Source organism: Demequina gelatinilytica, from assembly GCF_000971115.1.
GTDB lineage: Bacteria > Actinomycetota > Actinomycetes > Actinomycetales > Demequinaceae > Demequina > Demequina gelatinilytica.
In genome coordinates this window covers 1-54,834 of sequence record NZ_BBLV01000019.1, presented here as the reverse complement: position 1 = coordinate 54,834, position 54,834 = coordinate 1, and the positions used below count along the sequence as shown (strand labels likewise).

At 72.4% G+C, this 54,834-nt stretch carries 58 protein-coding genes and 1 tRNA gene (1 of these 59 only partly in view); 26 read left to right on the top strand and 33 right to left on the bottom strand.

Annotation, left to right across the window (positions count from 1 at the left end; translation table 11 throughout):
* Both AOM00_RS13765 and AOM00_RS13760 read right to left on the bottom strand, forming a co-directional pair.
* Positions 1-342: the 5' portion of a DUF6518 family protein gene (locus AOM00_RS13765; RefSeq protein ID WP_156159186.1), read on the bottom strand. 258 nt of this gene lie to the left of the window's left edge; 342 of the gene's 600 nt are visible here — the first part of the coding sequence; its start codon is at positions 340-342; its stop codon lies off the left edge, out of view.
* Positions 343-364: 22 nt separating this feature from the next.
* Positions 365-757, bottom strand: coding sequence for a hypothetical protein (locus tag AOM00_RS13760; protein ID WP_062518341.1), 393 nt, complete (start codon positions 755-757; stop codon positions 365-367).
* A 141-nt stretch (positions 758-898) separates the two neighbouring features.
* On the opposite strand from AOM00_RS13760, the gene AOM00_RS13755 reads away from it, so the two are divergent.
* Together AOM00_RS13755 and AOM00_RS13750 are read left to right on the top strand one after the other, a co-directional pair.
* Positions 899-1,255, top strand: coding sequence for an ArsR/SmtB family transcription factor (locus AOM00_RS13755; RefSeq protein ID WP_062518340.1), 357 nt, complete (start codon positions 899-901; stop codon positions 1,253-1,255).
* Positions 1,256-1,289: 34 nt separating this feature from the next.
* The gene (locus AOM00_RS13750) at positions 1,290-2,279 is read left to right on the top strand and encodes an SRPBCC family protein (protein ID WP_062518339.1); all 990 of its coding nucleotides are present in this window, start codon (positions 1,290-1,292) and stop codon (positions 2,277-2,279) included.
* Here AOM00_RS13750 and AOM00_RS13745 read toward each other — a convergent pair.
* On the bottom strand, positions 2,276-3,040 hold the full coding sequence (locus AOM00_RS13745; protein WP_062518338.1) for a putative protein N(5)-glutamine methyltransferase: 765 nt from the start codon (positions 3,038-3,040) through the stop codon (positions 2,276-2,278). The two genes, AOM00_RS13750 and AOM00_RS13745, sit on opposite strands and share 4 nt — an antisense overlap.
* A gap of 58 nt (positions 3,041-3,098) precedes the next feature.
* Between AOM00_RS13745 and AOM00_RS13740 the strand changes: the two genes are divergently transcribed.
* Positions 3,099-3,590 carry an SRPBCC family protein gene (locus tag AOM00_RS13740; RefSeq protein ID WP_062518337.1) on the top strand — a complete coding sequence of 164 codons (492 nt, stop codon included), beginning with the start codon at positions 3,099-3,101 and terminating at the stop codon, positions 3,588-3,590.
* Between the two features lie 25 nt (positions 3,591-3,615).
* Here the strand turns inward: AOM00_RS13740 and AOM00_RS13735 are convergent, their stop codons facing one another.
* From AOM00_RS13735 to AOM00_RS13725, 3 genes are read right to left on the bottom strand one after another with little or no spacing between them, the layout of a single operon-like run.
* A complete protein-coding gene (locus AOM00_RS13735) occupies positions 3,616-4,386 on the bottom strand; it encodes an ABC transporter permease (protein ID WP_062518336.1) in 771 nt (256 codons plus the stop codon).
* Positions 4,383-5,135 carry an ABC transporter ATP-binding protein gene (locus tag AOM00_RS13730; RefSeq protein WP_062518335.1) on the bottom strand — a complete coding sequence of 251 codons (753 nt, stop codon included), beginning with the start codon at positions 5,133-5,135 and terminating at the stop codon, positions 4,383-4,385. The genes AOM00_RS13735 and AOM00_RS13730 overlap by 4 nt, the downstream gene beginning before the upstream one ends.
* Positions 5,132-5,722: a TetR/AcrR family transcriptional regulator gene (locus tag AOM00_RS13725; RefSeq protein WP_082097086.1), complete on the bottom strand. Its 591-nt coding sequence runs from the start codon at positions 5,720-5,722 to the stop codon at positions 5,132-5,134. The genes AOM00_RS13730 and AOM00_RS13725 overlap by 4 nt, the downstream gene beginning before the upstream one ends.
* Before the next feature lie 60 nt (positions 5,723-5,782).
* Between AOM00_RS13725 and AOM00_RS13720 the strand changes: the two genes are divergently transcribed.
* On the top strand, positions 5,783-6,211 hold the full coding sequence (locus AOM00_RS13720; RefSeq protein ID WP_062518334.1) for a cupin domain-containing protein: 429 nt from the start codon (positions 5,783-5,785) through the stop codon (positions 6,209-6,211).
* Between the two features lie 51 nt (positions 6,212-6,262).
* On the opposite strand, the gene AOM00_RS13715 is transcribed toward AOM00_RS13720, so the two are convergent.
* Positions 6,263-7,699: an MFS transporter gene (locus tag AOM00_RS13715; protein ID WP_062518333.1), complete on the bottom strand. Its 1,437-nt coding sequence runs from the start codon at positions 7,697-7,699 to the stop codon at positions 6,263-6,265.
* A gap of 91 nt (positions 7,700-7,790) precedes the next feature.
* Between AOM00_RS13715 and AOM00_RS13710 the strand changes: the two genes are divergently transcribed.
* Positions 7,791-8,405, top strand: a complete 615-nt coding sequence (locus tag AOM00_RS13710) for a TetR/AcrR family transcriptional regulator (RefSeq protein ID WP_062518332.1) — start codon at positions 7,791-7,793, stop codon at positions 8,403-8,405.
* Here the strand turns inward: AOM00_RS13710 and AOM00_RS13705 are convergent.
* Positions 8,391-9,830 (bottom strand): sensor histidine kinase, encoded by a 1,440-nt coding sequence (locus AOM00_RS13705; protein ID WP_062518331.1) that lies wholly within the window; start codon positions 9,828-9,830, stop codon positions 8,391-8,393. The genes AOM00_RS13710 and AOM00_RS13705 overlap by 15 nt on opposite strands.
* Positions 9,827-10,510, bottom strand: a complete 684-nt coding sequence (locus AOM00_RS13700; RefSeq protein ID WP_062518330.1) for a response regulator transcription factor — start codon at positions 10,508-10,510, stop codon at positions 9,827-9,829. Before AOM00_RS13700 ends, AOM00_RS13705 begins: the two co-directional genes overlap by 4 nt.
* Positions 10,511-10,699: 189 nt before the next feature.
* On the opposite strand from AOM00_RS13700, the gene AOM00_RS13695 reads away from it, so the two are divergent.
* From AOM00_RS13695 to AOM00_RS13685, 3 genes are read left to right on the top strand one after another with little or no spacing between them, the layout of a single operon-like run.
* Positions 10,700-11,308, top strand: a complete 609-nt coding sequence (locus tag AOM00_RS13695) for a DUF4956 domain-containing protein (protein ID WP_062518329.1) — start codon at positions 10,700-10,702, stop codon at positions 11,306-11,308.
* Entirely contained in the window at positions 11,305-12,066 is a 762-nt protein-coding gene (locus tag AOM00_RS13690) for a polyphosphate polymerase domain-containing protein (protein ID WP_062518328.1), read from the top strand. Before AOM00_RS13695 ends, AOM00_RS13690 begins: the two co-directional genes overlap by 4 nt.
* A 21-nt stretch (positions 12,067-12,087) precedes the next feature.
* Positions 12,088-13,929: a carbohydrate-binding domain-containing protein gene (locus AOM00_RS13685; protein ID WP_062518327.1), complete on the top strand. Its 1,842-nt coding sequence runs from the start codon at positions 12,088-12,090 to the stop codon at positions 13,927-13,929.
* A gap of 456 nt (positions 13,930-14,385) precedes the next feature.
* On the opposite strand, the gene AOM00_RS13680 is transcribed toward AOM00_RS13685, so the two are convergent.
* On the bottom strand, positions 14,386-15,264 hold the full coding sequence (locus AOM00_RS13680) for a LysR family transcriptional regulator (protein ID WP_169746862.1): 879 nt from the start codon (positions 15,262-15,264) through the stop codon (positions 14,386-14,388).
* Positions 15,265-15,342: 78 nt separating this feature from the next.
* On the opposite strand from AOM00_RS13680, the gene AOM00_RS13675 reads away from it, so the two are divergent.
* The gene (locus AOM00_RS13675; RefSeq protein WP_082097084.1) at positions 15,343-16,374 is read left to right on the top strand and encodes an aminotransferase class V-fold PLP-dependent enzyme; all 1,032 of its coding nucleotides are present in this window, start codon (positions 15,343-15,345) and stop codon (positions 16,372-16,374) included.
* Between the two features lie 84 nt (positions 16,375-16,458).
* Positions 16,459-18,228 (top strand): glycoside hydrolase family 6 protein, encoded by a 1,770-nt coding sequence (locus AOM00_RS13670; protein ID WP_228373512.1) that lies wholly within the window; start codon positions 16,459-16,461, stop codon positions 18,226-18,228.
* Between the two features lie 26 nt (positions 18,229-18,254).
* Here AOM00_RS13670 and proC read toward each other — a convergent pair whose 3' ends face one another.
* Genes proC through AOM00_RS13655 form a run of 3 tightly spaced genes read right to left on the bottom strand, consistent with a single transcriptional unit; the run spans position 18,255 to position 20,944 of the window.
* A complete protein-coding gene (gene proC, locus AOM00_RS13665; protein ID WP_062518325.1) occupies positions 18,255-19,097 on the bottom strand; it encodes a pyrroline-5-carboxylate reductase in 843 nt (280 codons plus the stop codon).
* Between the two features lie 9 nt (positions 19,098-19,106).
* Positions 19,107-19,721: a TetR/AcrR family transcriptional regulator gene (locus AOM00_RS13660; protein WP_062518324.1), complete on the bottom strand. Its 615-nt coding sequence runs from the start codon at positions 19,719-19,721 to the stop codon at positions 19,107-19,109.
* Complete coding sequence (locus AOM00_RS13655) at positions 19,718-20,944, bottom strand: hypothetical protein (protein WP_062518323.1); 1,227 nt, start codon at positions 20,942-20,944, stop codon at positions 19,718-19,720. The genes AOM00_RS13660 and AOM00_RS13655 overlap by 4 nt, the downstream gene beginning before the upstream one ends.
* A gap of 74 nt (positions 20,945-21,018) precedes the next feature.
* On the opposite strand from AOM00_RS13655, the gene radA reads away from it, so the two are divergent.
* Positions 21,019-22,392: a DNA repair protein RadA gene (gene radA / locus AOM00_RS13650; protein WP_062518322.1), complete on the top strand. Its 1,374-nt coding sequence runs from the start codon at positions 21,019-21,021 to the stop codon at positions 22,390-22,392.
* Between the two features lie 3 nt (positions 22,393-22,395).
* On the opposite strand, the gene AOM00_RS13645 is transcribed toward radA, so the two are convergent.
* Complete coding sequence (locus AOM00_RS13645) at positions 22,396-23,100, bottom strand: hypothetical protein (protein ID WP_062518321.1); 705 nt, start codon at positions 23,098-23,100, stop codon at positions 22,396-22,398.
* Positions 23,101-23,151: 51 nt separating this feature from the next.
* Between AOM00_RS13645 and AOM00_RS13640 the strand changes: the two genes are divergently transcribed.
* Positions 23,152-24,075 (top strand): HhH-GPD family protein, encoded by a 924-nt coding sequence (locus AOM00_RS13640; RefSeq protein ID WP_174442344.1) that lies wholly within the window; start codon positions 23,152-23,154, stop codon positions 24,073-24,075.
* 65 nt (positions 24,076-24,140) lie between these two features.
* Here the strand turns inward: AOM00_RS13640 and AOM00_RS13635 are convergent, their stop codons facing one another.
* The 6 genes from AOM00_RS13635 to AOM00_RS13610 all read right to left on the bottom strand — a co-directional run bounded on the left by AOM00_RS13635 (position 24,141) and on the right by AOM00_RS13610 (position 32,298).
* Positions 24,141-25,154, bottom strand: coding sequence for an aldo/keto reductase (locus AOM00_RS13635; RefSeq protein ID WP_062518319.1), 1,014 nt, complete (start codon positions 25,152-25,154; stop codon positions 24,141-24,143).
* A 106-nt stretch (positions 25,155-25,260) separates the two neighbouring features.
* Positions 25,261-26,193 carry a putative endonuclease domain-containing protein gene (locus AOM00_RS13630; RefSeq protein WP_156159185.1) on the bottom strand — a complete coding sequence of 311 codons (933 nt, stop codon included), beginning with the start codon at positions 26,191-26,193 and terminating at the stop codon, positions 25,261-25,263.
* Between the two features lie 258 nt (positions 26,194-26,451).
* Complete coding sequence (locus AOM00_RS13625; RefSeq protein WP_062518317.1) at positions 26,452-28,947, bottom strand: ATP-dependent Clp protease ATP-binding subunit; 2,496 nt, start codon at positions 28,945-28,947, stop codon at positions 26,452-26,454.
* A 186-nt stretch (positions 28,948-29,133) separates the two neighbouring features.
* Positions 29,134-30,240, bottom strand: coding sequence for a zinc metalloprotease (locus tag AOM00_RS13620; protein ID WP_062518316.1), 1,107 nt, complete (start codon positions 30,238-30,240; stop codon positions 29,134-29,136).
* Positions 30,241-30,343: 103 nt separating this feature from the next.
* Positions 30,344-31,039, bottom strand: coding sequence for a response regulator (locus tag AOM00_RS13615; protein ID WP_062518315.1), 696 nt, complete (start codon positions 31,037-31,039; stop codon positions 30,344-30,346).
* Positions 31,036-32,298: a sensor histidine kinase gene (locus tag AOM00_RS13610; RefSeq protein ID WP_062518314.1), complete on the bottom strand. Its 1,263-nt coding sequence runs from the start codon at positions 32,296-32,298 to the stop codon at positions 31,036-31,038. The genes AOM00_RS13615 and AOM00_RS13610 overlap by 4 nt, the downstream gene beginning before the upstream one ends.
* Before the next feature lie 181 nt (positions 32,299-32,479).
* On the opposite strand from AOM00_RS13610, the gene AOM00_RS13605 reads away from it, so the two are divergent.
* The 3 genes from AOM00_RS13605 (at position 32,480) to AOM00_RS13595 (ending at position 35,281) form a co-directional block, all read left to right on the top strand.
* Positions 32,480-33,289, top strand: coding sequence for a hypothetical protein (locus AOM00_RS13605; RefSeq protein ID WP_062518313.1), 810 nt, complete (start codon positions 32,480-32,482; stop codon positions 33,287-33,289).
* 226 nt (positions 33,290-33,515) lie between these two features.
* Positions 33,516-34,463 (top strand): ABC transporter ATP-binding protein, encoded by a 948-nt coding sequence (locus AOM00_RS13600; RefSeq protein WP_062518312.1) that lies wholly within the window; start codon positions 33,516-33,518, stop codon positions 34,461-34,463.
* Entirely contained in the window at positions 34,460-35,281 is an 822-nt protein-coding gene (locus AOM00_RS13595; RefSeq protein WP_062518311.1) for an ABC transporter permease, read from the top strand. Before AOM00_RS13600 ends, AOM00_RS13595 begins: the two co-directional genes overlap by 4 nt.
* 127 nt (positions 35,282-35,408) lie before the next feature.
* On the opposite strand, the gene dtd is transcribed toward AOM00_RS13595, so the two are convergent.
* From dtd to AOM00_RS13545, 10 genes are all read right to left on the bottom strand, one after another.
* Entirely contained in the window at positions 35,409-35,834 is a 426-nt protein-coding gene (dtd, locus tag AOM00_RS13590) for a D-aminoacyl-tRNA deacylase (RefSeq protein WP_062518310.1), read from the bottom strand.
* 7 nt (positions 35,835-35,841) lie between these two features.
* Positions 35,842-36,177 carry a DUF2516 family protein gene (locus AOM00_RS13585; RefSeq protein ID WP_062518309.1) on the bottom strand — a complete coding sequence of 112 codons (336 nt, stop codon included), beginning with the start codon at positions 36,175-36,177 and terminating at the stop codon, positions 35,842-35,844.
* Positions 36,178-36,211: 34 nt separating this feature from the next.
* Positions 36,212-36,643, bottom strand: a complete 432-nt coding sequence (locus AOM00_RS13580) for a type II toxin-antitoxin system VapC family toxin (protein WP_062518308.1) — start codon at positions 36,641-36,643, stop codon at positions 36,212-36,214.
* Positions 36,644-36,647: 4 nt separating this feature from the next.
* Complete coding sequence (locus AOM00_RS13575; protein ID WP_062518307.1) at positions 36,648-36,908, bottom strand: type II toxin-antitoxin system Phd/YefM family antitoxin; 261 nt, start codon at positions 36,906-36,908, stop codon at positions 36,648-36,650.
* A gap of 264 nt (positions 36,909-37,172) precedes the next feature.
* Complete coding sequence (gene ygfZ, locus AOM00_RS13570; RefSeq protein ID WP_062518306.1) at positions 37,173-38,309, bottom strand: CAF17-like 4Fe-4S cluster assembly/insertion protein YgfZ; 1,137 nt, start codon at positions 38,307-38,309, stop codon at positions 37,173-37,175.
* A gap of 25 nt (positions 38,310-38,334) precedes the next feature.
* Positions 38,335-38,925 carry a heme-binding beta-barrel domain-containing protein gene (locus AOM00_RS13565; RefSeq protein ID WP_062518305.1) on the bottom strand — a complete coding sequence of 197 codons (591 nt, stop codon included), beginning with the start codon at positions 38,923-38,925 and terminating at the stop codon, positions 38,335-38,337.
* A gap of 178 nt (positions 38,926-39,103) precedes the next feature.
* Positions 39,104-39,460: a DsrE family protein gene (locus AOM00_RS13560; RefSeq protein WP_062518304.1), complete on the bottom strand. Its 357-nt coding sequence runs from the start codon at positions 39,458-39,460 to the stop codon at positions 39,104-39,106.
* 1 nt (position 39,461) lies between these two features.
* On the bottom strand, positions 39,462-39,902 hold the full coding sequence (locus AOM00_RS13555) for a DUF4395 domain-containing protein (RefSeq protein ID WP_062518303.1): 441 nt from the start codon (positions 39,900-39,902) through the stop codon (positions 39,462-39,464).
* Positions 39,903-39,942: 40 nt separating this feature from the next.
* Positions 39,943-40,377, bottom strand: coding sequence for a thioredoxin family protein (locus AOM00_RS13550; protein WP_062518302.1), 435 nt, complete (start codon positions 40,375-40,377; stop codon positions 39,943-39,945).
* 19 nt (positions 40,378-40,396) lie between these two features.
* Entirely contained in the window at positions 40,397-41,131 is a 735-nt protein-coding gene (locus AOM00_RS13545; protein WP_062518301.1) for a hypothetical protein, read from the bottom strand.
* Between the two features lie 57 nt (positions 41,132-41,188).
* Here AOM00_RS13545 and AOM00_RS13540 point away from each other — a divergent pair, with 57 nt between their 5' ends.
* Positions 41,189-41,893, top strand: a complete 705-nt coding sequence (locus tag AOM00_RS13540; protein ID WP_062518300.1) for a response regulator transcription factor — start codon at positions 41,189-41,191, stop codon at positions 41,891-41,893.
* 46 nt (positions 41,894-41,939) lie between these two features.
* Positions 41,940-43,286 carry a Na+/H+ antiporter NhaA gene (nhaA, locus tag AOM00_RS13535; RefSeq protein ID WP_082097081.1) on the top strand — a complete coding sequence of 449 codons (1,347 nt, stop codon included), beginning with the start codon at positions 41,940-41,942 and terminating at the stop codon, positions 43,284-43,286.
* A gap of 11 nt (positions 43,287-43,297) precedes the next feature.
* On the opposite strand, the gene nth is transcribed toward nhaA, so the two are convergent.
* A complete protein-coding gene (gene nth / locus AOM00_RS13530) occupies positions 43,298-44,008 on the bottom strand; it encodes an endonuclease III (RefSeq protein ID WP_062518299.1) in 711 nt (236 codons plus the stop codon).
* A gap of 114 nt (positions 44,009-44,122) precedes the next feature.
* Here nth and AOM00_RS13525 point away from each other — a divergent pair, with 114 nt between their 5' ends.
* The gene (locus tag AOM00_RS13525; RefSeq protein ID WP_156159182.1) at positions 44,123-44,503 is read left to right on the top strand and encodes a hypothetical protein; all 381 of its coding nucleotides are present in this window, start codon (positions 44,123-44,125) and stop codon (positions 44,501-44,503) included.
* Between the two features lies 1 nt (position 44,504).
* Positions 44,505-45,197 carry a Crp/Fnr family transcriptional regulator gene (locus tag AOM00_RS13520; RefSeq protein ID WP_062518297.1) on the top strand — a complete coding sequence of 231 codons (693 nt, stop codon included), beginning with the start codon at positions 44,505-44,507 and terminating at the stop codon, positions 45,195-45,197.
* A 40-nt stretch (positions 45,198-45,237) separates the two neighbouring features.
* Here AOM00_RS13520 and AOM00_RS13515 read toward each other — a convergent pair whose 3' ends face one another.
* Together AOM00_RS13515 and sp36 are read right to left on the bottom strand one after the other, a co-directional pair.
* Positions 45,238-45,711: a RidA family protein gene (locus AOM00_RS13515; RefSeq protein ID WP_062518296.1), complete on the bottom strand. Its 474-nt coding sequence runs from the start codon at positions 45,709-45,711 to the stop codon at positions 45,238-45,240.
* Positions 45,712-45,713: 2 nt separating this feature from the next.
* The gene (gene sp36, locus AOM00_RS15485) at positions 45,714-45,872 is read right to left on the bottom strand and encodes a Sp36 family protein (RefSeq protein WP_074789164.1); all 159 of its coding nucleotides are present in this window, start codon (positions 45,870-45,872) and stop codon (positions 45,714-45,716) included.
* A gap of 77 nt (positions 45,873-45,949) precedes the next feature.
* Between sp36 and AOM00_RS13510 the strand changes: the two genes are divergently transcribed.
* The 7 genes from AOM00_RS13510 to AOM00_RS13480 all read left to right on the top strand — a co-directional run bounded on the left by AOM00_RS13510 (position 45,950) and on the right by AOM00_RS13480 (position 54,720).
* Positions 45,950-48,544 carry a penicillin-binding protein gene (locus AOM00_RS13510; RefSeq protein WP_082097080.1) on the top strand — a complete coding sequence of 865 codons (2,595 nt, stop codon included), beginning with the start codon at positions 45,950-45,952 and terminating at the stop codon, positions 48,542-48,544.
* 2 nt (positions 48,545-48,546) lie between these two features.
* The gene (locus AOM00_RS13505) at positions 48,547-49,449 is read left to right on the top strand and encodes a metallophosphoesterase (RefSeq protein ID WP_369345434.1); all 903 of its coding nucleotides are present in this window, start codon (positions 48,547-48,549) and stop codon (positions 49,447-49,449) included.
* 55 nt (positions 49,450-49,504) lie between these two features.
* Positions 49,505-49,578: transfer RNA gene (locus tag AOM00_RS13500), tRNA-Pro, on the top strand.
* Between the two features lie 272 nt (positions 49,579-49,850).
* Positions 49,851-50,954, top strand: coding sequence for a sugar ABC transporter substrate-binding protein (locus tag AOM00_RS13495; RefSeq protein ID WP_062518294.1), 1,104 nt, complete (start codon positions 49,851-49,853; stop codon positions 50,952-50,954).
* An 85-nt stretch (positions 50,955-51,039) separates the two neighbouring features.
* Entirely contained in the window at positions 51,040-51,789 is a 750-nt protein-coding gene (locus AOM00_RS13490; RefSeq protein ID WP_062518293.1) for an ATP-binding cassette domain-containing protein, read from the top strand.
* On the top strand, positions 51,786-53,063 hold the full coding sequence (locus AOM00_RS13485) for a sugar ABC transporter permease (RefSeq protein ID WP_062518292.1): 1,278 nt from the start codon (positions 51,786-51,788) through the stop codon (positions 53,061-53,063). The genes AOM00_RS13490 and AOM00_RS13485 overlap by 4 nt, the downstream gene beginning before the upstream one ends.
* Positions 53,064-53,151: 88 nt before the next feature.
* The gene (locus tag AOM00_RS13480; protein WP_062518291.1) at positions 53,152-54,720 is read left to right on the top strand and encodes an L-lactate permease; all 1,569 of its coding nucleotides are present in this window, start codon (positions 53,152-53,154) and stop codon (positions 54,718-54,720) included.
* Positions 54,721-54,834: the final 114 nt, after the last annotated feature.

The following is a 54,834-nucleotide window of genomic DNA, read 5'->3' as shown; positions in this document are numbered from 1 at the left end:
GCCGTTGCGCAGCAGCCAGGTCGCGGCGCCCGTCGCGCCGCCGATCAGGATCCCCGCAGTGCACCACAGCGCGACGTAGGACATGCTCACGCCATAGCCGCGCGCGTGGGACGTGGCGTAGTAGGCCGCCATGGCGGCGGGTCCGGCCGCCGCCCCTAGCGCGACGGCTCCCCGGAGCTGTCGCGCGGCGAGGGACGCCGCGCCTGCCAGGGCGACCACCGGCGTCGCCGAGTTCGGAAGCGGGCTGAGGGCCTCGGGGAGCACGGTCTGTCCGAAGGACATGAGGATGCCTGCGAGCACGCATCCCGCTATCGAGAAGGTGCTGCGCGCGTACCAACCCATGATGGGGCGCCCTGGCCGCGCGTCAGCCGAGCCTGAGCTGGACCGCTTCGCTGACGGCGTCGGCGAAGAACCCCGGAAGCGGGGACTGATCGTTGGCCGACGTGACCCAGTAGCGTCCCGTGAGCGTCCCGTAGTCGTTGAAGTCGGCCTCGGCCGTCCATGTCGAGACGCCGGAGTTGGACCGGATGCGCAGCGTCACGGCGAGTCCGCTGATGTCGAACGAGCTCAGCCGCGGCACCCTGGACGCAGCCGCAGCGACCAGCCTCTCGAAGTCGTGGCGCGGGAGGCGATCGTCGAACGCGACCGGTGTGCCCTTGCGGCGCCGTGTCTCCGCCGCGTCCTTCAGCAGGAGCGCCGCCACCGTGCCTGCGGCTGCGACCACCCCGCCTGCGATCAGCTTGTCCAGCAACCCCATGGCGACCCCCTCCGGCCTCTTTGCTCCGCAGCGTAGTCGGCGTCCCGCGTGGCCACGCCGCGCAACCGCACCCCTCAACGCGAGCGGCGGCGCGGACGCAGGACTTGCATCCTCGACGTGCCCGGCGTAACGTGCAACCAAATGGTTGTAGATGAGCTCTCACAAGCCGACGTGGACCGGATCTTCCACGCGCTGGCAGACGCGACCCGCCGCGACATCGTGCGGCGGACGCTCACCAAGGAGGCCTCGGTCACGGAGCTGGCCCAGGCCTACGACATGTCCTTCGCCGCGGTGCAGAAGCACGTGGCGGTCCTGGAAGGGGCCGGGCTCGTGAGCAAGAGGTCGCGAGGCCGCGAGCGCATCGTCCGCGGCGATGCCGCGCAGATCGCGCGCGCCCGCTCCCTCCTCGCCCAGCTCGAGGAGCTGTGGCGCTCGCGGTTCGGCCGGCTCGATGCCGTGCTTGCGAACCCGGACGCCCCCGCACCTCCCCCTGCCTGAAGTCCTCGCCACACGCCGTCCCCAAGGAGCAGCCATGCCTCTCACCTCTGTCGCCTCCGACCCCGAGGCCCTCACCATCACCGTCGTCGGCGAGTACGCCGTGCCCGTCGAGCGGCTGTTCGCCGCGTACCTCGACCCCCGCCAGCTCGAGCGGTTCTGGGGCCCCGTCGAGTGGCCCGCGACCTTCTCGCGGCACGATGCCGCCCCCGGCGGCCGCTCCGAGTACTTCATGACCGGGCCCGACGGCGAGCGCAGCGCCGGCTACTGGAAGTGGCTCGCCGTCGATGCTCCGCGCTCGTTCGAGGTCGAGGACGGCTTCGCGAACGAGGACGGCACCGACAACACCGAGCTGCCCGCCATGCGGATGGTCTTCACCTTCGAGCCGCTGCCCGAGGGTTCGCGCTTCACGTCCGTCACGCACTTCGGCTCGCTCGAGGCGCTCCAGACCGTGGTCGACATGGGTATGGAGGAGGGCCTGCGCTCCGCGATGTCGCAGATGGACGCGGTGCTCGCGGACCTCGAGTCCTTCGCGGCGGGCCGCGCCGTCGAGGCCCAGCTCCTGTCCGACACCAAGGTCCGCGTGAGCCGTGTCATCCGTGGCACGGTCGAGCAGGTCTGGCGTGCCCACCACGACGCCGACCTCATGAGGCGCTGGCTCCTGGGCCCGGACGGCTGGACGATGCCCGTGTGCGAGGTCGCCGAGAACGTGGGCGACACCTACCGCTACGAGTGGGCGCCGACCGTGGGCGGGCCCGCGGACGGGGCGCCGCCGTTCGGCTTCACGGGCGAGCTGCTCGAGTCCGCCTCCCCGTACCGCGAGGTCACCACGGAGAACATGATCGGGATGGAGGGGCCGGGCACCACCAACGAGCTCACCTTGACGCCGGTCGAGGGTGGCACGCTCCTGAGCCTGGTCATCACCTATCCCAGCCAGGAGCTGCGCGACATCGTGCTCGGCACGGGCATGACGGACGGCATGGAGACCAGCTACGCGAGGCTCGAGTCCGAGCTGGTCGGCGCCTAGCGGCGCGCGATCACCGCGACGGCGCCGAGCTCCTCGTCGTGCTCGACGTCGGCCGCGAAGCCCGCAGCGGCCGCCGCCGCGAGCGTGAGCGCGGCGAGGGCCTCGCTCGTCTCGATGATCGCGACGCCGCCCGCGCGCAGCAGCCGGGCCGATGCCGCCAGCACCGCCCTCTGCAGCGCGGCCCCGTCGGGCCCGCCGTCGAGCGCGAGCCGCGGCTCGTGGTCGCGCGCCTCGCGGGGCATGAGGGCGATCTGCGCGGTCGGCACGTACGGGGGGCATGCGGTCACCGTGTCCACGCGCCCCGCCAGATCGGGCAGCGCGCCGTCCATGTCGGACACGAGGCACGATGCGCCGAGCGGCGCGAGCGTGCGGCTCGCGAGGACGACGGCGGCCGGGTCCACGTCCGCGGCGGTCACCGCGAGGTCGGGGCGCGCGTGGGCGACCGCGGCCGCGATGGCGCCGGCGCCGCAGCAGAGGTCGACCACCCTCCCGCCGGGAGGCGTCAGCGAGGTCGCGAGGCGCGCCACGAGCTCCGTGCGCCGGCGCGGCACGAACACGCCGGGCGCGATCGGGATGCGAAGACCGGCGAACCACGCCCAGCCGACCACCACCTCGAGCGGCTCGCCGGAGATCCGCCGCCGCACCAGCGACTCGTGGGCGCGCGGATCGTCGCCTGCGGCCTCGGCGATCAGCCGCGCCTCCTCCTCGGCGAACACGCAGCCCGCCGCACGTAGCCGCGCCGCCGCCTCCTCCAGCGTCACGCTCGCACGCTACCCCTCTCCGGTTGCGCTCGGCGGGAGGCGAGGGACACTGGCAGGCATGGACCCGGACCAGCTCGACCCTGCCCACGAGGGGCACGTCCTCTCGCCCGACGACGGCGACTACCTGCGCTTCGAGCGCACCTTCTCCAGCCCGCCGGCCGAGGTGTGGGCGGCCCTCACCGACCCCGACCGCAACGCGGCATGGGGATTCCGCACGGCCTTCGAGCCGCGCGCAGGCGGGGCGGTGACCATGTCCGACGGCGGCGCGGGCGAGGTGCTCGCGTGGGACGAGCAGCATGCGCTCGAGTACGCCTGGGACGGCTACGGCGGGCGATGGCATGTGCGCATCGCGCTCGCGGAGCTGCATGACGGCGCGGCGCTGACCTTCGACCACGTCGCGCCCGACCCCAACAGCCCCGACATCGCGGCGGGCTGGCACTGGCACCTCGACAGGCTCGAGCTGCACCTGGGAGGTGGGACGCCGCCCGCGGTGGACTCCGACGCGCACTTCGAGGAGCTCCAGCGCCTGTACGCGCACGCCGAGGGCTGAAGCGCGCACCGGCGGCTGCGAAGGCTCAGTCGAGGCGCGCCCGGGCGAACGCCCGCACCGACGCCCACGCGGTGAACGCAGCGAAGGCGACGGCGAGCACCAGCGAGCCCGGCCCGATCGCGGAAGCCTCCTCCGGGCCGCCCGCGCCCGCCCACATCGCGGGGGCGATGAACGGGACCCACGCTCCGACGCCGATCATCGCGAGGATCTGGCTCGCGGCCGTCACCGCGATGATCGCCCCGGCCGCTCCGAGGTAGCCCCGCGAACGCACCGCGACCCACGCGAAGCCGAGCGCGAGCGTCGCCATCATCAGCCCTGCGGCCCAGACTCGGACCAGCTGCGCCGCGACCGCTCCGGTGAACGATCCTCGGTCCACGGCGGCGAGCGCCGCAGCCGTCAGCGCCATCGCGAGCGTGAGGCAGGTGGCGGCCCAGGCGGCGATCACCAGGAGCTTCGCCCGAGCGATCTGCGCGCGGCTCACCGGCAGCGCGAACAGCGAGCCGATGGTCCCGTCGGCCCACTCGCGGCCCACGAGCCAGGCCACCGCGAAACCGACGCCGATGAGCGCGACCACCGCCACGACCTGTCCGGCGAGCCCCGCGACGGTCTCTCCGAACGGGCCGTCGCGGTACGGCGCGAGCTTGGCCGCGGACGGTCCCGCGGCGTCCGCCGTGCGTGCGAGGGCGACCATGCCCACCGACATCAGCGGAGGGAAGGCCGTCAGCAGGACGGTCGCGAGCCGCGCCGTGAGCGAGCGGGAGAAGGTGGCGACCTGGAGGTCGAGCGCCGTCCTCATGCGCGTACCTCCGCGGGGGTGCGGGCTTCCGCGCTACGAGCGGCGTCCCACGCGCGGACCATCTCGAAGAACCGGTGCTCGAGGTCCGCCTGGCCGGGCTCCAGCGCGCCGACCACGCGCCCGGCGTGGATCACGGTGATGCGGTGGGCGATGCGCGAGACCTCGTCGAGATGGTGGCTCGACACGAGCACGCCCGCGCCCCGCGCGGCTGCCGCGACGATCATGTCGCGGAGCAGGAGCACGCCCGCGGGGTCGAGCGCGTTCGTCGGCTCGTCGAGGACCAGCAGATCGGGGTCGTGCGCCGCCGCGCAGGCGAGCCCGAGCCTCTGCCGATTGCCGAGCGACAGCCCGCGCGCCCGGCGGGCGGCCCAGGGTTGGAGCTCGAGGCGCGCGATCCAGGACGATGCGGCGCTCGCGGCCGCGTCGCGCCCCAGCCCGTGCAGCCGGGCGGCGTGCACGATGTTCTGGTGCACGGTGAGCTCGGGGTAGCCGAACGGCTGGTCGATGACCAGGCCGAGCCGCGCGAGCAGCTCGGGGCCGGCGGCGTCGACGGGCGCGCCGAGGACGCGTGCCTCGCCCGCGTCGAGCCTGGTCTGCCCCGCGATCGCCTTCATGGCGGTCGTCTTGCCCGCGCCGTTGAGCCCGATGATCGCGTGGATCTCTCCCGGGGCAACGGTGAGCGAGAGCCCGTCGAGCGCGCGCAGGTCCCCGTAGGTCCGCACCGCGCCGGCGATCTCCAGCGCGCTCACGGCGTCGCTCGCGCGAAGGCCGGGACCTGTGCCTCGGCGAGCGCAGGCACCACGGTGGTCATCGCCGTGCTCACGAGCTCGCCGAGGGTGCGCGTCGACCCGTCGGTGGCCCAGCCGAGCAGCACGGCGGTGACCGCCGCGAGGCAGGCCGCGGCGGCGATGCGCATGGCGGGCTCGTCCCCGGCGGTCGCGGCGGCCTCGACGATCGCCCGTTCGGTGGCGGCCGTGTTGGCCGCCATGCCCGCCTGCAGGTCGGGTTCGCGCGCCGCGATGGCGATCGCGCGGCGCGCCTGCGCGGTGGGCTCCTGGTCGAGCAGCGGGGCGAGCGAGACCAGCCCCCGCGCGATCCTCTCGATCGGGGGCATGCCGGTCGGCTGCGCGGCGACGGCGGCGGCGATGACGGGGTCGAACGGGTCGTCGAGCAGCACCCGCTCCTTGGTGGGGAAGTGGCGGAAGAAGGTCATGTGGCTGACGCCCGCGGCCGCCGCGATCTCCTCGACGGTCACCGCGCGGTAGCCGCGCTCCTCGAACAGGTCGAGCGCGGCGGACTGGAGGCGGGCCCTGGTGGCCTCGGCACGGGTGGTCATGCCTCAAATGTTAGTCACTAACATCTGTTGCGCAAGCGGGGCGCGCGCTACCGTCGCCGGATGAGCGATTACCAGGTATTGGAGATGGGCGCGCTCGACGGTTGGCGCGATCACCACGGCGGCTTCCAGCCGCACACGCAGCGCGATGGCCGCCGCGTGGTCGATCACGAGCTGACGATGCAGTACATCGGCATGACCGCCAACGCCTTCGTCCCTGGCGAGGAGGCCGGCTACTGGCACACCCATGCGGCGATCGAGGAGCTCTACGTCTTCCTCGCGGGCCGCGGCCAGATGGCGCTCGACGGCGACATCGTGGACGTGGGCCCGGGCACCGCGGTGCGCGTGGGCCAGGGCGTCTGGCGCACGTGGCGCTGCATGCCCGACAGCCCGGAGCCGATGCGGTGGTTCTGCATCCGCGCGGGCGGCGGCGAGCTTCCCCGCCTGCCGGACGATGCGACGCGCGACGAGGGCCGCCCCTCGCCCTGGTGACGCGATCCGCCCGCCGCCGTGCCGGCGACGGGCGGATGCGTGCGGCTCCTCTCAGGCGGGCACCAGGACCGCGGGGGTCCCGGCCGTGGCCGGCGTGGGCGTCCCGCCGAGCTCGACGCGGCGCGACGGCAGCAGCGTCGCGACGACGGTGGTGACCGCCAGGATCGCCGCGCCCCACAGCATCGCGGTCTGCGCGGCGTCGGTGTAGCCGGTCGGGCTGAGCTCGCCGCCTACCCCGGTGAAGATCGCCGTCAGGGTCGCGATGCCCAGCGCGACGCCGATCTCCCGGACGGTCGCGTTGGTGCCCGAGGCCTTCGCGTGGTCCTCGTCGCGCATGCGGGCCAGGACCGCCGTCGCGAGCGGCGCGAACACCAGGCCCATGCCCACGCCGCATGCGACGAACCCGGGCACCAGTCGCGCGTAGGCGACGTCGGGGTCGAGCGACAGCCCGATCCACGCGAGGCCGGCCGCCTGCAGCCCCACCCCGCCCGTGATGAGCGCACGGGTTCCCACGCGCGGCGCGATGAACCCGGTGAGCGGCGCGACGAACAGCGGCGCCATGGTCCACGGCATGGTCATCACGCCGGCCTCGAGGGGCGACCTGCCCTGCACCACCTGCATGAACTGGATGAGGATGAAGACCGCGCCGAAGATCCCGATCGAGAACATGAGCCCCACGGCGTTCGCCACGGAGAAGGACCGGTCGCGGAACAGGGACAGCGGCAGCAGCGCGTCGCGGCGCCCGCGCTCCCACGCGAGGAAGCCGAGCAGCAGGGCCCCGCCGCCGATCAGACCGGCGAGGACCTGCGCCGAGGTCCAGCCCGCATCGTTCCCGCGGACGATCCCGAAGACCAGGCCGAACACCGCACCCATCCCGAGCGCGAGACCCACGAGGTCGAGCTTCGCGGCGTCGCCCCGGGCCTCGGTCAGGTACGCGCGGACCAGCGCCAGGGCCACCACGCCCACGGGCACGTTGAGCCAGAAGATCGCGTGCCAGGTGAGGCCCTCGACCACCGCTCCGCCGATGAGCGGCCCCACGGCCACGCCCAGGCCGGCCACGCCGCCCCAGATGCCGATCGCCATGGGCCGCATCCTGGCTGAGACGTTGGTCGACAGGATCGCGAGCGACAGCGGCATGAGCGCCGCGCCGCCGATGCCTTGCAGCACGCGGGCCGCGATGAGCGCCTCGGCGCTCGGGGCGAGCGCGCACAGGATCGAGGCGACCGTGAAGAGCGCGATCCCGCTGGAGAACACGCGGCGACGCCCGAACCTGTCGCCGAGCGCCACGGCCATGAGGATCATGCTCGCGAACGCGAGCGAGTAGCCGTTGATGAACCACTGGAGCTGCTCGAGCGAGGCGTCGAGGTCGGTGGCGAGCACCGGCAACGCATTGGTGACGACGAGGTTGTCGAGGCTCGCCATGAAGGCCGGGATCGACGCCGCGAGGATCACCAGGCCCAGCGGCGACCGGCGTGTGGTGGATGGCATGTTCCCTCCCCGGAAGTCTGTGGAGCCATCGTGAGTAATCAATTGATTACTACGCCTCGCACCCTAAGTAATCGGCTGATAACATGTCAACATGAGCGCGGAAGAAGGCCGTCTGACCAGCGATGACAGGCGCGAGCAGGTGCTCGCGGCCGCCACGGTCGTGTTCGGCGACAAGGGCTATGCGGGCGGCACCACGGACGCGATCGCGCGTCAGGCCGGCATCTCGCAGGCCTACGTGGTGCGGATGTTCGGGTCCAAGGAGAACCTGTTCCTCGAGGTCTCCCGCCGCGCGACCGGCCGGCTCCGCGTCGCGTTCCGCGACATCATCGCCGGCTTCACGGGCGAGGAGTCCAACCTCGAGCGCCAGCATGCGCTCGGCACCGCGTACGGGGAGCTCGTCGCGGACCGCGGCATCCTGCTGAGCCTGCTGCACCTGTTCGGGCTCGGCCAGGACCCGGTGTTCGGGCCCGAGGCGCGCGAGTGCTTCCTCGACGTCTACCGCATCGTGCGCGAGGAGGCCGGGTTCACCGCTGAGGAGGCGACGGAGTTCTTCGCGCGCGGCATGCTCAACACCATCCTGCTCGCCCTGCGGATGCCCGACCTCCGCGACGACGCTCGCGCCTTCGAGCTGATGTCCAGCTCGATGGGTCCGCAGTGCGAGACCATCCTCGCCAACTTCGAGGCGCAGGCCTCAGCGCGCGCCTGACAGCTGCGCCGGCGCGGCCGGGAGCGCGATGGTCACCGTGGTGCCGTCCCCCTCGGTCGACTCGACCGTGAGGGTGCCCCCGTGCACCGCGATGATCGCGGCGGTGATCGCCAGCCCCAGGCCGGAGCCGCCCGTGGCACGTGCGCGGGAGTGATCCCCCCGCACGAACCTCTCGGTGGCCCGCGCCGCGATCTCGGGCGCCATGCCCGGGCCGTCGTCGAGAACCTCGATCCGAGCCAGCGCATCATCCTGCCTCACGCGGACCGTGACGTGGTCGCCGCCATGGATCGCGGCGTTGGTCACCACGTTGATGACGGCCTGGCGCAGCCGGTCCGGGTCCCCTTCGATGGTGACGGGCTCGGGAGCGTCGAGCGTGAACGTCACGCCCTCGCGCGCGGCGGTCGCATCGCGCACCACCTCGCCGCACACGTGCGCGAGGTCGAGCGGGATCGGGTTGAGCTGGGGCTCCGCATCGTACTTCGCGAGCGTGAGCATGTCCTCGACCAGGCGCTTCATGCGCTCGGCCTCCGCCTCGGTGCGACGCCATGCGTCCGCGACGTCCTCGTCGCGCGCGATCGCGCCGCGGCGGTAGAGCTCCGCGTAGCCGAGCACGGTGGTGAGCGGCGTCCGGAGCTCGTGAGAGGCGTCGGCCACGAACTCGCGGAGCCGAGCCTCGGAGCGCTCGCGCTCCTCGAGGGAGGCCGTGAGGGTCCCGATGACGGCGTTGAGCGAGGTCGCGAGCTCGGCGCTCTCGGAACCGTGGCCGGCGCCCTCGAGCCGCACGTCGAGGTCGCCCTCGGCGATCCGGGACGAGGCCGCGACCATCCGGCGCATGGGGTTGACCCCGAGCGAGATCACGAACCACGCGACGGCCGCGAGCCCCGCGAGCACGGCGGCGACGCCGGCCGCCTCGATCAGGACGAGGCGGTGGGTGGCGGCCTCGACACCCTCGGTCGACAGGGCGGTGATCTCGGTGACGCCGGACGCGAAGCTGGCGGGCCGCGCGAGCACCCGGTACGAGTCGTCGCCGTCGGAGGACGGCACCGTGAGGTACACGCCGCCCTCGGTGGGCATGGTCACGTCGTCGAGGACCGGGTACGAGTTGTCGGCGTCCATGGTGGTCGGGGTGAACAGGACGAAGCAGCTTCCCGCGGCGTCGACGTAGCCGCGGAAGACGTCCGACGGGCGCTCGGCGTCGCTCTCCGACCCGGAGGTGTCGCCCGAGCCGCACTCCGTGAGCAGGCGCGGCTCGCCGCGCGAGCCCAGCGACACCGAGGACGTCGCGAGGCGGTCGTCGAGCTGGCTCATGAGGAACGTGTGGGTGACCGCGGTGACCACGATGGAGATCGCGATGGCGATCGCCGCGATGGCCCCGAGGCCGATGAGGACCCTCGAACGCAGCGTCAGCCCGGCACGGGCCGTCACGACACCCTCAGGGTGTAGCCCACGCCGCGGACCGTGTGGATGAGCTTGGGCTCGTGGGTGTCGATCTTGCGGCGGATGTAGCCGATGTACGTCTCCACCACGCCCGGGTCGTCGTCGCGCGAGTAGCCCCAGACGCCCTCGAGCAGCTGGCCGCGCGACAGCACGCGGCCGGTGTTCTGCAGCAGGTGGCGCAGCAGGTTGTACTCGGTCGGCGAGAGCTGGATCTCCGTGCCGGCACGCGTGACCCGGTGCGACACGTCGTCGAGCTCGAGGTCGGCGATGCGGTACACATCGGACGCGCTCGGCGCGTGCTCGACGCGGCGCGAGACGGCCTCGACGCGCGCGACCAGCTCGTCGAGGTTGAACGGCTTCTGCAGGTAGTCGTCACCGCCGATGGTGAGCCCCTCGACCTTGTCCTTCGCGCTGTCGCGCGCGGTGAGGAAGATGATCGGCGTGCGGTCCCCCGACTCGCGCAGGCGACGGCACACGGCGAAGCCGTCGAGCCCGGGCATCATCACGTCGAGCACGATGAGGTCGGGGCGCTGCTCCTTCACGGCCTTGAGGCCGTTCTGGCCGTCCGCGGCGTCGGACACCTCGTAGCCGGCGTAGCGCAGCGCGGCGCAGAGCATGGTGCGGAGGTTGTCCTCGTCGTCGATCACGAGGATGCGTCGTTCAGGCATGCGTCAAGTATCGCCGTGGAACCTCACGATTCGCTGGGAGGCGCCTGGGCGTGGGCCGTGACGGGCGGTGCCAGGCGTCACAGCCGACTCCAGCGGTGCTCCCAGGGTTCTCCCAGGTGTGCTCGGTTAACTGTTGGTGAACAAACGGCACGGGGTGCAGACCCGGCGCCCCCTACCTGAGAGGTCACCATGCCCGTCTACGCCTTCATCCTCGCCGACCTGATCGCGATCTCCATCATGGTCTTCGGCCTGTACTTCCCCCGTCATCGCCGCCGCGACCTCATCGTCGCGTTCCTGTCGATCAACGTGGGCGTCATGGGCGTGACCTACGCGATGACCAACGCGGACATCTCGCTCGGCTTCGGCATGGGCATCTTCGCGGTCCTCTCGATCATCCGCCTGCGATCGACCGAGATGGACCACGCGGAGATCGCGTACTACTTCACGGCCATCGCGATCGGCCTGCTGGGCGGCTTCCCGGCGCTGTCCGCGTCGCTCAGCTTCACGCTCATGGCGGTGCTGCTCGGCGTGATCCTGGTGGGTGACAACCCGCGCCTGCTGCCCCGCAGCCGCCAGCAGCAGATGGTGCTCGACCAGGCCTTCACCACGGAGGAGGGGGCGCGCGAGTACCTCGAGGCCCTGCTCGGCGCGACGGTCCACCGCGCGACCATCCGCAAGGTCGACCTCCTCAACGAGTCGACCGTGGTGGACGTCCGCTACACGCTCCACGCGCAGGTCGAGCGTCCCACCGTCGAGCGCGTCGGCGCCCAGGGCGTGGCCGCCGAGGTGGCGCGATGAACGCCTGGGAGACCCGCCTGGCGGAGCTGCCCGCGGTCGCGCTCGCCGAGCTCGAGGACGAGTACGCGCTGCTGACCCGCGTGGACCGCAAGTACATCGTCTCGCCGGCCGTGTGGGCCGACGTCATGGCCGACGTCGAGGGCCTGCGCGCCCTCGAGATCGACGGGGTCCGCTCCTTCGGCTACGAGTCGGTCTACTACGACACCCCGGAGCTCCACTCGTACCGTGACGCCGCGCGCCGGCGGCCGGCCCGCTACAAGGTCCGCACCCGCGAGTACCTCGACACGGGCGGCCGGGCGATCGAGGTCAAGCTGCGCTCGCCGAAGGGCGAGACGGTCAAGCACCGCGAGTGGCTCGCGGACGATGCTCCGACGGACCTCCTCGAGGGCGCGGCCCGCGCGTTCGTCGCCTCCTTCCCGCAGGTCGGGGCGGCGGTCGACGACCTCGCCCCGGTGCTCACCACGCGGTACCGCCGGGCGACGCTCGTGGCGCACGGAGCCCGCGTCACGGTCGACACCGGTGTGACCGGCATCTCCGCGGAGGGCCCGAGCATCGACTTCGGCGGGGCCCTCATCGTCGAGACCAAGTCCTCGATGCGGGCAGGCGACGTCGACCGCGCGCTGTGGGCGCGCGGCATCCGTCCCACCCGCGTCTCCAAGTACTGCACCACCCTGGCCGCGCTGCAGCCTGACCTCCCGTCGAACCGGTGGTCCCGCACGCTGCGCCGGCACCTGACGACCGCCGCTCACGCGGCCTGAGACCTGAGAGAGACGATCCCCATGCGCAAGCCCCTCCCGTTCCTCGCCGGCGCCCTGGCCGGCACCCTGCTCCTCGCCGGCTGCTCGACCACCACGGGCTCCGACGACGAGGTGTCGACCGACACCGGCGCCACCACCGAGACGACCTCCACCGAGACGACGTCGGCCACCGCCACCGAGCTCACCGAGGTCACGTACGACGACCTCGACGTCAACGACCTCGACACCTCCGCGAACCTCGAGAACGCGGTGGAGATCACGTTGTCCGACTCCGGCTCGACCGGCGGCGACGGCGTGAGCGTCGACGGCGACGTCGTCACCATCACGGCGGGCGGCACCTACCGCCTGAGCGGCACGCTCAGCGCCGGCCAGGTGGTCGTCGCGACCGACGACGAGGACGTCACCCTCATCCTCGACGGCGTGGACATCACGTCCGCGGACACCGCCGCGCTCGACATCGAGGGAGCGGACGAGGTGGTGATCTGGCTCGAGGAGGGCTCGACCAACACGCTGTCCGACGCCGCCGACGCGACGCCCGCGGACGACGAGGAGTCCGACGCGCCCAACGCGACGCTCTACTCGACCGCGGACATCTGGATCGCAGGCGAGGGCTCGCTCGACGTCGACGGTGTGGCCGAGGACGGCATCGCGTCGAAGGACGGCATCGTCATCGAGTCGGGCACCATCACGGTGACCGCGGCTGACGACGGCATCCGGGGCAAGGACTACCTGGTGGTGAAGGGTGGCGACATCACCGTCGACGCCGAGGGCGACGGCCTCAAGTCCACCAACGAGTCGCTCGACGAGGACTCCGCGGTGGGCGTGGTGTGGATCTCCGGCGGCACGCTCGACATCGCGTCGGGCGTCGACGGCATCGACGCGGTCAACCAGGCCACCGTCGAGGGCGGCACGCTGTCCATCGCTGCCGGCGACGACGGCATCACCACCGACGGCGTGCTGCACATCTCCGACGGCACCGTGACCGTCTCCGAGTCCTACGAGGGGCTCGAGGGTGGCGTCATCCTGCTCTCGGGCGGCACCGGCACCATCGCGTCGAGCGACGACGGCATCAACGTGAGCTCCGGGTCCTCCTCCGGCACGTCCGACTTGGGCGGCGGGGACTGGGGCGGCGAGATGCCGTCCGGCGGCGGCATGGGCGGCGACCGCGGAGGTCGCCCCGGCGAGTCCTCGACCGAGGACACGACCGGCACCAGCACGTCGACCGACGCGACCGCCTCGACCACCGCGACGGTGACCATCGCGGCCTACACGACCGACGCATCGTCCGATGCCGCGACCGACGGCGCCACCGACGCGACCACGGTCGAGGGCCCCGGCGGCGGCATGGGCGGCATGGACCAGGCGGCCGAGGGCCGCTACCTGGAGGTCACCGGCGGCACCTGGTACATCGACGCCGAGGGCGACGGGCTCGACTCGAACGGCACGGCGACGATGACCGGCGGCACCGTGGTGATCGACGGCCCGACCAACAGCGGCAACGGCGCGATCGACACCAACGGCACCTTCACCATCTCGGGCGGCACCCTTGCGGCGTCGGGCGCGGCAGGGATGCTCGAGTCGCCCGAGGCCGACGGCCAGGGCGTGCTCACCATCACGTTCGCCTCGGCGATCGCGGCGGGCACCTCGATCACGGTGTCCGATGCGGACGGCAACCAGGTCGCGACGTTCACCACGGGCAAGGTCTCGCAGTCGCTCGTGCTGTCCAGCGACGCGATCGTCTCGGGCGAGAGCTACACGATCTCGACCGGCGCGACCGTCTCGGGCGACGCGGTGGCCGGCGGGCTCGTGATGGGCGCCGCGGCCACCGGCGGCACCGAGCTCGGCACCGTGACGGCGGACTGACGCCCCTCTCTGACAGCCGCAACGGAAACGCGAACGACGCGCCGGTGCATCGGCCCACGACGGCCGATGCACCGGCGCGTCGCATTGAGATCCGTTGGCGCTGTCAGGGGAGAGGGAGGCTCCCGGCGACCTCGCATCCTGCTCCCAGCGTTCTCCCAGGCGCGGTCGTGAGTATTGATGTCAGTGCCCCCACCCCCCCAGGGGTCCCGAGCCGAGAGGCGCCCATGGTCGCCGGTCGGCCCGTCCATCGCTCGCGTTCCCTCCCCACCTCCCGGAGGGGCCGCGACGGACGGGTCGGACCGGCAGGCTCCGGATCTGATGACCGGCTTCGGCCGGGCCGGAGCAGGGCCGCGGACGCCTCTCGGCTCGTCCCCCTCGGGGCGGCGGCTGCCAACGTCGTCCCGACCGATACGCGAGGCCCCTGGTGACTGCCAACACCGGGGGCCTCGCGGTGTCTCACAGGCCGGTGACCAGCAGCTCCGCGAAGGCGCGTGCGGCGGGCGCCGGCGATGCCGGCAGCGCCACGAAGATGTCACGGTAGGTCGCGGCGCGCGTGGGGACGGCGACGATGCCCGGGATGGCGGGGCTCGCATCGAGCGCCATGCGCGTGAGCAGGGCGACGCCCAGGCCCTCGGCGATGAGGCGCTGGGCGGCGATGTAGTCCTCCGTGACGAACGCGATGTGCGGCTCGAAGCCGGCCTCCCCGGCAGCCGCGACCAGGTGGGTCCGGCAACGGATGCATCCGGAGATCCAGCGCTCGTCGGCGAGCGCCGCCATGTCGACCGCGGGCCGCGACGCGAGCGGATGGGTCTCGGGCAGGATCGCGAGGTACTCGTCGCGGCCGAGCGGCGTGGTGGGCATGTCGAGGGGCGGCGGCGTCGCGGCGTCCGAGAACCCGATCACCAGGTCCGCGGACCCCTCGCGCAGCAGCGCGAGCGCCGGGTCCGTCTCGGTCTCCTCGAGCCCGATCTCGATGCCGGGGTACGTGCGCGCGAACTGTGCGAGAGGACGCGGGAGAACGGTCGCGCAGAACGAGGTGAACGCGGCGATGCGGAGCGTGCCCACGCGCAGCTCGGAGTGGTGGTGCAGCGCGCGCTCCGCATCCTCGAGGCTGGCGGCGATGGCGTCCGCGTGGGCGACGAGCGCCTCGCCCGTCGCGGTGAGGCGCGTGACGCGGCCCGCGCGGAACGTCAGCGGCACGCCCGCGCGGCGCTCGAGCGCGCGCAGGTGATGCGCGACGGTCGGCTCGCTCAGCTGAAGGGCGCGTGCCGCTGCGGCTTTCGACCCGTGGCGGGCCACCTCGCGGAGGATGAGCAGACGTTCGACATCGATCACGGGACCATCATGGCATCGAGGTCTGGGTGTCGACGATGCTGTCTTGTGGCGGTGTCGGCGCGCGGCGAGCATGGGGTCATGCTCGACATCGCCACGGCCTTCCGTCCCGCACCCGGGTACCTCGACACGCCTTCGTACGGCCTGCCCGCACGCGCGACGGCCGCCGCGGTGCGGCACGCCGTGCGCGCGTGGGAGCGGGGCACGCTCGACCCGGCCGCGCTCGACGGCGCGGTCGACCGCATGCGCGTCGCGTTCGCCGCGCTGGTCGGCTCGCGCGCCGAGGACATCGCCCTCGCGGGCTCGACGTCGCAGGTGGTGGGCATGGTCGCCGCCTCGCTACCCGACGGCGCGCGCGTGGTGGTCGCCGACGGCGACTTCTCCTCCGTGATGCTGCCCTTCACCCACGACCCCAGGCTCGACGTGCGCGTGGTGCCGCTCGCGCGCATCGTCGCCGAGACCCTCCGTGGGGCGGACCTGGTCGCCGTGAGCGCGGTCCAGAGCGCGGACGGTGCGGTGCTCGACCTCGCTGCGCTCGCCGAGGCCGCGCGGATCTCGGGCACCCGCACGCTGCTCGACGTGAGCCACGCCGCGGGTTGGATGCCGCTCGACGCGCGGTCCTTCGATGTGGTGGTCGCGAGCGCGTACAAGTGGCTCGGAGCGCCCCGCGGGATCGCGCTCGCGGCCGTGCGGCCCGAGGCCGCCTGGGTCCGTCCCGTGTCCGCGAGCTGGTACGGCGCGGACTGTCCCTGGTCCTCCCTGTACGGACCCGAGGTCCAGCTCAGCGCCAGCGCGCGGCGGCTCGACACGTCGCCGCCGTGGCAGCTGGTCGAGGCCGGTGCGGTCGCGCTCGAGCTGCTGGTGCGCGAGGGCGTCGGGAGCATCGGCCGCCACAGCGTGGGCCTCGCGGAGGAGCTGCGCGCGCGCCTGGGCCTCGCGCCCGGAGCATCGCCCATCGTCTCCCTCACGGGCGTCGACGCGTCCGTGCTCGCGCGCGCGGGGATCCGTGCCGCGGGCCGCGGCGGACGCGTCCGCATCGGCTTCTACGTCTACAACGACGAGCGCGACGTCGAGGCCGTGGCATCCGCCCTGCGTGTCGCGCAGGCCGCCTGAAACCTCCCCCGCACGCCACCGGTCGGTGTGAGGTGGGCATGCCCGGCGCCGGTTACGCTTGCCGGGTCGGCGGCAGGAGGGACGATGCGCATCGCAACACGGATGGCCGCGGCGGCGTGCGCGCTGCTGCTGCTCGCCGGCTGCACGGGCGACGAGCAGCCCGACCCCGGGCCCAGCGCCACCGGCGCGCCGACCACCGGCGCCGGCGTGCCCGTGAGCCGTGAGGGGCACGTGGACAACCCCTACGAGGGCGCGACCATGTACGTGAACGCGGACTGGACCGCGAACGTGCTCTCGACCGCAGGCGAGACCACGGACTCGTTCCTCGCGGACGACATGCGCGCGCTGTCCACGCAGCCGACCGGCGTGTGGCTCGACCGCATCAAGACCATCGAGGGGACGGACACGGTGCGCGGCCTCGAGGCTCACCTCGACGATGCCGTGCGGCAGGCCGCGAACGACCCCGACGGCGCGCCCGTGGTGGTGACGCTCGTCGTCTACGACCTCCCCGGGCGCGACTGCTACGCGCTCGCCTCCAACGGCGAGCTGTCCGCCACCACGGAGGACATGGCGCGGTACCGCACCGAGTACATCGACGCGATCACGGACATCCTCGCGCGCGACGAGTACGCGGACCTCCGCATCGTGACCGTGATCGAGCCCGACTCCCTTCCCAACCTGGTGACCAACGCGGATGCCGAGGCATGCCAGGAGGCGGCGCCGTACTACCGCGAAGGCATCGTCTACGCGCTCGACACCTTCGCCTCGCTCGCGAACGTCTACTCGTACCTCGACGCGGCGCATGCCGGCTGGCTCGGCTGGCCGGACAACGCCGGCGCGGCGGCGGCGCTGTTCGCGGAGATCGCGCAGGAGACGCAGGCGGGCTTCGCCTCGATCGACGGCTTCGTCACGGACACCGCGAACACCACGCCGCTCGAGGAGCCCTTCCTCGAGGCGGGCGCACAGGTGGGCGGGCAGCCCGTGGAGGCCGCATCGTTCTACCAGTTCAACCCCGACCTCGACGAGGCGACGTGGGCCGCCGACCTGTGGACGCGCGTGGTCGCCGCCGGCTTCCCGGAGTCCACCGGCATGGTGATCGACACGAGCCGCAACGGCTGGGGAGGGCTCGACCGCCCGACGGCCGCATCCACCTCGGACGACCTCGAGACCTATGTGGACGAGTCGCGGGTGGATCGCCGCGGGCATCGTGGCGCGTGGTGCAACGTCGCGGGCGCGGGGATCGGTGAGCGGCCCGTCGCGTCGCCCGACGGCTACCCCGACGCGCACCTCGACGCATTCGTGTGGGTCAAGCCGCCGGGCGAGTCCGACGGCTCGTCACGCCTGGTCGCCAACGATCAGGGCAAGGGCTTCGACCAGATGTGCGACCCCGCCTACCGCGCGGACAGGCTCGACGGCCAGCTCACCGGAGCGCTCCCGGACGCTCCCATCTCGGGCGCGTGGTTCCCCGCGCAGTTCACCGAGCTCGTGGCGAACGCCTACCCGTCCGTGGGGCAGGGGCCCGAGTCGACCGGGGGCGCGACTGACGGCGCGACCGAGGAGCCCGTGATCGACGGGGCCTGCGCGGCGTCGCTGACCATCGAGCAGATCTGGACCAACGGCTACACGGCGCGGGTGCTCGTGACGGCGTACGCCGATCTCAGCACGTGGGCGGTGATGCTGCCGGCGGGCACCGCGATCCGCGGCTCCGACTTCTGGAACGCCGAGCACACCGACGGGATCGCGACCCCCAAGGAATGGAACGACGACCTCACGGCCGGTGAGACGGCCGACTTCAGCTACATCGGGGAGGGTGAGCCGCCCGCCGAAGGCGCGCTCGAGTGCCGCGCGGAGTGAGCCGACCGGGGTGAGCCTCGGCGTCGTCAGCCGGCGAGCTGCGCGGACATCTCCCGGGTGCGGGCCACCGCGGCCCGGCCCCCGGCGGAGACGACGCCCTGGAGGCCCGCATCGGTCATCGCCTCGAGCGCGGCGAGGGTGACGCCGCCCGGGGAGCTCACGCGACGGCGCAGCTCCTGCGGGGTCTCGCCGGACTCGACGAGCAGCTGCGCGGCACCCGCGAAGGTCTGCTGCGCGAGCAGCGAGGCGAGATCGCGATCGAGGCCCTGCGCCACGCCCGCGTCGGTGAGGGCCTCGGTGAACGCGTAGAAGAACGCCGGCGCGGAGCCCGCGACCACGGTCACCGCCTCGATCTGCTCCTCGGGGACGCGCACCACCAGGCCCGTCGCGCGCAGCATCGTCTCCGCGACGATCAGGTGCTCCTCGGTCGCGTGCGCGCCGGGGGACACCGACGTCGCGCCGCGTCCGATCACGGACGGCGTGTTCGGCATGAGCCGCACGACCGGGGTGCCCGCTGCCAGCCGCTCCTCGTAGAAGGATGCGGGCAGGGCCGCGGCCACCGTCATGACCACAGCGCCGGGCTCGATCGCGTCCGCGACCTCGGCGAGCACGTCCGCCATCTGCTGCGGCTTGACGGCGAGCACCACCACCTGGGCCCCGGCCACGGCCTCACGGTTGTCCCCGGTGGCCCGGATCCCATGCGCCTGCACCAGGGCCTCGCGCTTGTCCTCGCCGCGGTTGGCGACCGTGATCGACCCGCCCGGCCAGCCCGCGACCTTCATCGCGGTGATGAGGGTGCCGCCGATCACGCCGCCGCCGATGACGGCGACGGTGGGCAGCGCGGAGGAGGACGTGGCTTCGGTGCTCATGCGTCCAACCTATCGCGGCGCCCCCTCGAGGTCGCCGTCGAGGTAGCGCTGCAGCGTGGGCGCGTAGATCGCGCAGAGCTCGTCGATCGTCGCGTGGGCGAGCGCGGGGATCTCGAGCACGTAGCGCCCGAGCGCGAGCCCGGTGATCTGCGTCGCGCACGCGGCGGCGCGCGCCTCGGCCTGGTCCTCGCGCACGATGCGGCGCAGGAGGTCGCGCTGCATCACGGTGGCCATCGCGGGGCCCACCTCGGCGGTCGAGACGGCGGAGGCGAGCACGGCGCGCAGACGCACGCTCGCGACCGGGTCCTCCCACAGCGACAGGGCGAGCCGCAGCAGGCCCTCGCCCAGCCGGTCGCGGGGGAGCGAGGCGAGGTCGGCGACGCGCGCATCGTCGCTCTCGAGCGGGCGCATCACGGCGACGAAGAGGTCCTGCTTGGTGCCGAAGTAGTGACGGACGAGCGCCGGATCCACGGCCGCGGCGCGCGCGATCTCCCTCAGGGACGATGCGGCGTAGCCCTTGTCGCCGAACACCGCCGCGGCTGCCGCGAGGATGTCGCCTCGCGTGTCGGCGCCCACGCCGCGCGGGCCCCGCATGCGCGGCCCGTCCGCCGCGGGGGCCGTCATAGCCCGAGCGTCTCCGTGAAGCGGGCGACGTCCTCGGCCGCTCCCTTGACGACGAAGAAGGCGCTGCCGTTGGTCCACAGCACGCGCGTGGCATCGTCCGTCTCGAGCACGGCGCGCCGGCCCACGACGGAGCCGCCCACGGTCGCGTCCGTGAGCTCCGCGTCCTTGCCGGCCGCCTTGGTCAGCGCCGCGGCGGCGTCCTCCTCCGAGTACAGCTGGCGCGCGATGAGGGTCACCTCGGCGGTGCCGTCGGAGTACGTGAGCGTGTACGCCTCGGCGACGCGTCCGGGCAGCGCGCCGTCGGAGGCGGCGTCCCGCGCGGTCGCGGCGGTGAGCGTCCAGTCGCCCGCCACCGTGGGCATCGCTGCGAGGAAGGGGCTCGGGTCCGTGGGGACGAACGGCTCGAGCGTGCTGCCGGGATCGGCGGACGGCACGCTCAGCACGTGCTGCTCGGGCAGGGTGATCGCCTCGGGCCGCAGCAGCAGGAACCAGGCCGCGGCGAAGGCCGCACCGAGGATCACGAGGCCCACCAGGATGAGCGGCCACGCGCGGCCGGGCCTGCGGCCCTCGTCGGTGTCGAGGCCGTTCCCGCCGTCGACCGCGTCGCCGTCCCCGGGTGCGTCGGGTCGCGGATCGGCGGGCGGGCGCGTCGCGGCGCCGGGGGCCTCCGCGGGGACGCGCGGCCGGTACAGCGCCGGGGTCGGCTCGTCGTCGGAGTCGGGCTTCGGGACCGTGGCGGCGATGGTCGCCCACGAGGGCACGGCGGGCACGGGCGCCGTCACGGGCTCGGGGCGTGCCGCCTCGGTCGCCAGGATCGGGGTGAACGCGGGGCCGCCGTCCGCGATCGGGGCGGGATCGATGATGCGGCCGCGCACCTGGGGAACCCCCGCGAGCGGGGTGGGGGCGCCGGCCGCGTGGAGCGCGGCGTTGGCCGCCGCGGTCGCGCCGAGCGCCTCGACGGAGGTGCGGTAGGACGTCTCGGCCGGTGCCGCGGGTCCGCGGTCGCCGTCGGTGGGCGCCCACGGCTCGGGCAGGACCTCCTCGGCTGCCGGGCCGGCATACGGCGCGGCGACGGTGTCGATGTCGAGGTCGACGGGCTCGGGGACGTCCTCGAGCCCGCGCCCGGGCGCTCGCGGCGGCACGGGCTTCGACGGCGCCACCTCCTCGGGCTGTCCGGCTCGGGCCTCGTGGACCGGGGCCCAGCTCCACTCGTCGCGCGTCATGCGCCCCAGCCTAGGGGCGACCGCCGACCCCGCCGGCGAGCCGCGCTGTCGGAGGCCGCCGGTAGCGTGGGCGCATGGCCACCTCGACCCGCAAGACCCTTCCCGGCTACCGCTGCAGCGAATGCGGCTGGAGCGCGGTCAAGTGGGTGGGGCGGTGCGGCGAGTGCCAGGCCTGGGGGACCGTGGTCGAGGTAGGTGCCGCGCCCGCGGGACCCGCGACCAAGGCCACCGCGGTGACGGCTCCCGCGCTGCCCATCTCCGAGGTCTCGGCGGCGGCCGCGGCACGTGCCGCGACGGGGGTCGGAGAGTTCGACCGCGTGCTCGGAGGCGGGCTCGTGCCGGGTGCGGTGATCCTGCTCGCGGGGGAGCCGGGCGTGGGCAAGTCCACGCTGCTGCTCGACGTCGCCGCGCGCACCGCGAGGGCCGGCGGACGCGTGCTCTACGTCACGGGTGAGGAGAGCGCCGGACAGGTGCGGCTGCGTGCCGAGCGCATCGGGGCGCTCGAGCAGGAGGTGCTGCTCGCGGCGGAGACGGACCTCGGGGCCGTGCTCGCGCACCTCGACGCCGCGGAGCCCGCGCTGGTGATGATCGACTCGATCCAGACCATCGCCTCGGCCCAGGTCGAGGGCGCGCCGGGCGGCGTGGGTCAGGTCCGCGAGGTGTCGTCCGCCCTGATCCAGGCGGCCAAGACACGCGGCCTGCCCATGGTGCTCGTGGGCCATGTGACCAAGGACGGCTCGGTCGCGGGACCGCGCATCGTCGAGCACCTGGTCGACGTGGTGTGCCAGTTCGAGGGGGATCAGCACAGCCCGCTGCGGCTGCTGCGGGCGCTCAAGAACCGCTTCGGGTCGGTGGACGAGGTCGGCTGCTTCCAGCTGGTCGACTCCGGCATCGAGTCGGTCGCCGACCCGTCCGGGCTGTTCCTGTCGCGCGACGCCGAGTCGGTGCCCGGCACGTGCCCCACCATCACCATCGACGGCAAGCGGCCCCTGCCGGCGGAGATCCAGGCGCTCGTGGCGCCCAGCGCGCTCGCCAACCCGCGTCGCGCCACGTCGGGCGTCGACGGGTCGCGGGTCGCGATGCTGCTGGCCGTCCTGCACCGGCGCGTGGGTCTCCCCGTCGCCTCCGAGGACGTCTACGTCTCGACCGTGGGCGGCGCCCGCGTGAGCGAGCCGGCGGCGGATGTCGCGCTCGCCCTCGCGCTCGCCTCAGCGCGAGCCGACACCCCGGTGCGGCGCGGGTGGGCCGCGGTGGGCGAGGTCGCGCTGTCGGGCGCCGTCCGGCCTGCGTCCGCGATCGCTCAGCGCGTCGCGGAGGCGGCACGTCTCGGGTTCACCGATGTGATCGTGCCGGCCTCCACCGACACGTCCCGCCTGCCGTCCCAGGTCCGCGTCCATGCGGTGGGCTCGGTCGCGCAGGCGGTCGACCTCGCGCTGCCCCGCGACTGAGCGTCAGGACAGCACGAACGGGATGCGCTCCGCCGTCTGACCCTGGAAGGTGAGCTGCGCCCAGTAGGTGCCCGGCTGCGGTGCCCGGTTGCTGGGTGTGCCGCAGCCCTCGGAGCTCCACTCGCGCGGCCACGAGACCTCGAAGGTCTTGGACTTGCCGGAGTCGAGCAGCCACTCCTTGTCCGCGAGCGTCGCGGTGGCCTTGCAGTCGGACGACGACCAGATGCGCGTGTCGCCCGACGTGATGAGCAGCGAGCTCTTGCCGGTCGAGGCATCGAGGAGGCACGCCTCGTCGCCCGTCTGCGTGAGCGTGACGTCGAACGCGACCGCCTCCGCCCCCACGCGCGCCGTCTCGCCCAGCGCCACGGAGATGTCGCCCTGCTCGCAGGCCCCGATCGCGGCGGCGGGCTCCTCCGCGTCGACGGTCGGCTCCGCGCTGGCGCCGGACTGGTCCGCCACCTCGGTGACGGTGGCGCCGTCGTCGCCCTCGTCGCCCGCGGCATCGTCCGCGGGAGCGTCAGCGGTCTCGGTCACGGTGGGCTCGGATCCGCCCGCGTCGTCCGTGCCGGGCTCCGAGCCCGAGGCGACCGCGCTCCAGATGAGCCTGCCGACCAGCACGATGACCACGATCGCGACCACGAGCACGATCCTGCGTCGCCAGTACACCTCGGCAGGATGCTCGCCCACGGGCTCGCGCAGACCCTTCATGGCAGCCACCTCCGATCCGCATCCACGGTAGGGGCCGCATGCGCTGGGATGATGGAAGGCGTGCCGACCGTCCCCAGAAATGCCGCCGTGCCTGCGACGACCGAGACCCCCGCACGCGTCGACGCGGTGCGAGCGTGGTTCCGTGAGGCCGGGCGCGACCTCCCGTGGCGCGACGGCCGCACGTCGCCGTGGGGCGTCCTGGTGAGCGAGGTCATGCTCCAGCAGACGCCGGTGGTCCGCGTCGAGCCGGTGTGGCACGAGTGGATGTCCCGCTGGCCCACGCCCGGCGCGCTCGCCGCCGCGACGCAGGCCGATGCGGTGCGCGCCTGGGGTCGCCTCGGGTATCCGCGGCGCGCGAAGCGCCTGTGGGAGTGCGCGGTGGCGCTGGTCGAGCGTCACGACGGCTCGGTGCCGAGCTCCCTCGAGGAGCTTCGCGGGCTGCCCGGGGTAGGGGACTACACGGCGGCCGCCGTCATGTCGTTCGCGTTCCAGAGGCGGGCGCTCGTGCTCGACACCAACGTGCGCCGCGTCATCGGGCGCGCATGGAGCGGCGAGCCTCTGCCGGCGGCGCACCAGACCGTGCGGGAACGCGAGCTCGCGGCGTCGCTGATGCCCGAGGACGATGAGGCCGCCGCGGAGTGGGCCGCGGCCTCGATGGAGCTGGGAGCCCTGGTGTGCACCGCGCGCGTCGCACGCTGCGACGAGTGCCCGCTCGCCCGGTCCTGCGCGTGGTTCGCGGACGGCTGCCGAGGTCTCGAGGCCGCGCCGCGACGCACGCAGCCGTGGCACGGCACGGACCGTCAGGTCCGTGGTCGGATCATGGCGCTGCTGCGAGCCGCATCGTCCGGGGTGAACGTGAGCGGGCACGCGGCGCTGGCCGACGTGGAGCCGGGGCAGCTCGACCGGTGCCTCGACGGGTTGATCGCGGACGGCCTGGTGACCCGTGACGAGGCGACGGGACGCTGCTCGCTCTAGCGGCGCATGCCTCGGCAGCCCGGCGTCCCGTCCCTCGCGCCCTTCGTGTCCTGCGGCGACGTGGGTCAGGCGTAGTACGTGCCGTGGACCGCGTGCGGCTCGATCGCCGCGATCTCCTCGTCGGTGAGCTCGGGGAAGTCGAGCGCCGCGACGTTGGCCTCGAGCTGTGCGACGGAGGAGGCGCCCACGAGCGCGGACGTGACCCGGCCGCCGCGGAGGACCCACTGCAGCGCGAGCTGCGCGAGGCTCTGCCCGCGACCCGCCGCGATCTCGTTGAGCGCACGCGTGCGCTCGAGGTAGGTCTCGGTGAGCTGGTTCTCATGCAGGAACTGCGAGTGCGTGATCCGCGACCCCTCGGGGATGCCCTTGAGGTACCGGTCGGTCAGCATGCCCTGCGCGAGCGGGGAGAACACGATCGAGCCGGCGCCCACCGCATCCAGGGCATCGAGGAGGCCGTCCTCCGCGGTGCGCTCGTACATCGAGTACTTGAACTGGTGGATGAGCAGCGGCGTGCCCAGCTCCCTCAGGATGCGCGCAGCCCCCTCGGTCTCCGCGGGGCCGTAGTTGGAGATGCCCGCGTAGAGCGCCTTGCCCGAGCGCACCGCCTGGTCCAGCGCCATCATCGACTCCTCGATGGGCGTCTCCGGGTCGGGACGGTGGTGGTAGAACACGTCCACGTAGTCGATGCCCATGCGGGTGAGCGAGGCGTCGAGGCTGCTGAGCAGGTACTTGCGCGAGCCCCAGTCGCCGTAGGGGCCGGGCCACATCGAGTAGCCGGCCTTGGTGCTGATGATCAGCTCGTCGCGGTACGGCTTGAGGTCGCGCGCGAGGAAGCCGCCGAAGTTCTCCTCGGCGCTGCCCGGCGGCGGACCGTAGTTGTTCGCGAGGTCGAAGTGGGTGATCCCCATGTCGAACGCCGCGAGCAGGATCGCGCGCTGGTTGTCGAGCGGATGGTGCCCGCCGAAGTTCTGCCACAGCCCGAGGCTGATCCTCGGCAGGCGGAGCCCCGAGCGCCCGGAGCGGGCGAAAGGCATGGTCTCGTAGCGGGCGTCGCTGGCCACATACGGGTCGTGGGTCATGCCGTCAGCCTAGGCTCTCCCCGCATGCAAGCGTTGACCCCGCATGAGAGTGCACGATGCGGCGCGAAAGCGGGCACTTCGGCGCGGGCTTGACGCCCGCATGCGATCAACGGTGATGCGGCACGGCGAGGCGCGAGGCGATGATGCCCGCGACCGTGGCGCGGCACCATCCCGGGCGATCGCGGAGGTCGGCGTACCCGAGGCGGACGGCCAGCCAGCCCGCGAAGGCGAAGTCTGCGTCACGCTCGCGGTCGGCCGCGCGTTGCTTCCACGTCGAGTGGTACCTGTCCCCGTCGAGCTCGATCACCACGCGGGCGCGTCGGTGCAGCGCATCCGCGTGTCGCGCGCGGCCCCGCACCTGCATCGGAACCTGCCACTCCAGCTCGGCGAAGCGCGGACCCCGGAAGACGTCGCGCCTCGCCATCACCTCCGTGGGCGACGTGGCGCCGTTGCGGAAGTCGCGGAGGATGCGATCGAGCACCTGGCGCTGCGCGACGCGGTGGCGACGGGCCGCACCCTCCTCGAGAGCGTGCGCGGAGCACAGGCCAAGCCAGAGCGCCTCGTAGACCACGCCCTTGCGCTCGTGCGGAGAGGCCCGGCACCATGCGTCGATCACGGCGTCGCCCGGCAGCATCACGGGGATCCCGCGCACGATCCTCCGGAGCGGAGGCGTGCCGCCGAGGGTGACCTGCGCCCATGCCTGGGCGAATCGGTGGCGATCGGACGGTGCCGCAGCGGCGATCCTGGCCGGCTCCGGATACCTTCCGTCCAGGAGGTGCAGAGCCGAGGCGCCGGCGATCACCACGGCGCCCTTGCCCCATACCGACACGGCGCGACACCGGACCTCGTGGTCCGCTGCGAGCGCGTGATGGAGGTAGAGGCCTGCGGCGACGCGAGCCAGCCGTCCGTCCCGCACGAGGCTGTCGAGCCCTCGGCGGCCGACAGCGACGAGAGCGCGATCCCGGCGCACCACTCCGCCGCTCACGGCCAGGTCCGCGAGGAACCGCGCAAGCCTTGGTTCCTGAACCGTCGGAGCCATGGCAGCACGGTCGCGCACCGGTCCTGCCGGACCCGGCCACCTCGGCTCGCGCGGTGGAGGGGAGCCCGCCGGACGGGGCCGGGGACCGCGCCGACCTCGTCGCCGCGACGGTCAATCCCGGTCGAAAGTGCCCGGTCTCGGCGCACATCGTGCACTCTCCCACGGGGTAAACGCTTGCCCGGCGGGGCGGGCGGGGTGGGCGGGCGGGGACACGGAAGGGGCCCGGAACCTTGCGGTCCCGGGCCCCTTCCGTGAGCCTTACTCGGCGTCCGAGGCGATCGGTTCGTCGACCACGGAGTCGCGGTCGATGCCCTCGAACGTGAACTCGCCGAGGATGCCCTCGCCCTGCGCGTCCACGCGGATGATCTGTCCCGAGGTGACCTCGCCGAAGAGGATCTTCTCCGACAGCGGGTCCTCGATCTCGCGCTGCAGGGCGCGGCGCAGCGGTCGCGCACCCAGCACGGGGTCGTAGCCCTTCTCGGCGAGCAGCTCCTTCGCGGCGGTCGTGAGCTCGATGCCCATGTCCTTGTCCTTCATGCGCTCGTCGAGGCGGGCGACCATGAGGTCCACGATCTGGATGATCTCGTTCTGCGTGAGCTGCGGGAACACCACCACGTTGTCGACGCGGTTGAGGAACTCCGGCTTGAAGTGCTCCTTGAGCTTGCCGTTCACCAGCTTCACCATGTCGTCGTACGTCTGGCCGCCCTCGACGATCGCCGAGAAGCCCGTCGCCTGACGACGCGAGATCGCGTCCGCACCGAGGTTGGTGGTCATGATGATGATGGTGTTCTTGAAGTTGACCTCGCGGCCCTGGGCATCGGTCAGCTTGCCGTCCTCCAGGATCTGGAGCAGCGAGTTGAAGATGTCCGGGTGGGCCTTCTCGACCTCGTCGAACAGCACCACGGAGAACGGCTTGCGGCGCACCTTCTCGGTGAGCTGGCCGCCCTCCTCGAAGCCGACGTAGCCGGGGGGCGCACCGAAGAGGCGGGCCACCGTGTGCTTCTCGCCGTACTCCGACATGTCGAGCGAGATGAGCGCGTCCTCGTCGCCGAAGAGGAACTCCGCGAGCGCCTTGGCGAGCTCGGTCTTACCCACACCGGTCGGGCCGGCGAAGATGAACGAGCCACCGGGGCGCTTCGGGTCCTTGAGCCCGGCACGGGTGCGGCGGATCGACTGCGACAGGACCTTGATGGCCTGCTCCTGGCCGATGATGCGCTTGTGGAGCTCGGCCTCCATGTGGAGCAGCCGCGAGGACTCGTCGGACGACACGCGCGTGACGGGCACGCCGGTCGACATCGAGAGCACCTCGGCGATCAGGTCCTCGTCCACCACGGCGGCGACGTCGAGGTCGCCCGACTTCCAGGCCTCCTCCTTGCGCGCGCGCTCCTCGGAGAGGCGGCGCTCGACGTCACGCAGGGACGCGGCCTTCTCGAAGTCCTGCTCGTCGATCGCGGACTCCTTGTCGCGGCGCACGCCCGCGATCTTGTCGTCCAGCTCCTTGAGCTCGGGCGGGGACGTCATGCGGCGGATGCGCAGGCGCGCGCCCGCCTCGTCGATGAGGTCGATCGCCTTGTCCGGCAGGAAGCGGTCCGAGATGTAGCGGTCGGCCATGGTCGCGGCGGCCACGATCGCGTCGTCCGTGATGGTGACGCGGTGGAACGCCTCGTACCGGTCGCGCAGGCCCTTGAGGATCTCGATCGCGTGCGCGAGCTCCGGCTCCGGCACCTGGATGGGCTGGAAGCGGCGCTCGAGCGCGGGGTCCTTCTCCACATGCTTGCGGTACTCGTCGAGCGTGGTCGCGCCGATGGTCTGCAGCTCGCCGCGCGCGAGCATCGGCTTGAGGATCGACGCGGCGTCGATCGCGCCCTCGGCCGCGCCAGCACCCACGAGCGTGTGGATCTCGTCGATGAACAGGATGATGTCGCCGCGCGTGCGGATCTCCTTGAGCACCTTCTTGAGGCGCTCCTCGAAGTCGCCGCGGTAGCGGGAGCCCGCGACCAGCGAGCCGAGGTCGAGCGTGTAGAGGTGCTTGTCCTTGAGCGTCTCGGGCACGTCGCCGCGCACGATCGCCTGGGCCAGGCCCTCGACCACGGCGGTCTTGCCGACGCCGGGCTCGCCGATCAGCACGGGGTTGTTCTTGGTGCGGCGCGACAGCACCTGCATCACGCGCTCCATGATGAGCTCGCGGCCCACCACGGGGTCGAGCTTGCCCTCGCGCGCGGCCTGCGTGAAGTTGCGGCCGAACTGGTCCAGGACCGTCGAGCCGGCCGGGGTGCCCTCCTGCGGGCCGCCGCCCGAGGTGACGGGCTCCTTGCCCTCGTAGCCCGAGAGCAGCTGGATGACCTGCTGGCGCACGCCGCCCAGGTCCGCGCCCAGCTTGCCGAGCACCTGCGCCGCCACGCCCTCACCCTCGCGGATGAGACCCAGCAGGATGTGCTCGGTGCCGATGTAGTTGTGGCCCAGCTGCAGCGCCTCGCGCAGCGACAGCTCGAGGACCTTCTTCGCGCGGGGCGTGAAGGGGATGTGACCGGACGGGGCGTGCGAGCCCTCGCCGATGATCTCCTGCACCTGCTCGCGGACGCCGTTGAGGGAGATGTCCATCGCCTCGAGGGCCTTCGCGGCCACGCCTTCGCCCTCGCGCACCAGGCCGAGCAGGATGTGCTCGGTACCGATGTAGTTGTGGTTGAGCATCCGCGCCTCTTCCTGCGCGAGCACCACAACACGACGGGCTCGATCGGTGAACCGTTCGAACATGTCAGCCTCCCTTGATTCGTCCGGCCGGGGGCCGGGGTCGCGGCAGTCTCCCGCCACGGTGCTTCCAGGCTAACCGCGGCCCCCCACGCCTCATGCCCGTGTTCGCCAGGGGCGTGAAGGGATTGGAGAGGGACGATGCACGGCGCACGGCGCGGGACGTCCGGGCCGGCTGCGGCCGTCGCGTGCTCAGACGCTGCGCTTGATGGAGACGCGGACCTTCATGCTGGTCGCCGTCTGCGACACCACCGTGGCGGTGAACGGCACGCCGGAGCTCGAGAACGTCTGACCCTGGCGGTGCGTGGTGTGCCAACGCCCGCTGCGGCCGGTCGACAGCACCTCGACGCCGCCGCGTCGCTTGGCCTGCGTCGCGAGGAGGCCCGAGCGGTAGACCACCGAGCGGTACTGGACCGTGAGCGGCCCGAGCCCGCTCGCTGCGTAGTACGTCGCGTCGTCGGTTCCGCGACCGTTGCGGTACTCGAGGTAGTAGGAGATCCCGGTCCTCTTGTCCGTGATGCGGACGGCGCGCGTCCCGGAGCGCCAGTGAGTCGGCTTGAGCGTGACGGTCCGGGTCTGCGCCGTCGAGGTGTCGAGGGCCACGGTGGAGCGGGCCTCTCCGGGGAGCTTGAGGAACGCTCGCTGCGCGGCGCCCAGCGCGCCCGGTGCGTATCGCGCTCCCATGCCGATCCCCATGGGGCCGTAGAGCCCGTAATACTCCGAGGTCCGCGTCGACGATCCCTTGCCCGTCCGCACGTTGCTGTGCATGAGCCCGAGGTTGTGGCCCAGCTCATGCGCCACCAGGTTCATCCGCGGGTAGACCATGTGGACCTTGCCGCCGCTGTGCACCGTGCCGGCGTCGGCGAGCCCGCTGTAGCCGTAGCGGCACCCCGTGGGGCTGTACACCACCAGGTGGTTCGCCTTCCCGCTGAAGTCGACGCCGGGGAACTTCTTCGCGGCGCGGGACCACAGCTGCCCGGCGGTCAGGCCGCAGGATCCGGAGATGCGCATCGTCCGGGTCTGCTTCACCGCGAAGCTCGTGATCGCGCCGCGCGACTCCGACGTCCAGTAGGACGCGGCCGAGCGGGTCACGCGCGTCGCGGTCGCGGCCGACACGTCACCCGAGACGCGCGGGTCCGAGATGGTCACCACGTACGCGCGGTGCGCGCGGGGCGACGCGGCGGCGGACGATGCCGCCGTCGCCGGCGGCGCCGAGGAGACCGCGGTGACGGTCAGCGCGGACCACGCCGCGAGGAGCACGAGGGTGCGGCGGAGGGCACCGGGGCGCGGAACGGACATGGCGCCCGAGGGTAGGGGCGCTCAGGGACCGCGGAATCCGCCTTATGCGTGGCGTGTGAGCACTCCCACAACGCCTTCATCCGGGCGGTCGCGCGGCGACGCGTCAGCCCGGCAGGCCCGCTCCCGCGCGCTCGACGATCACGGCGATCTCCTCGCGGCTCGCCACGCCCAGCTTGGTGCGGATCGCGTCGAGGTGGCTCTTCACGGTCGACGGCGACACGAAGATCTCCGCGGCGATGGCGGCGTTCTGAGCGCCCGTCGCGACGAGCCGTGCGACCGCGCGCTCGCGGTCGGTGAGCCGAGCGAGCCGCTCCTGCGCACGGGCCCGGTGATCCGTCGCCTGGCGTTCCGTGAGGTGCCGGAACAGCGCGGGCTGGCAGTGCGGCGACACGAAGCCCTCGCCGCGCGCGACCCGCGAGATCGCGGTCTCGAGGTCCTCGTCCGCGTACTCCTTGGGAACGAACCCGCGGGCGCCCGCCTCGAGCATCTGCAGCAGGACCGCGTCGTGGTCCAGCGCGGTCAGCGCGATGACGGCGGTCGCGCTGCGCCGGGACGCGAGGGCGGCGGTCGCCTCGACACCGCTCATGGTCGGCATGCTCACGTCCATGAGCACCACGTGGGGGGAGAGCCGCTCGACCTCCCGCAAGGCGGCGGCGCCGTCCGCGGCCTCGCCCAGCACGTGGATGCCGGCGCTCGACGCGAGCACGAGCCGCACCTGCTGGCGCACCATGGGGTCGTCGTCGACCACCAGCACGGTGGTCGGCTCGGCGTCGGTCCTGGGAGCGGCCTGGTCCGTCATGGCTCCAGCGTAGGGTCCGGCTCCGACACGCCCGCAAGCGCCTCCTCCGGGGCCACGGCCCAGGGGATGGTGACATCGACGATGAACTCGTCGTCGTGGGCCCCGGTCCATGCCGTGCCGCCCAGCGCGGCCGCGCGTTCGCCGATGCCGAGCAGCCCCACCCCGGCACCGCGCGGGGTCCCCGCGCCCGCGTCGGAGGCCAGCGGGTTGGTGATGCGGAGCCGCACGTCCCTGCCCGGAGCGGCCTCGAGGTAGAGTGAGACGACGGCGCCCGGAGCGTGCTTGATGGCGTTGGTGATCGACTCCTGGACCGTGCGATGGACCGCGGCCCCGAGCGCCGCGGGAGCCTCGCCCGCGTCCTCGAGCAGCACGATCGCGTGGATGTCGGTGCCGGCCGCACGCGCATCGGCGATCAGCGTCGGGATGTCGCGCATCGTGCCCCGCGGCGGCGGCACGTCGGCCGGCGCCGCCCGGAGGTCCTGCACCAGCCCGCGCAGGTCCGCGAGCGCCTCGCGCGACTGCGTGCGCAGCTGCCGTGCGAGCTCGTCCGCGCCATCGTCGCCGCGGTTCACGGCACGTTCGAGGTTGCCGCCCATCATCGCGAGCAGCGCGAGCCGGTTGGTGAGGCCGTCATGGATCTCGCGCGCGATCTCCTCGCGCTCGGCCTGGCGGGCGACCTCGTCTCCCAGCTGGTCCGCACGCGCATGCTCGGCCTCGGCGCGATCGCGTGCATCCGCCGTCGCGCGCCTGCTGAACGCGAGCGCCGTGGCGCCCGCCGTGATCCCGAGGCTCAGCAGCGCGATCGCGGCGCTGGCCATGGTGGGCGACACGCCTGAGCCGTCGTCGAGGTCGAACACGTCCCCGCCCCACACGGAGGTCGTCTCGCGCACCCAGTACATCCCGACTACCACCACCGCTCCCGCACCGATCGCGATGCGTTCGCGTCCGCGCCTGGTGAGCATGAGGTGGAACACCCCGATGAGCATGAGCAGGTACTCGCTGCCGATGCCGGCGAGCGCCAGCCCCGCGGCGGCGGTCAGCCACGGACGGGTGCGCCGGAACAGCACCGTCACCCAGGCGCCGATCGCGAGGAGCCAGACGGCCACCCCCAGATCGGTGAGGCTGTCGCCGTCGTGGACGCCGGGGACGTTGGTGATCGCGATGGTGGTGACGAAGAAGCCGATGACGAACAACGCCCCGTCCCACACGCGCGGCCACCAGCGGCGCGCGGGCGGCAGGGGCGAGGCAGGAACGGCCATGCCCGTCACCTTAGGCGCGCGTGCCGACACCGCGGACCGGCCGCGCGGTCGCGACGGATGGCCGGACGGCCATCCCGCCTTGTCCGGATGGCCGATGCGCCGCAGGGGACGGCGCCGCGAGGGTGGTCGTGCCCCTCGACGGGGGCGGCGGCCCAGGCCGCCTCAGCAGAGAGGACACATCATGACCCAGCACGAGAGCACCCCGCCCGAGGCGCCCGCCGGCGCCCCGCAGACCGTCCGCGCCCAGACCGAGGGACGCGCCAAGAACATCGTCGGGCGCGTCGCGCTCATCCTCGCCATCGTCGGCGCGGTCTTCGCATGCATCCCCGGCGCGCTCATCGTCGGCTGGGTGCTGCTCCCCGCGGCCTTCGTGGTCGGCATCGTCGGGTTGACCCGCAAGGGACAGCGCAAGGGCACGTCGATCGGCGCGGTGATCCTGTCCATCGTCGGCACCATCGTCGGCGTGGTGGTGTTCCTCAGCCTCGCCGCCGACGCGGTCTCCGACGCGTTCGAGGAGGCCGGGGGCGGCGAGACCACGGTGGTCGGGGACGATGCGGGCGCCGAGGGGACGCGCGAGGACCCGTTCGCGTTCGACGACGTGGTGGCGAACGACGACTGGACCATCGAGCTCGGCGGCTTCTCCGCGGACGCGGACGCCGAGGTCGCCGCGGCGAACGAGTTCAACGACGAGCCGACCCCGGGCACCCGGTGGATCGCGTTCGACGTCGCGGCCACCTACACGGGTGAGGACAGCGGCAGCCTCATGGGCCTCAGCCTCCACTACGTCACGGCCGACGGCGCCGTGATCGCGACCTACGACGCGATGGCCTCCGGCATCGAGCCCGAGCTCGACGCGCTCGGCGAGCTGTACAACGGCGCGACGGCCGAGGGCCGTGTCGCGTTCCTGGTGCCGGACTCCGTCGACGGAGAGATCCGGGTGACGCCCGGCATGCTCGCGGACGACGTGTTCTTCGCGGTGCCCACCGCCTAGGCGGTCCGCCGCGAGAGCCGTGGCAGGCGGGTGGCGCGCTGGGGGCGCCACCCGCCTGCTGCGTCCGCGGTACGGGACCGCCATCGCGCATCGTCCTCGTGTACCGCGTCCGTGGTAAACCCGTCCCTGACGGGACTGAAGCCTGCCCCTATCAGGTGTGACGTTGTTACGGTGGTCCCAGGTCGCGCACCCCGCCGGCCGCGCGGAGCCGGGAGGGCAGCACACGATGATCGAGGCGAGAGACCTCACCAAGAAGTACGGCAGCAAGACCGCCGTCGACCACGTCACCTTCACCGTCCAGCCGGGCATCGTCACCGGCTTCCTCGGCCCCAACGGCGCCGGGAAGTCGACCACGATGCGCATGATCCTCGGCCTCGACAGCCCCACGGCCGGCGAGGTCACCGTCAACGGCAAGCCGTACGCGAAGCTGGTGACGCCGCTGAGCGAGATCGGCGCGCTGATCGACGCCAAGGGCGTGCACCCGCGCCGCTCGGCGCGCCAGCACCTGCGTGCGCTCGCGGCGACGCACGGCATCTCCGACCGCCGCGTCGACGAGGTGCTGGAGCTCACGGGCCTCAGCCAGGTCGCCAAGCGCAAGGCGGGGAACTTCTCGCTCGGCATGGGCCAGCGCCTCGGCATCGCCGGCGCGCTGCTGGGCGACCCGAAGATCGTCATGTTCGACGAGCCCGTCAACGGCCTCGACCCCGACGGCGTCCTGTGGGTGCGCCAGCTCGCGCGTCGCCTCGCGGAGAACGGTCGCACGGTGTTCCTGTCGAGCCACCTCATGAGCGAGGTCCAGCAGACCGCCGACCACGTCATCATCATCGGCCGCGGCAGGATCCTCGCCGACGCGCCGCTCCAGGAGTTCGTCCGGGCACACGCCCGCGAGGGCGTCCTGGTGACGTCGCCCGATGCGGGCAGGCTCGCCGAGGCCGTCACGGCCGCGGGCGGCACGGTGCAGGCCGTCGACCACCGCGAGCGGATCTCCGTGACCGGCGTCGAGGCCCGCGAGATCGGGCGCATCGCCCGCGACAACGGCCTGTGGCTCGCGGAGCTCCGCGACGAGAGCACGAGCCTCGAGGACGCCTACATGCACCTCACCGCCGAGGAGACCGAGTACCGCGCCGGAGTGCCCACCGGCAGCACCGACACCACGAAGGAGGCCGCCAAGTGAGCGCCACGACACCGACCGACACGACCCCGTCCGTCGAGGTCGTCACCCACCGCGCGGGGTATGGCCGTGCCGTCCGCTCCGAGTGGATCAAGGCACGCACCCTGCGCTCGACCTGGATCCTCGTGGGCTTCGCGCTGCTGGCGTTCATCGGGCTCCCGGTGCTCGTCACCGGCGAGACGACCGTCACCGACCCTGCGGAGGGCGCGGTCGCGGCGATGCACGCGATCTTCACCGCGAGCGACTTCGTGCTGATCCTGGTCGCGGTGCTGGGTGCGCTGCTCACCACCTCGGAGTTCACCACCGGCATGGCTCGCAACACCTTCACCGCGACGCCCAAGCGCGGAGCCGTGCTCGCGGCCAAGGCGACCATCGCGTCGCTGTTCGCGCTCGGGATCGCGGTGGTCGGAGCGGTGGCCACGTGGTTCGCGCTGGGGGACAAGCTGTCCGGTGCGGCGTCGCTCGACTTCGGCAACGCCGAGATGGTGAAGGTGCTGGTGGTCAGCCTCATCGGCTATGTGGTCACCGCGGTCCTCGCGGCCTCGCTCGGAGTCCTGCTGCGCTCGTCGGTCGGCACCATCTTCACCATCGTCGCGATGCAGCTGATCCTTCCCGGGATCCTGCTCTCCGTGCCCAGCGACATCGCCAACTGGTGCGGCGCCATCCTGCCCGGCGTCGCGGCCAGCGCCGCCGTCAACACCGATCCGATCGACCCCGGCACCATCTTCCTCACACCGGGGGCGGGGCTCGCGGTCCTCATCGCGTGGGCGGTGCTGCCGTTCCTGGCCGCGATGGCGGTGCTGCGGACTCGGGACGTGTGAGCCGACCGCATCGTCGATCCCGACGCGAAGTGCCCGTTCCCGCATCGGAACGGGCACTTCGCGTCGGTGACAACGCTTGCACGCCGCGGGGGTGCGGGGCGGGGGCGCGGGGCGGGTGCCGGGCGGCTCAGGCCTCGAGCAGGATGGTGATGGGACCGTCGTTGACCAGCTCGACGTCCATGTGGGCGCCGAACACCCCGGTCCCCACGGTCAGCCCCCGCGCGCGCAGCGCGGCCACGACGGACTCGACCAGCGGCTCGGCCACGGGACCGGGCGCGGCGCCGTTCCACGACGGCCGGCGGCCCTTGCGGGTATCCGCGTAGAGCGTGAACTGCGAGACCACGATCACGGGCGCGTCGACGTCCGACACGCTCCTCTCCTCGGAGAGGATCCGCAGCTCCGCGATCTTGCGCGCGATGGTCTGCACCTGCTCGGGCCCGTCGCCGTGCGTGACGCCCACGAGCGCCACGATGCCCTGGCGGTCGAACGAGGCGGTGACGGTGCCGTCGACGGTCACCGAGGCGCGCGAGGCACGCTGGAGGACAGCCTTCACCCGCGGCTCACCAGCCGCCGCGCGTGCCGCCGGAGGATCCGCGCGACTGGCCGGGACGGCGCGGGCCCAGAGCCGGGCGCACGTCCACGAAGTAGATGATGACCGCGACGATCGACGCGAGCCCGAAGATGCTCGCGAGGCCGATGACGCCGCCCAGCGGAGCGGGGATGGTGAAGACGGCAGCGAGGCCCAGGATGACGAGCCACATGGTCTTCGAGCGCTTCCCCGCGGCCACGAACTGCGTGTCGGGGTAGCGCGCCGCATCGATGAGGCCGTAGACGGCACCGCCGAAGGCGGCGATGGAGATGACGAGCAGCACCAGCTGCTGCAGGCCTCCGAACATGGGTACCTCCGGGTGTGACGGCGCGGACGGGCTCCTACGCTAACGCAGGAGGCAGGACCTGCAATCCTTCGGCGCGCGCGGCGGCAGCGAGGCGGCGGTCCCAGGCGGCGAAGACCAGCTCGGTCTCGCTGAGCGTGAGGGCGCTCGCGAGATGGATCGCGTCGCCCGCACGGAGCGGCCTGCGGTCGACCAGCGCGGCGGCGCGCTCGGTCACGGCGGGGCTCACCTCGACCTTGATGAGGCCCGGCCACAGCTCGGACCAGCGGTCGCGCGCCTGCGCGGCCGGCGCGGCGTCGATCCGCCCGATGCGCTCGGCGGACGCGAGCACCGAGCGCGCCTCGGCATCGGCCAACCGGGAGGTGACCAGCGCATCGGCCGCCTCCCACAGCGCGACCGCCAGGTCGCTCCCCGTCTCGAGCACGCACAGCTTGAGCAGCGCGGAGGTGTCCAGGTAGACCAGCGCCATCGCGCTACCTGCGCAGCCGGCCGAGCAGGCTGGACAGCGCGTCCTTGGCCGCCTCCGCCTGCGGCAGGCGGGGCACGGCGCGGTCGGCGGCGGGGACGGCGATCACACCTTCCTCTGCCAGGCGCGTGAGCAGGGCCGTGGACTCGACGGGGCCGATCTTCGCGACGGGGAGCCCGCCGTCGGTGAGGATCACGTCCTCGCCGTCACGCGCGGCCGCGAGGGCCTCGTCCAGCCTCGTCGCCAGGTCGCTGATGGGGATCTCCACCCGGCCACCGTACCCCGGGGGTCTGCTGCCGCGGCGGAGGCGCCCGCTCGATCGGCGGCACCCTTCCCGAAGTGGTGCGCCATGGTCGGTCATGGCAGATCGCAGCACCGCAGTGGTCGATGGTTGTCGCCGCGACCCTGCGGGCGACAACCATCGACCACTGCGAGGCGGAAGCCTCCGGAATCCGACCAAGGACTACCACTTCCGCGCGGGGCGGCGCGGGGCGGGGCGGGGCGGGGCCGGGCGGGGCGGGGAGCGCGGGCGTCAGGCGGGGAGGTCGCCGCCGTCGGCCGCGCAGCCCTTGCCCATGAGCAGCCCCTTCATGGTGGGACCCGGCTTGGGCGGCCTGTCGGCGGAGAACCCGTCCGCGTTGACCACCAGCTCCTGCGCGGCGGACACGGGGCCGCCGTCGGTGGGCACGGTCAGCGTGAGCGACGGGTCCACCGAGCGCTTGAGGATCGCGAGGGCGATGGGCCCAAGCTCGTGGTGGCGCGCGACCGACGTGATCCGTCCCACCTCGGCGTCGTCGCGTCCCAGCACAGCCGCGCCGGGCTCGGGAAGCGAGTGACCCGAGCCGTCGAGGTGGAGCATGGTGAGGCGGCGCGGGGGGCGGCCCACGTTGTGGACCTTCGCGACCGTCTCCTGACCGCGGTAGCAGCCCTTGTGCAGGTGCACCGCGGTGCGGAGCCAGTCGAGCTCGTGGGGCAGCGAGTGGTCGTCGACGTCGAGGCCCGCGCGAGGACGATGCGCGGCGATGCGCAGCGCCTCCGTCGCCCAGCTGCCCGCAAGGATCCATCCGGACTCGAGGCGCGCGTCGATCTCCGCGTCGAGCGATGCGCGCGGGATCAGCACCAGGCGCCAGGGCCGCACCGCATCGGTGAGCGCCGCGGGATCTGCCGCGTAGGACGTGCCGCCCGCGGTGATGCCGGGCCACGGGTCCACCCATGTCACCGGCTCGCCCTCGGCCGCCGGACGCGCGACGGCCTCGCCGATCGCCGCCCAGTCCTCGGTTGCATCGTGCACCTCGACCCGCAGCATGAAGCGCATGCGGTCCAGGAACGCGGCGAGCGCGGGCGCGGTCTCGGAGACCAGCCATGCGGTGGTGCCGTCGTCCACCAGCCCGGCGACGTGCTCGATCCTGCCCTGCGGGGACAGGATCATGAGCTCGGCGGACACGCCCGGGGCGAGGCCCGCCACCTGCTGCGTGCACAGCGAGTCGAGCCACGTGAGCCGGTCGGGACCGGTGACCGTGACCACGCCGAGGTGGGACTGGTCGACCACCGCGCGGCCCTGCTCGAGCGCGCGCTGCTCGGCGGTGGGGTCGCCGTAGTGCCAGGCGACGCCGGCATCGGCGCCGAGGCCCACGACGGCGCCGTGACGGGTGAGGAGAGGTGAGGTCATGGCCGGTGAACGAACCGAGGGCGGGTCAGGATTCCGCGTCGTCGTCCGAGCCGCCGACAGCGTCGGCGTCCTCGGGCACGGCGGGGCCGTCGACGCGGGTGAGCCGTGCGCTCGCGTACGACTGGAGCTCCTGGCCGAAGGCCGCGAGGTCCCACGCCCACATCAGCTCGCCGGCCACGTTGCCGTACATCCGGGTCGCGCCCCGGACGTCGGGACCGGACTCGGTCGCCGCGGCGAAGCGCGTCGCGAGGTCGATGCGGCCGTTCCCAACCGCGCCGAAGTAGGCGGTGAGCAGGCCGGAGGCATCGGCCATGACCACCTCGAGAGGATGCTGGAAGTCCTTGAGCTCCACGCCCTCGGGGGCGCTGGGAGCGACGCGCCAGTACCCGGACTCCTGCGACCAGACCTGGCCCTCCTCGCCGTCCGGCCCCATGAGCGTGATGGTCGAGGTGTAGATGAGGTACGGGCCGCCGTCGTGGTCGAACACGATGCGCTGGCGGAAGTCGGCGGCCTCGATGCCGGGGTAGTCCACGACGCCGTGGCCCTCCCACGTGCCCACGACCCACGCGAGCGGGTAGACCTCCGGCGCGAGGTCGGACGGGATGACGAAGGTCACCGCTTGGGGCCCTTCACGAGGCGGAAGGCGACGATGCCCGCGACCCAGGTGGTGGCGCCGAACGCCGCGACGGCGAGGACCGTGAAGGTGACGTCGAGTGCAGTCATGCGCCGAGTCTATGCCGGGACGCAGGTCCCGGGCCACGGCCGGCGCCGGGTGCGACGGACGATGCGCCGGGTCAGTACACGAGCGCGGTCGCGTCGGGGGCAGTCGCCTCCGCGACGAAGGCCGCGGCCCCCGCGATGCGGGCGCCGGGCAGCAGGTCGGGCTCCTCCAGCTCGCGACGGCGGGCGCACTGCGCGCAGACCGTGAGCGTGCCGCCGGCGAGGACGGCATCCCGCAGCTGCGACAGCGGCGGGGAGTGGGGGATCACCACGTCGTCGGTGCCGGGCAGCGCGTGGAGCGTCGCGTCGCCCGTGAGCCAGACGCTCACCTCGAGCCCGGATGCGAGCCCCGTGGCGGCGACGGTGAACGCCTGCATGAGCGTCTCCACGCGCTCCGTCCCGCACGTGACCTTCACCACGAGCGCGGCCATGTCAGGCCGCCGTTCGGGTGGTGGCGCGCTTGAAGAGGAGGTAGATCTCGCATCCCAGGCACAGGTCGAAGACGCTGTTGAGGAACGAGGCGAACGTCACGAACCCCGTGAAGATGAGGAAGCCGAGGTCCCAGCCGAGCAGCCCGGTCCCGACCGCGAGGATCGAGAACGTGAGGCCCATCTGCTGCGCGAAGCGCGGAGCGCGGAAGGACTCGGTCTCCGCGGGCGGGGCGAGGCGCGGCCGCACCGCCTTCTTGAAGACCCACGACTGGAACGTCGCCTGCGGGCCGACGATCGCGCCCGGGATGAAGAGGAGCAGCAGCACCGCCATGATGGCGATGCCGCCCGTGTTGGCGCCGACCAGCAGCGCCGAGATCGAGAACGTGAGCTGGAAGAACGCGCCGAAGCGCGGGCCCCGAGGGTCGATCTGGATGTCGTTCATGGTGTGCCTCCTGGGCCGGAGTCTAGGCGCGTCGCCGCCATCAGATGGAGTAGTCGGTGCCGGTGCGCGGGACCGATGCCAGCGCTTCGCGCGCCTGGCTCTCGGTGGGCGCGCCGGAGATGCGGGAGACCACCACGCCGTCGCCGTCGAGCAGCAGGATGGTGGGGGTGCGGAGGATCTCGAGCTCCCGTGCGAGCTCGAGGCGCTCGGCGGCGTCGATCTCGATGTGCTCGACGCGCGGGTCCTCCGCGGCGATGCGGCCCAGGAGGGCCGCGGTGGGCGGGCACTTCGCGCACATCGGCGTCGAGAACTGCACGAACGTCGCGTGGTAGCCGCGCTGGGCGCCGAGCGTCGCGGAGGACAGCGCCCCGGCGCGCTCGACCTCGCGCACCACGCCCTGGCGGCGCTGCCACCAGAGCGCGGCCACGCTCGCGACCGCGAGGATCGCGATGACGATGAGCACTCGGACGAGCATGGGTCTCCCTCGCTTCAGGTCAGCCGACGAGCAGGCGGCCCGCGACGTACACGAGCACCCCGGCCGAGAGAACGGGCGCGAGCGCCGAGGACATTCCCGGCATCCATCCCTTGGCTCGCGGCTCGCGACGCATGAGCTCCTGCAGGAGCGACACGATGACGCCGCACAGGAGGCCCACGCCTGCACCGCCGTACCAGGGCAGCTCGGGGAAGAGGACACCCGTCGCGACCCCGGTGCCGGTGGCGAGCACCAGCGCGAGGACCGAGTTGAGATGGGGCCTGCGGGTCGAGACGGCCGCGATCGCCGCGACGGCGAGCGCCGCCCCGCCGGTCACCACGAGGTCCTCGGCGCCATGCGTGCGCGACGCGGCGACCCACGCGGCACCGGAGGAGACCACGATCGCGCCGGCGCACGTGGCGGCCACCGAGGTGACGGCCCGCCCGCGCAGGCTCGGCACGAACACCTCCGATACGAGCGCCGCGATCGCCATCAGCGCGACCGCGACCACCATGTGGCGCAGGTGGGGTGCGGACCGGCCGAGCACGACGGCGACCACCGCGAGCGCCCCGCCGCCCATGAGGATCACGGAGGCGGCGCGTCGCCGTGAGGCGCGCAGCAGTGCCGGCCAGCCGAGCGCGAGCACCACGATCATCCCGAGGACCACGACGGCGAGATACCTGGTGCCCAGGAATCCGCCGGCAGCGATGAGCGCCGCTGCGACGGCGCTGATGGTCGCCCTGGTCGTGGGAAGCATGGGCGTTAGTGTCTCAGACCCTCGCGCCGCTAGAGTGAACCGCAATCGGAGGTGGCGATGGCAGACCTGCTCGTGCTCACGCCGTCAGGAGACGGCGCGGCTGACGTCCTGCCTGCGCTCGCGCTCCTGTCGCACCGCACCCGCGTGGTGGCGCCCGAGCCGTCGGCGATGCTCGACGCCATGGACGCGGACGTCCTGGTGGTCGACGCCCGCACCGACCTGGTGGAGGCGCGCAACAACTGCAACCTCATCCAGGTGACCGGCGTGGCGGTGCCCCTGCTGCTGGTGCTGCGCGACGGCGGCATGTCCATCGTCAACGCCGACTGGGGCGCGGCGGACGTGGTGCTCGCGGAGGCCTCCCCGGCCGAGGTCGAGGCGCGCATCCGCCTTCTCATCGGTCGTGCGAACGCCGCCGACCCGCTCGACCGGGTGGCGGAGTTCTCCTCCGGCGACCTCACGGTCGACGTGGGCGGCTACACCGCCCGCCTCAAGGGCGTCCCGCTGGACCTCACGTACAAGGAGTTCGAGCTCCTCAAGTACCTCATGCAGCACCCGGGCCGCGTCTACACGCGCGACCAGCTCCTCCAGGAGGTCTGGGGCTTCGACTACTACGGCGGCACCCGCACCGTGGACGTCCATGTGCGACGGCTGCGCGCGAAGCTCGGAGCGGAGCACGAGCAGCTCATCGGCACCGTGCGCAACGTCGGCTACCGCTTCGATCCGCCGCAGCCGCAGCGCTCCGTCGCCTCGGAGACCGTCTAGCGCCCCGATAGGATTGCGGCGTTCCCGTCCCGTCTCCAGGAGCGCCATGACCTCACGGACCCCCGCCCGCCTCTTCTCGCGTCTCACGCCCTCGACGGAGCGGACGCTCGTCGACGTGCTGCGCACGGAACGAGCCGGCGGGATCCTCCTGCTGATCGGCACCGCGGCGGCGCTCATCTTCGCCAACACGCCGCTCCAGGACTTCTACGGCAACCTGAGCGAGCTGCGCATCGGCCCTCACGCGCTGCACCTCGACCTCACCGTTGCGGCGTGGGCCAAGGACGGCCTGCTCGCGATCTTCTTCTTCGTCGTGGGGCTCGAGCTCAAGCGTGAGATCGTCGCCGGTGAGCTGAGGCGTCCCGCGACGGCCGTGGTGCCCATCGTCGCCGCGATCGGCGGCATGGCGATGCCCGCGCTGCTGTACGTGCTCTTCAACGCGGTCGAGGGCGGCTCGCTGGACGGGTGGGCGGTCCCGACCGCGACGGACATCGCCTTCGCGATCGCCGTGCTCGCCGTGGTGGGCAAGTGGCTGCCGAACGCGCTCCGGGCGTTCCTGCTGACGCTCGCGGTGGTCGACGACCTCCTGGCGATCATCATCATCGCGGTGTTCTTCTCGAACGACCTGCACTTCGAGTGGCTCGCCGCCGCCGTGGTGTGCATCGTCGCGTTCGGCCTGCTCATCCGCAAGGGCTGGGCGTCGCCGTGGCTGCTGTTCCCCATCGCCTTCGCGGCGTGGGCGTTCATGCACGCCTCCGGCATCCACGCGACCATCGCGGGCGTCGCGCTGGGCATGATGGTGCCGGCGATCGCGCGTGAAGGGGAGCGCACGTCGCTCGCGGAGCACTGGGAGCACGTGTGGCGCCCCGTCTCCGCCGCCGTGGCCGTGCCCATCTTCGCGTTCTTCGCGGCGGGTGTGACCATCAACGCCGAGGCGATCTCCGAGCTGGTGTCGAGCCCCGTCGCGCACGGCGTGATCGCGGGCCTGGTGATCGGCAAGCCGCTGGGCATCGTGCTCGCGACGTGGCTCGTGGCGACGTTCACGCGCGCCCAGCTCGACCGCGGCCTGTCGTGGCTCGATGTCACGGGCATGGGCATGCTCGCCGGCATCGGCTTCACCGTGTCGCTGCTCATCGGCGACCTCGCGTTCGGTGGTGAGAACGCGGAGGTGGTGAAGCTCTCGGTGCTCACCGCGTCGCTGCTCGCGGCGATCCTCGGCGCCTCCCTGCTGTTCGGGAGGGACCGGTTCTACCGCAGGCTCTACGAGCGCCGCTCCACGCCCGTCCCGCTGCCGTCCAACCGCATGGCCAAGCCGCAGGAGCTCGGGAGGTCCGTCGGCGTCGACCCCGCGGAGGTGGGTGTCGAGGGCGAGGACGATGCGGAGACCGCCCGCTAGGTCGGGTCCCGTCAGGCGGTCGGCGGCTCGACGCGGACCCGGGCGCCGGGCGCCGTGGGGCACAGGGCCGCGATCTCGCAGCTGCCGCAGTCGGGCTTGCGTGCCATGCACCGACGGCGGCCGTGGAAGATCACGCGGTGCGACCAGAGGGTCCACTCGCGTCGCTCGATGAGCGCCATGAGGTCGCGCTCGACCACCACGGGGTCCTCGTTCACCGTGAGCCCCAGGCGGCGCGCGAGCCTTCCCATGTGCGTGTCGACCGTGATGCCCGGGATGTCGAACGCGTTGCCCAGCACCACGTTCGCGGTCTTGCGCCCCACGCCACGGAGCGTGACCAGGTCCCGCTGGCGGCCAGGCACCTCACCGCCGAAGCGCTCGACCAGGTCGCGTGAGAGGCCCAGCAGGGACTCGGCCTTGGCGCGGTAGAAGCCGGTGGGCCGGATGAGCGCCTCGAGCTCGTCGCGATCCGCCGAGGCCATGGCGTGCGCGTCCGGGTAGCGCGCGAACAGCGCGGGGGTCACCTGGTTGACACGGACGTCCGTGCACTGCGCGCTCAGCACCGTCGCGACGAGGAGCTCGAAGGCGTCGCGGTGGTCGAGCTCGCAATGGGCGTCCGGGTAGACGTCGGCGAGGGCCCGGTTGACGGCCCGCGCACGTCGCACGAGCGCCACCGGCGGCGCCTCCTGGGTCGACGATGCGACCGTGAGCGGGGTGCGGGCCATGCGCCCACCCTAGACCGCTCAAGAGGCCCCCCTGGCCCGCCGATAAGGGAGGGGACAGGTGCGCGACGGCGTTCCGGACGGGAGGCGGATGTGGCGGTGACGGCGGCTGCGAGCGTGATCGCCGACCTCCGGCAGCAGCGTCGCGACGCGCGGCGCGAGCTCGCGCGCGTGCGGTGGTGGAGGCGCCTCGTGCGCGCGCGGCGCGACCTCGCGCTTGCGTTCGTCGCCGAGCCCGGAGGCCCGGGCGAGCTGGGCCTCGACCTGTCGTGGGAGGCGCTCGCGGCGGGCGCGCCGACCACCGACGAGCTTGGTCAGGCGGTGTGGCCGGAAGGGACTACTCTCTCAATCCGGGCGCTCGACGACCTGGACGATCTGGACGCGCGGCTCGCGTCGTACGAGTCTCGGGTGGCCGCAACGCTTGATAATGTGACGGGCCAGATGGTGCGTGCGCTCGGCCATGCGCATACCGTCGAGACGGAGAACAAGGAGGCCTGACATGCCCGATGCGGCACGGGAGGAGCAGCTGCTCCGGTCGTCGCCGCTGTTCGGCGGCATGGACGGCGCCATGGCGCGTTCGCTCATCTCCGAGATGACGCGCCGCGAGCTCTCCCGCGGCGACACGATCTTCGCCGAGGGTGCCGAGGGTCGCGAGCTCTACGTCGTGGTGAAGGGCAAGGTCAAGCTGGCCCGCACCGCGCGCGACGGGCGCGAGAACCTGCTCGCGCTGCTCGGCGCCGGCGACATGCTGGGCGAGCTCGCGGTCTTCGACCCGGGCCCGCGCATGTCGCGCGCCCACGCGGTCGAGGACACCGTGGTGTACGAGCTCCCCAAGCAGGTCCTCGACACGTGGCTCGACGACCACCTCGAGATGTCGCGGCACATGCTGCGCGCGCTCGCGCAGCGCATCCGCCGTCAGTCCAACACCATGGCGGACCTGGTCTTCTCCGACGTCCCCGGCCGTGTCGCCAAGGCGATCCTCGACCTCGGCCACCGTTTCGGGCGCATGGAGCGCGGCCACGTGACGGTGCGTCACGGGCTCACCCAGGAGGAGCTGGCCCAGCTGGTCGGCGCCTCGCGCGAGACCGTCAACAAGGCGCTCGCGGACTTCGCGTCGCGCGGCTGGATCGACGTGCACATCGGCTCGGTCGAGGTCTACGAGCCCGAGCGCCTGCGCGCCCGCTCGCGCTGACCCTCCTCCCGGCTCCGTCGGAGCCGTCGGGAAGGTGCGGCTAGAGCGAGCGCAGGGCGACCGTGATCTCGACCTCGACGGGCGCGCCGAGAGGCAGCGCCGCCACGCCCACCGCCGAGCGCGCGTGACGCCCCGCCTCCCCGAACACCTCGACCATGAGGCTCGAGGCGCCGTTGATCACGGCCGGCTGCGCCGTGAACCCCGGCGCGGAGGCGACGAAGCCCGTGATCTTCACCACGGACTCGATGTTGTCGAGCCCACCCGCGGCCTGCGCGACCGCCGCGAGGGCGTTGAGGGCGCACTGGCGCGCGCACTCCGTGGCGCGCTCCGGCGTCACGTCTCCGGTGCGCTGGCCCACGAGCCCGACGGCGAGCAGGTCGCCGTCGAGGAGCGGCAGCTGGCCGGAGGTGTGGACCAGGTCGCCGTGGCGACGGGCCGGGACATAGGTGCCCACGGGCGTCGCGACCTCGGGCAGCTCGAGCCCGAGCGCGGCGAGACGCTGGCTCGCGGACACGGCTACTTCTCCCCGGTGGGGCGCTTGAGGTAGGCGACCAGGCCCCCCGTGGGGCCCGTCACCACCTGCACGAGCTCCCAGCCGTCCTCGCCCCACTGGTCGAGGATCTGCTTGGTGACGTGGTCGATGAGCGGAACGGTGGCGTACTCCCAGGTGGTCATGGCCCCGAGCCTAGCCCGCGGGGGCTCAGGGAGGGGCCTGACCCGAGCTCTCAGAACCCTCGCTTACCCTTGTACGCATGTCCCGGTCTCATCCGCGCCCTCGTACGAAGGTCACGTTCGTGCAGCTGCTCACCGCGCTGTCGCTGTTCGTGGCCCTGTCGATCATGGGCGGCTTCCTTGTCGCAGGCCTCGCGCTGCCTGCGGTGACGGTCGCCGGATCCGCCGCGAGCGGCACCGCCGAGCTGTTCGAGGAGCTGCCCGAGGAGCTCGCCTCGGTGACGCTCCCGCAGCAGTCGAACATCTACGACCGCACGGGCAAGAACCTGCTCGCGACCTTCTACCTCCAGAACCGCGTGCTGGTCCCGCTCGAGGACATCTCGCCGTGGCTCCAGAACGCGGTGGTGTCGATCGAGGACAAGCGCTACTGGCTCCACCACGGCGTCGACGGTGAGGGCCTGCTCCGCGCGGCCTACGTCAACCTCACGTCGCCGGACTCGCCCGGTGCGTCGACGCTGACGCAGCAGGTGGTGAAGAACACCATCCTCCAGAAGGCCATCCTCTCCGAGGACGACGACGCGATCGAGGCGGCCACCGAGGTCTCGCTCACCCGCAAGATCCGCGAGTGGCGTCTCGCGCTCGCCCTCGAGGAGAACCTCGACCGCGAGTACGGCGACTCGTGCGACCCGCTCGAGCCCAAGGTCGACTGCGGCAAGGAGCAGATCCTCGAGCAGTACCTCAACATCGCGCAGTTCGGCTCGAACACCTACGGCGCCGAGGCCGCCTCGCAGCTGTACTTCTCCAAGTCCGCCGCGGACCTCAACGCGGTCGAGGCGGCGACCATCGCGGGCATCACGCAGAACCCGTCCAAGTGGGACCCGATCCGCTACCCGGAGAACGCCAAGGCGCGCCGCGACACGGTGCTCTACCAGATGTACCTGCAGAAGTTCATCACCGCGGAGGAGTACGACGAGTACTCGACCATCCCGGTCGAGGAGACCCTCAACGTCTCGAGCCCCAAGTTCTCGTGCGTCGCGGCCGAGGACGCGCCGTTCTTCTGCGACTACGTGACCAAGATCATCCGCCGCGACGCGGTCTTCAACCAGGAGGGCGCCGAGCTCACCGGCACCGAGCTCCTGAGCCAGGGAGGCCTCGACGTGGTCACCACGCTGGACCTCTCCAAGCAGCGTGCGGCGAACAAGGCTCTCAACGACGCGCTCCCCGCCGACGACCCGTCGGGCTGGGCCATGGCGCTCGTGTCGCTCGACCCGAAGACGGGCGAGATCCTCGCGATGTCGCAGGACCGCCAGTTCGATCCGTCGGACGATCCCGAGACGGGCTCCACCGCCATCAACTACGCCGTGGACTACCAGTGGGGAGGCTCGACGGGCTTCTCGCCGGGCTCGACCTTCAAGCCGATCATCCTCACCAACTGGCTCCAGAGCGGGCACTCGCTCATGGAGAAGGTGAGCGGATCGCAGACCAAGTTCGACCCCTCGTCCTGGGACGCCTACTGCGTCGACGGGAACGTCACCGGCGACTGGTGGTCGCCGGGCAACGTCGAGGGTGCGAGGACCTACACGCAGACGGTCCTCGACGCCACCGCGAACTCGGTCAACACCGCGTACGCCCACATGGAGAACGAGCTCGACCTCTGCGAGATCCGTGACACCGCCGAGCTCCTGGGCTTCCAGCGCGCCGACGGCAACGACCTCCAGATCACGCCGACCATGGTGCTCGGCTCGCAGGAGGCGTCGCCGCTGACCATGGCGCAGGTCGCGCAGGTGTTCGCGAACGAGGGCGTGAAGTGCGACCCCATCGCGATCCTCTCGGTCACCGACGCGGACGGCAAGCAGCTCGAGGTCCCGCCGCAGCACTGCGAGCGGGTCATCGACAAGGAGATCGCGGACGGCGTGGCGTACGCCATGCAGGAGGTCATGAAGACCGGCTCCGGCAGCAAGATCCCGCTTGCCGACGGACGCCCCGCGGCGGGCAAGACCGGTACTGCGCAGCAGAACGCGCACACGTGGTTCATGGGCTACACCCCGAACCTGGTCGCGACCGTGTGGCTGGGCAACCCCGACTTCAACGAGCCGGGCCAGGGGATCACGCTCAACGGCGTGGGCTACTGGCCGCTCTACGGCTCGTCGCTTGCGGCGCCGACGTGGAAGGCCTACATGGACGAGGCGCTCAAGGACCTCCCGGTGGAGGACTTCAACGAGCCGACCGACGACATCCTGTACGGCAAGCCCGTGCCCGTGCCGTCCATCGTAGGCCAGACCCCGGACGCGGCGCGGAGCATCGTCGAGGCGTCGGGCTTCAAGCTCGCCGAGACCGGCTCCACGATGTACTCGTCCCAGTACGCACCGGGGACGATCATCGCGCAGTCGCCCAGCGCCTACTACAAGTCCCTTCCCGGCACCACGGTGAACTACACCGTCGCGACCGACCAGCTCCCGTCCTGGTACACCAAGTGGCCCAAGGGCTGGGACCCGACCGTCGCGCCGGACGACTGGTGGGGCGCGGAGTGGCCCCCGGCCGAGTTCGCGACCAACCCGCCGGCGGGCTGGCCGGTCGAGGACACCAGCGACGACGAGGGCGACACCGGCAACAACGGTGGCGGCAACAACGGCAACGGCAACGGCAACGGCGGCGGCGGCCGCAAGAACGGCTGATCGTGGCGCGGAGGGTGGTCACGGGGCTCGCAGCCGTCGCGGCGGCGGGCCTCGCATGGGGCCTCGCGGAGGCGCGCGCCTTCACGGTGCGCCGTCACGAGGTCCCGATCCTGCCGCCGGGAAGCCGTCCCGTACGGCTGCTCCACCTCTCCGACCTCCACCTGACCCCCGGCCAGCGCCGGAAGGTCGCGTGGGTGCGTGCGCTCGCAAGCGAGCAGATCGACGCCGTGATCACCACGGGTGACAACCTCGCGCATCCCGATGCGGTGCCCACCGCGCTCGAGGCGCTCGAGCCCTTCCTCGGGCTCCCGGGCGCGTTCGTGTTCGGCTCGAACGACTATCACGGCCCGCTGCCCAAGAACCCGCTCGACTACTTCGGCGGCCCGTCGCGGCTGCGCCCGAAGCAGGCGGAGCTGCCCACGGAGGACCTGCGCGCGGGGCTCGCCTCCGGTGGCTGGGTGGATCTCAACAACGCTCGCGGCTCGATCACGGCCGCGGGCTCGGTGCTCGACCTCGTGGGGGTCGACGACCCGCACATCGGCCTGGACCGCATGCCTGCGCCGGCATCCGAGGCGGACGGCGCCGTCGCACGCCTCGGTGTCGCGCACGCGCCCTACCGCCGCGTTCTCGACGGCATGGCGGCGGACGGTGCGTCGCTCATCCTCGCGGGCCATACGCACGGTGGACAGGTCTGCGTGCCGTTCTACGGTGCGCTGGTGACCAACTGCGACCTCGACACGAGCCGCGCGAGCGGCCTGCACGGGTGGCCGGGCGTGCGCCCCGACTCGGGCGGCAAGGGCACCTATGTGCACGTCTCCGCGGGCCTGGGCACGTCCCCGTACGCGCCGTACCGGATCGCCTGCCGCCCCGAGGCGACCATCCTCACGCTGGTACCGGGGGCGTGACGGGCCGATTTCGTGTTTCGGCCCCGAGTCCGATATTCTAGGCGGGCTCAAAAACCGGGGTGTGGCGCAGCTTGGTAGCGCGCGTCGTTCGGGACGACGAGGCCGCAGGTTCAAATCCTGTCACCCCGACGGTTGAGACGAGGGCCGGATCCGCTGAGGATCCGGCCCTCGCTGCTTCTCCGGGCGCCGGCGCGGGACGCCCTCTGCAACGATGCAGAAGGCCGCGTGACCGTTATTTGCCACTTGACCAGGTATGACAACGTTATCCAAATGTGACCGGATTGTGCGCTGCACCCCTTGCTTACAGGAGTGTCAGGCATATCGTGAGCGAGACGCCACCTCAACGTCGAGGGCGGTGCCCCGGGGCGATGGAGCCTCGGCCTAGTCGAAGGGATGTCGACGTGAAGAAGTCCTCACTGATCTCTGCCGGGGCCCTGCTCACCGCCTCGGCCCTCGTACTGGCCGGATGCTCGAGCGGCGACGGCGGCGACGAAGGCTCCTCCATGGAGCCCACCACCGGCGACACCGGCGGCGCGATGGCCGAGGGCGGCCGCGCGTGCGTGATCCTGCCCGATGCGGCGTCCTCGCCCCGTTGGGAGAACGGCGACCGGCCAGCGCTCGAGGAGGCGATCACCGCCGCAGGGTTCGAGGCGGACATCCAGAACGCCCAGGGAGACACGGCCAAGTACGCGACCATCGCGGACCAGATGCTCACCCAGGGGTGCGGCGTGATGATCCTGGTCGACTACAACGGCGCCGGCATCACCGTCACCGAGAACGCGGTCGCCCAGGGCATCCCGGTCATCGCCTACGACCGCCCGATCGAGGGCGCCGACTACTACGTGTCGTTCGACAACTTCAAGGTCGGCGAGCTCGAGGGGCAGTCCGTGGTCGACGGCCTCGAGGCCAACGGCGTCGATCCCGCCGAGGCGGTGGTGGTCTACATCGGCGGCGACCCGGCCGACGGCAACGCCGCGAAGTTCCACGACGGCGCGGTCTCCGTCATGGAGGCCGCCGGCATCCAGCCGGCCGCCGAGCCGCCGGGCAAGTGGGACGGCGAGTACTCGGCGACCCAGTTCGAGCAGGCCCTCACGGACCTGGGCGGCAAGGTCGACGCGGTCTGGGCCGCCAACGACACGAACGCCGCGGGTGTCATCACCATCCTCGACAAGAACGGCCTCATGGTCCCCGTCTCGGGTCAGGACGCCTCGGTCGCCGGTCTGCAGAACGTGCTGCTGGGCAAGCAGGCCGCGACGGTCTACAAGCCGTACCAGCTCGAGGCCGCCACCGCCTCGGACCTCGCGGTGCAGCTGCTGAGCGGCGAGGCGCCGACGGCCCCGGAGGAGTACGACGACGGCACGCCGTTCTTCGCCGAGACCCCGGTGCTCGTGGGCCCGAACGACATCCAGCAGGTCATCGACGACGGCAACGCGTCGTACGACGAGATCTGCACGGGCGAGGTCGCGGCCAAGTGCGACGAGGTGGGGCTGCAGCCCGCATCGTGACGCTCACGGGTGGGGAGGGTGCCGTGCGGCGCCCTCCCCACGCGCATCGTCCTCCCGTCCGTCCCGCCCGAGCAAGGAGAACCGCATGAGCGCGATCATCGAGCTCAGATCCATCACCAAGAGCTTCGGCCCCGTCGACGTCCTCAAGGGCGTCGACTTCACCGCGCATGAGGGGCGCGTGACGGCGCTCGTCGGCGACAACGGCGCCGGCAAGTCGACCCTCATCAAGGGCCTCGCGGGGGTGCAGCCGTACGACGGCGGGCAGGTGCTCTTCGAGGGCTCGCCCGTCACGCTCCATCACCCGCGCGACGCCGCGCGGCTGGGGATCGAGGTGGTCTACCAGGACCTCGCGCTGTGCGACAACCTCGACATCGTCCAGAACATGTTCCTCGGGCGCGAGGAGCTGGCGGGCGGCACGTTCGACGAGGGACGCATGGAGGCGGAAGCCGCCCGTGCGCTGCAGACCCTGTCGGTCAAGACCGTGAAGTCGCTGCGGCAGAAGGTCGCGTCGCTGTCCGGCGGCCAGCGCCAGACCGTCGCGATCGCGCGCTCCGTGGTGAAGAAGGCCAAGGTGGTGATCCTCGACGAACCCACGGCGGCGCTGGGCGTCGCGCAGACGGCGCAGGTGCTCGGCCTGGTGCGGCGCCTCGCGGACAGCGGCGTCGCGGTGATCATCATCTCCCACAACCTGCAGGACGTGTTCGCGGTCGCGGACGACATCAGCGTCCTCTACCTGGGCACCATGACGGCCCGGCTCGAGGCGTCCCAGACGAGCCGCGACGACGTGGTCGGGTACATCACGGGAACCAAGCGCATGACGGAGGTCGACGCGTGAGCACCGAGACCGAGAACGAGGGCCCCAAGGTCGACGTCGTGGACGATGCGCCGAGCCTCCTCGGCAAGGGCGGCCACGGCGGCGTCGGCGACGCGGTGCGCTCCTACCTCCAGCGCGTGCGCGGCGGCGACATGGGCCCGCTGCCCGCCGTCGGCGGCCTCGTCGTGCTCGTGGTGATCTTCGCGGCCGCGAACCCGCTGTTCCTCACCGAGCGCAACATCGCCAACCTGTTCACGCAGGCGGCACCGCTGGTGACGCTCGGCATGGCGCTCGTGTTCGTGCTGCTGCTGGGAGAGATCGACCTGTCCGCGGGCGTGACGTTCGGCGTCGCGATGGGCGTGTTCGTCAAGCTCACCCAGCCCGGAGGGATGTCCTGGCCGCTGGCGCTGCTGCTGGCGCTCGGCATCGGCGTGGCCGTCGGCGGGTTCATCGGCTTCTTCGTGGCACGGATCGGCGTGCCGTCGTTCGTGGTCTCCCTGGGCCTGTTCCTGGGTCTCCAAGGAGTGATGCTGGTGATCATCGGCGCGGGCGGCACCTACCGCCTCATCCCGAGCCCCATCCGGGCCATCCAGAACCAGAACCTGCCGCCGTGGGCCGGCTGGACCATGCTCGCGGTGGTCCTCGGGGTCCTCTACGCGGTCGCGCTGCTCGACCGCCGTCGCCGAGAGAAGTCCGGCGCACCCAACCCGCCTGCCACCATCATGTACGCCAAGCTCGGCGTGATCGCGGTCCTGGGCGCCTTCGTCGTCTTCTACCTCAACCAGGACCGCGGCACCGCGGCCCGGTCGCTCGAGGGCGTGCCCATCGTGGTGCCGCTGGTCCTGCTCATCCTCATGGTGGGCACGTACGTGCTCGACCGCACGCGCTTCGGCCGCTACATCTACGCGATCGGCGGCAACACCGAGGCGGCGCGACGTGCGGGTGTCAACGTGACGCTGGTGAAGTGGTCGGCGTTCGTGGTCTGCTCGGTGCTGGCGGTGGTCGCGGGCATCTTCACGGTCTCGAAGGTCGGCTCGGCCGATGCGGCGATGGGCCGGGAGATCGTGCTCTCCGGCGTCGCGGCAGCCGTCGTGGGAGGCGTGAGCCTCTTCGGTGGGCGCGGGCGGCTGGTCCACGCCGTCATCGGCGCGACGGTCATCGCGGTCATCACCAACGGCATGGGCCTGCTCAAGTTCTCGGCCGGTGCGAACCTCGCCGTGACCGGCGGGGTGCTGGTGCTCGCGGCGACGGTGGACGCGCTCGCGCGCAAGCGATCGGGGGCGACGGGCGTGTAGGGCCGCGCGCATCGTCCCTCGCCGCGCTTCCGGATCGCCCCCGGGATAGCGTGAACCAGGGACGTCGTCGAGGCCGGGAGGGCCGCACATGGAGACGCTGCTGGCCGCGCTGCCGATCGTGGTGGTCCTGGTCCTCATGATCGGCCTCAAGTGGTCGGCGATCTGGGCGGGCGCGGCGGCCGCGGTGGTCGCGCTCGCGATCGCCCTCACCACCTTCGCCTTCGGGACCGATGCGGGCTTCGGCCGGGTCGAGGGCGTCACGGGCGTGGTGGTGAGCGCCGCGTGGACGGCGCTCACCGTGATGCTGATCATCGGCCCCGCGCTGGGGATCCACCACCTCCAGCAGAGGACGGGGGCGACGGCCGCGATCGAGGCGGGCCTCGCGCGCATCACGCCCGACCCGCGGGTCGCCGCGCTGCTCATCGCGTGGTTCTTCACGCTGCTCATCGAGGGTGCCGCGGGCTTCGGCACCCCTGTGGCCCTCTCGGCGCCGTTCCTGGTCGCGGCGGGCTTCAAGCCGGTGACGGCGGTGGTCGCGGCGATGGCGGGGAACGTGGCCGCGGTGCCGTTCGGGGCGGTGGGCACGCCTACGCTCGCCCAGGCGCAGATCGTCGACTACGAGCCCGTGGACCTGTCCTGGGCCGTGTCGCCCTACATGGTGGTGACGGGCGCCGTGCTCGCGATCGTGGTCGCGCGGCTGGTGGGCACGCTCATCCCCACGGCGGGGCCGCCGTGGAGGTGGATGGCGGTCGCGTACGTGGCGTTCTTCGCGCCCTACCTGCTCATCGCCCGCTTCGTCGGTCCCGAGCTGCCGTCGCTCATGGGGGCGATCGTGGGTGCGGGCGTGTTCATCGCCGTGGTGCGGGCCGTGGTGATGCGCCGGGCCCGCGCGCATGCGCTGCTCTCGCCGGCGGAGGAGGCCGCCGAGCGCGAGGTCGAGCACGCCGCGGACAGCGCCGAGGCCACCGAGGCGCACCGCATGGGGCTGCTCGCGGCCACGGCGCCCTACGCGATCCTCGTCGCGCTGGTGCTGCTCACGCGCCTGGTGCCGCCCATCAAGGCGGGCTCGCAGTCGTGGGACGTCACGTGGAGCCTGTTCGGCGGCGCGTTCGGCGACGGCATCCAGCCGCTGTACCACCCCGGACCCCTGCTGCTCGTGGCGTTCCTAGGAGGCGCGCTGTGGCAGCGCGCCTCGCGATCCGAGGTGGGCGGCGCGTTCTCGGTCGCGACGCGGCAGGTGGTCCCGGTCTTCGCGGCGCTCACCGCGATGGTGACCGTCGCGTACACGATGTCGGATTCCGGCATGACCACCCAGCTCGCGGTCGCCGCGGCCGGCACCGGCGCGGTCTGGCCTCTGCTGTCGCCGTTCGTGGGAGCGCTCGGCACCTTCATGACGGGCTCCGCGACGTCCTCCAACATCCTCTTCACCGACTTCCAGGACCTCACCGCGACCGAGGCCGGGCTGTCGCCGCTCCCGCTGCTGGGCGCCCAGGGCGCGGGCGCCGCGATCGGCAACGCGATCTGCCCGCACAACATCATCGCCGCCGCCGCGACCGTGGGCCTGGCCGGGCGGGAGGGCGAGCTGCTCAAGGGGACGCTGCCTCCCGCGATGATCACCTTGGTGGTCACGGGCGGGATGGCGCTGCTGCTCGCGTGACCCGCCCGCCGCCCCCCGCCCGCCTCCCCCCGCCCCCCTCCCCCCGGGCGTGCAAGCGTTGTCACCGACGCAGAGTGCGCGCTTTGCGCCCAGAGCGGGCACTCTCCGTCGGGG

Bases quoted from the DNA above. Each gene is read 5' to 3' on its own strand.
- AOM00_RS13760 (WP_062518341.1), bottom strand. From the start codon at position 757: ATGGGGTTGCTGGACAAGCTGATCGCAGGCGGGGTGGTCGCAGCCGCA.
- AOM00_RS13755 (WP_062518340.1), top strand. From the start codon at position 899: ATGGTTGTAGATGAGCTCTCACAAGCCGACGTGGACCGGATCTTCCAC.
- AOM00_RS13750 (WP_062518339.1), top strand. From the start codon at position 1,290: ATGCCTCTCACCTCTGTCGCCTCCGACCCCGAGGCCCTCACCATCACC.
- AOM00_RS13740 (WP_062518337.1), top strand. From the start codon at position 3,099: ATGGACCCGGACCAGCTCGACCCTGCCCACGAGGGGCACGTCCTCTCG.
- AOM00_RS13735 (WP_062518336.1), bottom strand. From the start codon at position 4,386: ATGAGGACGGCGCTCGACCTCCAGGTCGCCACCTTCTCCCGCTCGCTC.
- AOM00_RS13725 (WP_082097086.1), bottom strand. From the start codon at position 5,722: ATGACCACCCGTGCCGAGGCCACCAGGGCCCGCCTCCAGTCCGCCGCG.
- AOM00_RS13720 (WP_062518334.1), top strand. From the start codon at position 5,783: ATGAGCGATTACCAGGTATTGGAGATGGGCGCGCTCGACGGTTGGCGC.
- AOM00_RS13715 (WP_062518333.1), bottom strand. From the start codon at position 7,699: ATGCCATCCACCACACGCCGGTCGCCGCTGGGCCTGGTGATCCTCGCG.
- AOM00_RS13710 (WP_062518332.1), top strand. From the start codon at position 7,791: ATGAGCGCGGAAGAAGGCCGTCTGACCAGCGATGACAGGCGCGAGCAG.
- AOM00_RS13700 (WP_062518330.1), bottom strand. From the start codon at position 10,510: ATGCCTGAACGACGCATCCTCGTGATCGACGACGAGGACAACCTCCGC.
- AOM00_RS13695 (WP_062518329.1), top strand. From the start codon at position 10,700: ATGCCCGTCTACGCCTTCATCCTCGCCGACCTGATCGCGATCTCCATC.
- AOM00_RS13690 (WP_062518328.1), top strand. From the start codon at position 11,305: ATGAACGCCTGGGAGACCCGCCTGGCGGAGCTGCCCGCGGTCGCGCTC.
- AOM00_RS13685 (WP_062518327.1), top strand. From the start codon at position 12,088: ATGCGCAAGCCCCTCCCGTTCCTCGCCGGCGCCCTGGCCGGCACCCTG.
- AOM00_RS13675 (WP_082097084.1), top strand. From the start codon at position 15,343: ATGCTCGACATCGCCACGGCCTTCCGTCCCGCACCCGGGTACCTCGAC.
- AOM00_RS13670 (WP_228373512.1), top strand. From the start codon at position 16,459: ATGCGCATCGCAACACGGATGGCCGCGGCGGCGTGCGCGCTGCTGCTG.
- proC (WP_062518325.1), bottom strand. From the start codon at position 19,097: ATGAGCACCGAAGCCACGTCCTCCTCCGCGCTGCCCACCGTCGCCGTC.
- AOM00_RS13660 (WP_062518324.1), bottom strand. From the start codon at position 19,721: ATGACGGCCCCCGCGGCGGACGGGCCGCGCATGCGGGGCCCGCGCGGC.
- AOM00_RS13655 (WP_062518323.1), bottom strand. From the start codon at position 20,944: ATGACGCGCGACGAGTGGAGCTGGGCCCCGGTCCACGAGGCCCGAGCC.
- radA (WP_062518322.1), top strand. From the start codon at position 21,019: ATGGCCACCTCGACCCGCAAGACCCTTCCCGGCTACCGCTGCAGCGAA.
- AOM00_RS13645 (WP_062518321.1), bottom strand. From the start codon at position 23,100: ATGAAGGGTCTGCGCGAGCCCGTGGGCGAGCATCCTGCCGAGGTGTAC.
- AOM00_RS13640 (WP_174442344.1), top strand. From the start codon at position 23,152: ATGGAAGGCGTGCCGACCGTCCCCAGAAATGCCGCCGTGCCTGCGACG.
- AOM00_RS13635 (WP_062518319.1), bottom strand. From the start codon at position 25,154: ATGACCCACGACCCGTATGTGGCCAGCGACGCCCGCTACGAGACCATG.
- AOM00_RS13630 (WP_156159185.1), bottom strand. From the start codon at position 26,193: ATGGCTCCGACGGTTCAGGAACCAAGGCTTGCGCGGTTCCTCGCGGAC.
- AOM00_RS13625 (WP_062518317.1), bottom strand. From the start codon at position 28,947: ATGTTCGAACGGTTCACCGATCGAGCCCGTCGTGTTGTGGTGCTCGCG.
- AOM00_RS13620 (WP_062518316.1), bottom strand. From the start codon at position 30,240: ATGTCCGTTCCGCGCCCCGGTGCCCTCCGCCGCACCCTCGTGCTCCTC.
- AOM00_RS13615 (WP_062518315.1), bottom strand. From the start codon at position 31,039: ATGACGGACCAGGCCGCTCCCAGGACCGACGCCGAGCCGACCACCGTG.
- AOM00_RS13610 (WP_062518314.1), bottom strand. From the start codon at position 32,298: ATGGCCGTTCCTGCCTCGCCCCTGCCGCCCGCGCGCCGCTGGTGGCCG.
- AOM00_RS13605 (WP_062518313.1), top strand. From the start codon at position 32,480: ATGACCCAGCACGAGAGCACCCCGCCCGAGGCGCCCGCCGGCGCCCCG.
- AOM00_RS13600 (WP_062518312.1), top strand. From the start codon at position 33,516: ATGATCGAGGCGAGAGACCTCACCAAGAAGTACGGCAGCAAGACCGCC.
- AOM00_RS13585 (WP_062518309.1), bottom strand. From the start codon at position 36,177: ATGTTCGGAGGCCTGCAGCAGCTGGTGCTGCTCGTCATCTCCATCGCC.
- AOM00_RS13580 (WP_062518308.1), bottom strand. From the start codon at position 36,643: ATGGCGCTGGTCTACCTGGACACCTCCGCGCTGCTCAAGCTGTGCGTG.
- ygfZ (WP_062518306.1), bottom strand. From the start codon at position 38,309: ATGACCTCACCTCTCCTCACCCGTCACGGCGCCGTCGTGGGCCTCGGC.
- AOM00_RS13560 (WP_062518304.1), bottom strand. From the start codon at position 39,460: ATGGCCGCGCTCGTGGTGAAGGTCACGTGCGGGACGGAGCGCGTGGAG.
- AOM00_RS13555 (WP_062518303.1), bottom strand. From the start codon at position 39,902: ATGAACGACATCCAGATCGACCCTCGGGGCCCGCGCTTCGGCGCGTTC.
- AOM00_RS13550 (WP_062518302.1), bottom strand. From the start codon at position 40,377: ATGCTCGTCCGAGTGCTCATCGTCATCGCGATCCTCGCGGTCGCGAGC.
- AOM00_RS13545 (WP_062518301.1), bottom strand. From the start codon at position 41,131: ATGCTTCCCACGACCAGGGCGACCATCAGCGCCGTCGCAGCGGCGCTC.
- AOM00_RS13540 (WP_062518300.1), top strand. From the start codon at position 41,189: ATGGCAGACCTGCTCGTGCTCACGCCGTCAGGAGACGGCGCGGCTGAC.
- nhaA (WP_082097081.1), top strand. From the start codon at position 41,940: ATGACCTCACGGACCCCCGCCCGCCTCTTCTCGCGTCTCACGCCCTCG.
- nth (WP_062518299.1), bottom strand. From the start codon at position 44,008: ATGGCCCGCACCCCGCTCACGGTCGCATCGTCGACCCAGGAGGCGCCG.
- AOM00_RS13520 (WP_062518297.1), top strand. From the start codon at position 44,505: ATGCCCGATGCGGCACGGGAGGAGCAGCTGCTCCGGTCGTCGCCGCTG.
- sp36 (WP_074789164.1), bottom strand. From the start codon at position 45,872: ATGACCACCTGGGAGTACGCCACCGTTCCGCTCATCGACCACGTCACC.
- AOM00_RS13510 (WP_082097080.1), top strand. From the start codon at position 45,950: ATGTCCCGGTCTCATCCGCGCCCTCGTACGAAGGTCACGTTCGTGCAG.
- AOM00_RS13490 (WP_062518293.1), top strand. From the start codon at position 51,040: ATGAGCGCGATCATCGAGCTCAGATCCATCACCAAGAGCTTCGGCCCC.
- AOM00_RS13480 (WP_062518291.1), top strand. From the start codon at position 53,152: ATGGAGACGCTGCTGGCCGCGCTGCCGATCGTGGTGGTCCTGGTCCTC.